General features: G+C 54.9%; 48 protein-coding genes and 8 pseudogenes (1 of these 56 only partly in view). 29 read left to right on the forward strand and 27 right to left on the reverse strand.

The window, feature by feature from the left end:
• The first annotated feature begins 415 nt into the window (after positions 1-415).
• A complete protein-coding gene (locus tag RR_RS01100; RefSeq protein ID WP_004967007.1) occupies positions 416-1,015 on the forward strand; it encodes a TetR/AcrR family transcriptional regulator in 600 nt (199 codons plus the stop codon).
• Positions 1,016-1,033: 18 nt separating this feature from the next.
• A pseudogene (locus tag RR_RS01105) lies at positions 1,034-1,876 on the forward strand (IS4 family transposase); the annotation flags it as partial.
• A gap of 67 nt (positions 1,877-1,943) precedes the next feature.
• Here RR_RS01105 and RR_RS01110 read toward each other — a convergent pair.
• Both RR_RS01110 and RR_RS01115 read right to left on the reverse strand, forming a co-directional pair.
• Positions 1,944-4,226: an efflux RND transporter permease subunit gene (locus RR_RS01110; protein WP_011222327.1), complete on the reverse strand. Its 2,283-nt coding sequence runs from the start codon at positions 4,224-4,226 to the stop codon at positions 1,944-1,946.
• Positions 4,227-4,240: 14 nt separating this feature from the next.
• Complete coding sequence (locus RR_RS01115; RefSeq protein ID WP_011222328.1) at positions 4,241-5,890, reverse strand: COG1361 S-layer family protein; 1,650 nt, start codon at positions 5,888-5,890, stop codon at positions 4,241-4,243.
• A 136-nt stretch (positions 5,891-6,026) separates the two neighbouring features.
• On the opposite strand from RR_RS01115, the gene RR_RS01120 reads away from it, so the two are divergent.
• Positions 6,027-6,461 carry a TetR/AcrR family transcriptional regulator gene (locus tag RR_RS01120; protein ID WP_011222329.1) on the forward strand — a complete coding sequence of 145 codons (435 nt, stop codon included), beginning with the start codon at positions 6,027-6,029 and terminating at the stop codon, positions 6,459-6,461.
• On the opposite strand, the gene RR_RS01125 is transcribed toward RR_RS01120, so the two are convergent.
• Positions 6,439-7,266, reverse strand: coding sequence for an IS5 family transposase (locus tag RR_RS01125; protein ID WP_049938460.1), 828 nt, complete (start codon positions 7,264-7,266; stop codon positions 6,439-6,441). The genes RR_RS01120 and RR_RS01125 overlap by 23 nt on opposite strands.
• A 62-nt stretch (positions 7,267-7,328) precedes the next feature.
• Between RR_RS01125 and RR_RS21805 the strand changes: the two are divergent.
• The 3 pseudogenes from RR_RS21805 to RR_RS23045 form a co-directional block, all read left to right on the forward strand.
• Positions 7,329-8,323 (forward strand): annotated as a pseudogene (locus tag RR_RS21805) (IS110 family transposase).
• A 281-nt stretch (positions 8,324-8,604) separates the two neighbouring features.
• Positions 8,605-9,405, forward strand: a pseudogene (locus RR_RS01135) (transposase); the annotation flags it as partial.
• Positions 9,406-9,814: 409 nt separating this feature from the next.
• Positions 9,815-9,931 (forward strand): annotated as a pseudogene (locus tag RR_RS23045) (zinc ribbon domain-containing protein); the annotation flags it as partial.
• A gap of 177 nt (positions 9,932-10,108) precedes the next feature.
• Here RR_RS23045 and RR_RS21305 read toward each other — a convergent pair.
• Entirely contained in the window at positions 10,109-11,929 is a 1,821-nt protein-coding gene (locus RR_RS21305) for a hypothetical protein (RefSeq protein WP_232508502.1), read from the reverse strand.
• 484 nt (positions 11,930-12,413) lie between these two features.
• A pseudogene (locus tag RR_RS01140) lies at positions 12,414-13,472 on the reverse strand (ISH3 family transposase); the annotation flags it as partial.
• Between the two features lie 3 nt (positions 13,473-13,475).
• Between RR_RS01140 and RR_RS21815 the strand changes: the two are divergent.
• The 11 genes from RR_RS21815 (at position 13,476) to RR_RS01195 (ending at position 28,330) form a co-directional block, all read left to right on the forward strand.
• Positions 13,476-14,165: a Cdc6/Cdc18 family protein gene (locus RR_RS21815; RefSeq protein WP_394297552.1), complete on the forward strand. Its 690-nt coding sequence runs from the start codon at positions 13,476-13,478 to the stop codon at positions 14,163-14,165.
• Positions 14,166-14,748: 583 nt separating this feature from the next.
• On the forward strand, positions 14,749-15,204 hold the full coding sequence (locus RR_RS01150; protein ID WP_011222339.1) for a pilin: 456 nt from the start codon (positions 14,749-14,751) through the stop codon (positions 15,202-15,204).
• A gap of 7 nt (positions 15,205-15,211) precedes the next feature.
• Complete coding sequence (locus RR_RS01155) at positions 15,212-17,284, forward strand: hypothetical protein (protein ID WP_011222340.1); 2,073 nt, start codon at positions 15,212-15,214, stop codon at positions 17,282-17,284.
• Complete coding sequence (locus tag RR_RS01160) at positions 17,281-18,114, forward strand: hypothetical protein (protein ID WP_011222341.1); 834 nt, start codon at positions 17,281-17,283, stop codon at positions 18,112-18,114. The genes RR_RS01155 and RR_RS01160 overlap by 4 nt, the downstream gene beginning before the upstream one ends.
• A gap of 2 nt (positions 18,115-18,116) precedes the next feature.
• On the forward strand, positions 18,117-19,778 hold the full coding sequence (locus RR_RS01165; protein WP_011222342.1) for a hypothetical protein: 1,662 nt from the start codon (positions 18,117-18,119) through the stop codon (positions 19,776-19,778).
• On the forward strand, positions 19,778-23,044 hold the full coding sequence (locus tag RR_RS01170; protein WP_011222343.1) for a VirB4 family type IV secretion system protein: 3,267 nt from the start codon (positions 19,778-19,780) through the stop codon (positions 23,042-23,044). Before RR_RS01165 ends, RR_RS01170 begins: the two co-directional genes overlap by 1 nt.
• Entirely contained in the window at positions 23,037-23,414 is a 378-nt protein-coding gene (locus tag RR_RS01175; RefSeq protein ID WP_011222344.1) for a hypothetical protein, read from the forward strand. Before RR_RS01170 ends, RR_RS01175 begins: the two co-directional genes overlap by 8 nt.
• Positions 23,411-23,884, forward strand: a complete 474-nt coding sequence (locus RR_RS01180; RefSeq protein ID WP_011222345.1) for a hypothetical protein — start codon at positions 23,411-23,413, stop codon at positions 23,882-23,884. Before RR_RS01175 ends, RR_RS01180 begins: the two co-directional genes overlap by 4 nt.
• Complete coding sequence (locus tag RR_RS01185; RefSeq protein ID WP_011222346.1) at positions 23,881-24,636, forward strand: relaxase/mobilization nuclease domain-containing protein; 756 nt, start codon at positions 23,881-23,883, stop codon at positions 24,634-24,636. The genes RR_RS01180 and RR_RS01185 overlap by 4 nt, the downstream gene beginning before the upstream one ends.
• Positions 24,633-26,849 (forward strand): type IV secretory system conjugative DNA transfer family protein, encoded by a 2,217-nt coding sequence (locus RR_RS01190; protein ID WP_049938486.1) that lies wholly within the window; start codon positions 24,633-24,635, stop codon positions 26,847-26,849. Before RR_RS01185 ends, RR_RS01190 begins: the two co-directional genes overlap by 4 nt.
• A gap of 1,175 nt (positions 26,850-28,024) precedes the next feature.
• Positions 28,025-28,330 (forward strand): hypothetical protein, encoded by a 306-nt coding sequence (locus tag RR_RS01195; RefSeq protein WP_049938464.1) that lies wholly within the window; start codon positions 28,025-28,027, stop codon positions 28,328-28,330.
• A gap of 9 nt (positions 28,331-28,339) precedes the next feature.
• Here RR_RS01195 and RR_RS22195 read toward each other — a convergent pair whose 3' ends face one another.
• From RR_RS22195 to RR_RS01240, 10 genes are all read right to left on the reverse strand, one after another.
• Positions 28,340-28,492 (reverse strand): hypothetical protein, encoded by a 153-nt coding sequence (locus RR_RS22195; RefSeq protein ID WP_023842963.1) that lies wholly within the window; start codon positions 28,490-28,492, stop codon positions 28,340-28,342.
• A gap of 866 nt (positions 28,493-29,358) precedes the next feature.
• The gene (locus tag RR_RS01205) at positions 29,359-30,510 is read right to left on the reverse strand and encodes an SOSS complex subunit B family protein (protein ID WP_011222351.1); all 1,152 of its coding nucleotides are present in this window, start codon (positions 30,508-30,510) and stop codon (positions 29,359-29,361) included.
• A 1,242-nt stretch (positions 30,511-31,752) separates the two neighbouring features.
• A complete protein-coding gene (locus RR_RS22200; protein ID WP_170221547.1) occupies positions 31,753-31,905 on the reverse strand; it encodes a hypothetical protein in 153 nt (50 codons plus the stop codon).
• 68 nt (positions 31,906-31,973) lie between these two features.
• Positions 31,974-32,462 carry a hypothetical protein gene (locus RR_RS01215; protein ID WP_007189780.1) on the reverse strand — a complete coding sequence of 163 codons (489 nt, stop codon included), beginning with the start codon at positions 32,460-32,462 and terminating at the stop codon, positions 31,974-31,976.
• A 132-nt stretch (positions 32,463-32,594) separates the two neighbouring features.
• Positions 32,595-32,960: a hypothetical protein gene (locus RR_RS01220; protein ID WP_049938468.1), complete on the reverse strand. Its 366-nt coding sequence runs from the start codon at positions 32,958-32,960 to the stop codon at positions 32,595-32,597.
• Positions 32,961-33,098, reverse strand: coding sequence for a hypothetical protein (locus tag RR_RS22205; RefSeq protein ID WP_004966779.1), 138 nt, complete (start codon positions 33,096-33,098; stop codon positions 32,961-32,963).
• A 68-nt stretch (positions 33,099-33,166) separates the two neighbouring features.
• A complete protein-coding gene (locus RR_RS22210) occupies positions 33,167-33,346 on the reverse strand; it encodes a hypothetical protein (protein WP_049938469.1) in 180 nt (59 codons plus the stop codon).
• Entirely contained in the window at positions 33,346-33,606 is a 261-nt protein-coding gene (locus RR_RS01230) for a hypothetical protein (RefSeq protein WP_011222355.1), read from the reverse strand. Before RR_RS01230 ends, RR_RS22210 begins: the two co-directional genes overlap by 1 nt.
• A 378-nt stretch (positions 33,607-33,984) precedes the next feature.
• Positions 33,985-35,100, reverse strand: coding sequence for a hypothetical protein (locus tag RR_RS01235; protein WP_011222356.1), 1,116 nt, complete (start codon positions 35,098-35,100; stop codon positions 33,985-33,987).
• A gap of 179 nt (positions 35,101-35,279) precedes the next feature.
• On the reverse strand, positions 35,280-35,525 hold the full coding sequence (locus RR_RS01240; RefSeq protein ID WP_011222357.1) for a hypothetical protein: 246 nt from the start codon (positions 35,523-35,525) through the stop codon (positions 35,280-35,282).
• An 85-nt stretch (positions 35,526-35,610) separates the two neighbouring features.
• On the opposite strand from RR_RS01240, the gene RR_RS22215 reads away from it, so the two are divergent.
• Entirely contained in the window at positions 35,611-35,784 is a 174-nt protein-coding gene (locus tag RR_RS22215) for a hypothetical protein (RefSeq protein WP_011222358.1), read from the forward strand.
• A gap of 187 nt (positions 35,785-35,971) precedes the next feature.
• On the opposite strand, the gene RR_RS01245 is transcribed toward RR_RS22215, so the two are convergent.
• Complete coding sequence (locus tag RR_RS01245; protein ID WP_011222360.1) at positions 35,972-37,816, reverse strand: hypothetical protein; 1,845 nt, start codon at positions 37,814-37,816, stop codon at positions 35,972-35,974.
• A 414-nt stretch (positions 37,817-38,230) separates the two neighbouring features.
• Between RR_RS01245 and RR_RS01250 the strand changes: the two genes are divergently transcribed.
• From RR_RS01250 to RR_RS01260, 3 genes are all read left to right on the forward strand, one after another.
• Complete coding sequence (locus RR_RS01250) at positions 38,231-39,211, forward strand: hypothetical protein (RefSeq protein WP_011222361.1); 981 nt, start codon at positions 38,231-38,233, stop codon at positions 39,209-39,211.
• A gap of 102 nt (positions 39,212-39,313) precedes the next feature.
• Positions 39,314-40,444 carry a HEPN domain-containing protein gene (locus RR_RS01255; protein WP_011222362.1) on the forward strand — a complete coding sequence of 377 codons (1,131 nt, stop codon included), beginning with the start codon at positions 39,314-39,316 and terminating at the stop codon, positions 40,442-40,444.
• A gap of 117 nt (positions 40,445-40,561) precedes the next feature.
• Entirely contained in the window at positions 40,562-40,831 is a 270-nt protein-coding gene (locus RR_RS01260) for a hypothetical protein (protein ID WP_049938474.1), read from the forward strand.
• 329 nt (positions 40,832-41,160) lie between these two features.
• On the opposite strand, the gene RR_RS01265 is transcribed toward RR_RS01260, so the two are convergent.
• Both RR_RS01265 and RR_RS01270 read right to left on the reverse strand, forming a co-directional pair.
• Positions 41,161-42,180 carry a hypothetical protein gene (locus tag RR_RS01265; protein ID WP_011222363.1) on the reverse strand — a complete coding sequence of 340 codons (1,020 nt, stop codon included), beginning with the start codon at positions 42,178-42,180 and terminating at the stop codon, positions 41,161-41,163.
• A 63-nt stretch (positions 42,181-42,243) separates the two neighbouring features.
• Positions 42,244-42,825: a hypothetical protein gene (locus RR_RS01270; RefSeq protein ID WP_011222364.1), complete on the reverse strand. Its 582-nt coding sequence runs from the start codon at positions 42,823-42,825 to the stop codon at positions 42,244-42,246.
• A 231-nt stretch (positions 42,826-43,056) separates the two neighbouring features.
• On the opposite strand from RR_RS01270, the gene RR_RS01275 reads away from it, so the two are divergent.
• Positions 43,057-43,305: an AbrB/MazE/SpoVT family DNA-binding domain-containing protein gene (locus RR_RS01275; protein ID WP_004966486.1), complete on the forward strand. Its 249-nt coding sequence runs from the start codon at positions 43,057-43,059 to the stop codon at positions 43,303-43,305.
• Entirely contained in the window at positions 43,305-43,736 is a 432-nt protein-coding gene (locus tag RR_RS01280; protein ID WP_011222365.1) for a type II toxin-antitoxin system VapC family toxin, read from the forward strand. Before RR_RS01275 ends, RR_RS01280 begins: the two co-directional genes overlap by 1 nt.
• A 45-nt stretch (positions 43,737-43,781) precedes the next feature.
• Here the strand turns inward: RR_RS01280 and RR_RS01285 are convergent, their stop codons facing one another.
• The 3 genes from RR_RS01285 to RR_RS01295 all read right to left on the reverse strand — a co-directional run bounded on the left by RR_RS01285 (position 43,782) and on the right by RR_RS01295 (position 46,089).
• A complete protein-coding gene (locus RR_RS01285; protein WP_011222366.1) occupies positions 43,782-44,774 on the reverse strand; it encodes a hypothetical protein in 993 nt (330 codons plus the stop codon).
• A 154-nt stretch (positions 44,775-44,928) separates the two neighbouring features.
• Positions 44,929-45,753, reverse strand: a complete 825-nt coding sequence (locus RR_RS01290) for a hypothetical protein (protein WP_011222367.1) — start codon at positions 45,751-45,753, stop codon at positions 44,929-44,931.
• Positions 45,754-45,810: 57 nt separating this feature from the next.
• The gene (locus RR_RS01295) at positions 45,811-46,089 is read right to left on the reverse strand and encodes a hypothetical protein (protein WP_004966100.1); all 279 of its coding nucleotides are present in this window, start codon (positions 46,087-46,089) and stop codon (positions 45,811-45,813) included.
• 207 nt (positions 46,090-46,296) lie between these two features.
• Here RR_RS01295 and RR_RS01300 point away from each other — a divergent pair, with 207 nt between their 5' ends.
• Positions 46,297-46,554, forward strand: coding sequence for a helix-turn-helix transcriptional regulator (locus RR_RS01300; RefSeq protein WP_332379495.1), 258 nt, complete (start codon positions 46,297-46,299; stop codon positions 46,552-46,554).
• Positions 46,555-46,568: 14 nt separating this feature from the next.
• Here the strand turns inward: RR_RS01300 and RR_RS01305 are convergent, their stop codons facing one another.
• The 3 genes from RR_RS01305 to RR_RS01315 form a co-directional block, all read right to left on the reverse strand.
• Positions 46,569-46,937, reverse strand: coding sequence for a hypothetical protein (locus RR_RS01305; RefSeq protein WP_008313784.1), 369 nt, complete (start codon positions 46,935-46,937; stop codon positions 46,569-46,571).
• Positions 46,930-47,757, reverse strand: a complete 828-nt coding sequence (locus tag RR_RS01310) for a ParA family protein (protein WP_011222370.1) — start codon at positions 47,755-47,757, stop codon at positions 46,930-46,932. The genes RR_RS01305 and RR_RS01310 overlap by 8 nt, the downstream gene beginning before the upstream one ends.
• 699 nt (positions 47,758-48,456) lie before the next feature.
• Complete coding sequence (locus RR_RS01315) at positions 48,457-49,752, reverse strand: orc1/cdc6 family replication initiation protein (RefSeq protein WP_049938488.1); 1,296 nt, start codon at positions 49,750-49,752, stop codon at positions 48,457-48,459.
• 542 nt (positions 49,753-50,294) lie between these two features.
• On the opposite strand from RR_RS01315, the gene RR_RS01320 reads away from it, so the two are divergent.
• Positions 50,295-50,975: an IS6 family transposase gene (locus RR_RS01320; protein ID WP_011222372.1), complete on the forward strand. Its 681-nt coding sequence runs from the start codon at positions 50,295-50,297 to the stop codon at positions 50,973-50,975.
• A 21-nt stretch (positions 50,976-50,996) separates the two neighbouring features.
• Here the strand turns inward: RR_RS01320 and RR_RS01325 are convergent.
• The 3 pseudogenes from RR_RS01325 to RR_RS01335 all read right to left on the reverse strand — a co-directional run.
• A pseudogene (locus RR_RS01325) lies at positions 50,997-51,858 on the reverse strand (transposase); the annotation flags it as partial.
• Between the two features lie 6 nt (positions 51,859-51,864).
• Positions 51,865-52,966 (reverse strand): annotated as a pseudogene (locus RR_RS01330) (IS630-like element ISH16 family transposase).
• Between the two features lie 47 nt (positions 52,967-53,013).
• Positions 53,014-53,454: pseudogene (locus RR_RS01335) on the reverse strand (transposase); the annotation flags it as partial.
• 202 nt (positions 53,455-53,656) lie between these two features.
• On the opposite strand from RR_RS01335, the gene tnpA reads away from it, so the two are divergent.
• The 4 genes from tnpA to RR_RS01360 all read left to right on the forward strand — a co-directional run.
• Entirely contained in the window at positions 53,657-54,061 is a 405-nt protein-coding gene (gene tnpA / locus RR_RS01340) for an IS200/IS605-like element ISHma12 family transposase (protein WP_007188623.1), read from the forward strand.
• Position 54,062: 1 nt separating this feature from the next.
• Positions 54,063-55,304 carry an RNA-guided endonuclease InsQ/TnpB family protein gene (locus RR_RS01345; protein ID WP_011222376.1) on the forward strand — a complete coding sequence of 414 codons (1,242 nt, stop codon included), beginning with the start codon at positions 54,063-54,065 and terminating at the stop codon, positions 55,302-55,304.
• A gap of 664 nt (positions 55,305-55,968) precedes the next feature.
• Positions 55,969-57,285, forward strand: coding sequence for an RNA-guided endonuclease InsQ/TnpB family protein (locus RR_RS01355; RefSeq protein WP_011222377.1), 1,317 nt, complete (start codon positions 55,969-55,971; stop codon positions 57,283-57,285).
• A 349-nt stretch (positions 57,286-57,634) separates the two neighbouring features.
• A protein-coding gene (locus RR_RS01360; protein WP_007188619.1) for a TetR/AcrR family transcriptional regulator crosses the window boundary here: on the forward strand, positions 57,635-57,671 show its 5' end (the start). The gene runs 596 nt beyond the window's last position; the window shows 37 of its 633 coding nt (coding positions 1-37); it begins with the start codon at positions 57,635-57,637; its stop codon lies off the right edge, out of view.

A 57,671-nucleotide genomic window follows, 5' to 3' on the forward strand; every position in this document is an offset into this window, starting at 1 on the left:
TCGCCGCACCGAATTACCTCAAAGGACAGGCTGTGGCCGTATCTCAGGGGCTCTAACTCCACAGGCGGACTCTTACAAATCTAGTCAAGACGCGTTCAAGAAAATCGTTCGAGCTGTGCCTTGATTCACCAATAAGGTCTAGACGTAAGCGCCCCTATAATCTGGACAGGCGCAATGTCACGGCCACATAGAAGAGGATCCGACAGTCTCGTGCACTCCGATAGAACAGTGGTCAACAATATGCTTAAGTTAGCCGAATGAATAATCAATTATACAGCCATCTGCGGCTTGTACTCGCTATTCAGCACAATGATAAAAAACATAACTCAGTTTGACCCTGTGTCATACGCAGTGGGTAATAGAGCCGTGAGCAGTTTGAACCGTCCCAGACAACCAAAAAATAGTCGGGGTAAAGATGACTAACGAGATATCCTTCTTCCAGAATCCAGAGGGAACCCAAGAAGAGATTCTTGAAGCTACATTCTATGCATTACGTCAGCACGGGTACGCGGACCTAACTATTTCAAAAATAGGCGATGAATTCGAAAAAAGCCAGTCACTCATATATCACCACTACGATAATAAGGACGAATTGCTAGTAGATCTTCTGGACTATATGTTGGAGCAGGTCGAAAGCCAGGTCCCACTTCCCAACCAGTCGCCTGAAGAGTATATCGAAATAATCGTTGACGAGATGTTTGGCACCAACGGCAACAACAATCTCGAGTTTACCCAGGCTATAATTGAACTGCGAGCGCAAGCAGCACACGACGACAATTACGGCCGCCTCTTTCGTAGGAGTGATGATTTCATTCGGAAACAAATTGCACGTGCTATCCGGGCGGGCGTCGATGCAGGCGCATTCGATGTCGAGAATCCATCCCAAACAGCCGCGCTGTTCCACACCGTTTTAATCGGTATTCAGACAGAGCAGATTACAAGCGACGAGGAGCCCATCGACTACACCAGAGCCGAGTTCCAGCGCTACATCGAGAACTGTTTATTCCCTGAATGACCTCCTCCCCGCCGCGGGCTCCACCTGCTCCATAATGTCACTGGCCAGACGATTGATCGGTTCAGCATCACTGACGAGAAAGCGCACGACGGCACCGAGTTTTCTACGGGATCATGGCTAAAAGATCGGTTGGTACTGTTCGATCAAGCGTACTTCAAGTACCGCCGTTTTGCGCTGATTGACGAGAATAACGGATACTTCGTGAGTCGGCTGAAACCGAACGCAAACCCGAAAATAACAGCGGAATTACGGGAATGGCGTGGCGACGCCATTCCATTGGAAGGGGAGAAGATCCAGGATGTCGTGGACAACCTCTACCGAGAGCACATTGATGTAGAAGTGGAAGCGACGTTTCAGCGACGAGAGTACGCGGGCACACAATCATACGACAGCAAGACGTTTCGTGTCGTCGGCGTCCTCATCGCAGACGCCGACAACTACCATCTGTACATTACGAATCTCCCGAGAGAGGAGTTTCTGCCAGCAGATCTAGCAACGATCTATCGATGTCGGTGGGAGGTAGAACTGCTGTTTCGTGAGCTGAAGACGCAGTACAACTTGGATGAGTTCGATACGAGTAAGACGTATATCATGGAGATCCTGATATATGCGGCGTTGCTGTCGCTGTTAGTGAGCCGTGATCTGCTGGGTCTGGTCACCGAACAAGCCGACGACGAAATCGTGTTTCCGCCGGAACGCTGGGCGGCGACCTTTCGATCGCACGCCCAGCTCATCCTCTTTGAACTCGGTGAGTACCTCGGCTACTCGCCGCCATCGTTGTTAGAGCGGCTGATCGAGGATGCTCAGAAAATTCACCAGCAACGACCGATACTGCAAGAGACGCTCGCCACCGCTGCATAACCGAGGTGTGAGGCCTAACTAAAGACGAATAGCTTGCGGTGATCCGTCAACTGGGACAAGGATGGTTTCAATCATCGGTTTCTGATGGCACTATGTTTCGTGAAGCTGCTTTATCTGCGCGGACTGACTCAATCTTATCCGAGAGACGCCCAAGGGCTATAAGCGTCGGTGGTAGGGTTGCCAGAGAGGCAATGAGGGTGAGGAAGATGACACCCACAGTTAGCCACCCGAAGTCAGCTAGAATAGGGAATGGTGATAGCGTGAGTGCTGAGAACCCGAAAACAGTGGTCATCCCAGACACGGTAATCGCTTTGCCGACACGCGATCCGGCGGTTTCGACTGCATCAAGCCGGGAAATACCAGTCTGTTCGACCTCTTCGAAGTAACGTTCCATTACGATGATCGTGTATTCTGCGCCGATGCCGACACTCATTGCGCCAAGAGACGCACCAAGTGGCGACACCGATATTGACAGAGCTAACATATAGAGATTTTGCCAGCCGATGACAAATAGCATCGGGACAAGCGGGGCAACAGCCCGAAGCAGGTTTCGATAGTAGAGGAGTAATGCCCCAAAAACAAGGGCAAATCCAAGCCCAGTCGTTGCATTCCGATTTTCGATCTGCTCAACGATCGATGGTGTCGATACGGGTGATTGCCCTGTAAGCTTGGCATCGACTCCGGATGGAGGCTGACTTAATGCGATTGATGTCTCAATAGTGTCGAACAAGCCAAGTTCCTCGTCGGTGTTCATGTCTTGTTCAGCAGTTATCCGGATCTGTGCATGGCCGTTGCTGTAATACTGGGCTTTTTGATCGTCTGGGATGGCTGCTAAAGTCTGTCTAACCTCACGTTCTGTCTCTGGTAGTGTTCCGCCATTATGCTGTTTAATCAGCGTTGCTGGTGTCGAGACACTGGTAATTTGTTGCTTATCACTGGCGATGACGCGGAACCTCTCCATCCAGCGTAACACGTCTGGGTCGCGCAATTGTTCCCCACTAACAAGAATGCTGTACTGAACGGCATCACCACCCCCAGCGACAGATCGAAACTCCTGGAGATCGGTATAGGCCGGCAGGTCCTGTGGAATGAATTCCTCAGTATCCGCAGTCGTTTCTAGATCAGAACTGACCGCAAACCCACCAGCTGCGACAACAATCGCAATAGAGAGAACAATGAAAGGATTAGCTGCAAGAGTGCGTGATGTCCGCCCGAGTGCCTGTCCAAGACGGCCAATGTTACTGCTTCCGGTCTGTTCCTGTGGTGGGAACTCCGACTCATGGGAGGGACTGGCCTCCTCTTCAGATGTGCTACGGAAGCGGACCCAGAGTGTGAGGACTGGCAAGAGCACAAACAATCCAGTGATAAATGTTAGCACCACACCGAAAATAGACGTTTGTGCAAACCAGACAAACGCTGGTGATCCGATTGTGGAAACCCACGTTGCTCCGAATCCAAGTGCCGCTGAGAACATCGCAACTAGAACGGGTGGGCCAACACCACCCAATGCTAGTGGCAACGCTTCGCGTGGGCGGTGATTTTCAAGCTCTTCTTCGTACCGTTCATGAAACTGTATAGAATAGTCAATTCCCAATCCGATCAAAATTGGGAACACAGAACTGGTCAACGTTGAGTTTGGGATACCTGCGTACCCAATCGCTCCAAACGTCCAAATTACACCGACAAAGACCGCAACTATCGGGAGCAAGCGGAGTCGAACACCCCGGAACAAGAAGAATAGGGCGATAACCATTAGCCCTACAGCTAACCCGAGCAACTGCTGCGTGCTCTGCTGAATGAGTCCCGAAAGTTGCGACGAGAACGCTGCTGAACCAGTAATTGTAACGCTCACGCCGCTCGGAAATTCCCCCCATTCTTTGGCATTAATAGCATCTGTATAAATAGGCCGGGATTGTTGCTGTGTAAGCCCGGGTTCAAGAACGATGGTAACTACCGTTGAGTCTGGATTCCCAACAACCCGCTGTATTTTTTCTTGTGATCCAGGAATACGGCCATACTCTGCTCGCACTTGATCAGCAGGGCTGATTACTTGTTCAACGTCATCAACTTCGGACATTCGTCGATCATATCGATCGATAGCCCGCATTGTCGCGGGTTCTGTAACCTCTCCCCGCACAAGGGTAGCAATCGTCCCGCGGTCGAAATTATCATCATACGTATTTAATGTGGGATTTTCACCGACAAATGCGCGGTCCCCGGTGACACTTTCAATCTGTGCGGCACCGGAAAATGCTATCCCAGTGACAACAACTACGGCTGTGAGCATGATCAGTGGCCGACTCTGAATGAGTCGTCCAAGCCGTGCAAATATCGTTCGCAAGCTCATCATCGTATTATCTGAGATTAATTTTGCCGTCGGTATACAACGATAGTGCCACCGACAAGTGCAGCCATCCCAACCGCAGCCGCCGGAATTAGTGGGAACCCACCGGAATCGGCTGCACGAACTGGGACGCCAATGGTAAGTGAGCCAGTAAAGCGTGTATCTCCGTCGGACTCATCGTACCGAATCTCAACTGATGAACTATACTCTTTTGTTAGGGCAGTATCGGAAGCACTCACTCGAAACGTTGCAGTTACAGTCTCACCGGGCTCAACAGTGCCGAGATAAGCACCATCGTCTGAAGACGATAGCGGGTCATTAGTGAATAATTTGATATTCGCGTTCGTTACTGTTTCATTTCCGGTGTACCTGATCGTAGTTGTCATCTCGCCGCTGCCACCCGGCGTTACTGTCGTATTTGTTCCGATAACTTGGAATCGGTCACGCTCCTCACCGATGACGACACGCTGCCGAAGTGGTGTCGACGGTCGAAGAACATCGCCAGCATCGTTTTCATATTCAAGATCTAATGGAACAGAAATTGAGCCCGGCTCTGCTTCCTCGGGGATATTAACTGTGAACGACACCTCAGCGGATTCACCAACAGCCAGATCACCGACTGCCGCTTCACCGCTAGTTACTGTGAGTGGAAGCTGCTCCTGTTGGCCGATGCGAACGACCATATTCTGTGCAGGTGCTGGCCCCTCGTTCGTAATGGTAGCTTGGAGTGTTGCTTCAGGTTCATCTACTCTGAAATCGGTTGCCTGAACCTCACTGATTTCAAATGATCGGTCTGCTTGGACAGTAAAATTCGCTCGCGCAGTATCAGCTGTCTCTGTTATGCCGTTTCCGTTTTCGAACTCAATTGTTGCTGTGACTGGATATGTGCCCAAGTCTACATTTTCATTGGCACCCATTCGAACACTCACCGTTGTGTCTTCCCCAGGTGCCAGTGAGCCAATCGAACGAGCGGTATTCTGTGAAGGGCTTGCTGCCTTTCCGAAGAACGTTCCTTCAGTGGTCGTAGTGAAAGTGACCTCAGCGTTCGTTGCGGCGCGTGTCCCGGTATTCTCAACGGTATAGCGAACCATACCGTTGTCACCTGCGATGATACTGTCTTTACCTACCCTTGTGACATTAAATCGGGGTTCATTTTCAACTTCAAGAGTTATGTCTCGGACAACCTCTCCTGAGCGCGTTTGCCGTTCCGTGTCGTCAAGTGGTCCGAAACTTACCGCTCGCGTGTGCGAATATTCGATTACGACTGGGACCTCATATATACCTGGTTTGGCGTTGCCGACCTCAATCCTGAAATCAAGCGGCACCTGCTGGCCGTCAGCAATGGTCCCAATTGTCTGTTTACCTGATTTTACTTCAATTGGTGCGTCGAGCTTATCATCCTGTATTTCAACCTGAACATTTTTTGCACGCTGTACTTCCTCTTCAAACGCTGCTTCGTTGCCCTTTCTGAGTTCACCATCATTGACAAGGACAACTTGCAATGATTGGGCTGATTCAGCGCTGACGACTGGTTCCGGTGTCGAAGCACTGATTCCCGGCTCGCCAATGACTACCGAATCCGCTGCTACCGGCGTCGCCATGCTGAGAAGTAAGCAAGCGCAAATAGCGATGCTTACCCATTTAGTCGAGTAGAACTGCGATAGACTCATGTATTATGCCCACTGCCTGCCAGATATAATCTTGGTGAAACTACATACCACGCAATAACTGTTTATGAGCTAGTTGCTATTCAACTCGTCAAAGAAGTCACATCTATTATACAGATGAACTTGAAATCAGTACCTAATGGACGATTTAGCAAGCCAGAGTTTTCCAGAACCTGAAAGGGCGATAATGAAGGCAACCTATCAGGTACTATGCGAGTATGGGTATGCAGATCTTACGATACAACAGATTGCAGACGAATATGGAAAGACTACGACTGCAGTACATTACCACTGCGATACAAAAAATAAACTCCTCACAGCGTTCCTTGATTACCTTCTGGAGGAACTTGCCGACTCAGTTCACAATATCAGGACAACTAATCCCGAAAACCGCCTCAAGTTTCTGCTTGATGAACTTCTTGTCAAATCAAAAAATGAGCCAGTTCTCTCGATTGCGTTATTGGAAATGCAGAGCCAGACGCCATACAAGGAGCCCTTCCGTGAGCGTTTTAAACAGATGGCCGTGGTGAATCGCCAGACGGAGCTTGATTTCACTGTTTCAGAGACTGCTTGATATTGTGAACGACACACATCAAAACGAGTTCACGAAATTCACCGTACCAAGTTCGCGCACGCACGGCGTCGCCGAGCGTGCGCTTAACCGTGGAGAAGACGGTCTCACACATCGCTCGTTGGCGGTATCGAGGCCCATCGATCCGCGCGTTATGCGCGTGATCGATGGGCCGGAACTCACGATGTTTGATTAGCGGTCTTACCCCCTTTTCGCGGAGTTTTTTACGTAACTCCATCCAATCGTAGCCTTTGTCGGCAGCGAGGCTGGCGAGGTCGCCCGCGTTGCGGCGGGCGACCTGCCAGCCGAGCTGTGTGTCGTGACGTTTCTCAGTCGTACAGTGAACGTCCAGAATCGCTTGGCTTTCTGTGTCGACGAGAGCTGTCGCTTTGAGCGTCTGAACCCGGTAATTCGTCCGACGGCAGTAGTGGTTGCTAGCGTTTTCCCGGTCGAAAAACGTCGCGTCGATAGCGGCGTGACCGGATGGCTCGTGCTCCTGCGCCGAGAGGCGCAGCAGCACTCGCCAGATCGCTGTCTTGATTCTGTCAAACCACTTGACTAGCGTAGAGTGGTCGGGGAGATCGGCCGCGTTGAGGCCGATCTCCCCGAGTATTTGTGGCATCTCGTTCAGCAAATCAAGTGCTTCTCGGTAGGATTTTTCCAGGTAAACCCGCAGACAGTGCAGCGACACTACCGCATACTCGGCGAAGCCGCCACCCCCTTCGGGGGCGGCGACTTCGCCTCGCTCACCAACAGCATTTTTAGCTAACTGAACGACGTTGCTTGTGAAGCGGGAGATCTTAGATATGAATCAGCGACGGTTTCCCGCTTCATCTTCCTAATTCTGACGGTCGAAGCCGACGCCGTCCAGTGATTCACCAGAGCCTCCACAAACGGTACGCACAGGTGGCAGTAGTGGATGAGGCTGGTGAGATCGTCGAAGAGGTTCGCGTCGAGAACGCGAACCTCGACGACCTCGCCCAGCGATACGCTGGTGCTGAAGCCGCAATCGAAGCGACCAGCAATTACTACCACATCCACGATACGCTGTCGGAACATTTGGATGTGACTGTCGCTCACCCGAAGGAGCTGAATCAGATCGCTGACACCGACAAGAAAACTGATCGCGTCGACGCTAAAGAACTAGCGCGGATGGTACGGCTGAACTCTGTCCCTGAAAGCTATGTTCTAACCGACGAAGTCAGGGAAGCCCGCGCACTCGTGCGCGGGCGACAGACGTTAGTCGAAAACCGTACCAAATACGCCAACAAGATCCACGGGCTCCTTTCCGACCACGGTATCATTGAGGACGTGAAGCCGATAACCATAGAGGGACGAGAGTTCCTGCGGGAACTCTCGATCCCGTCACCATGGGACTCGTTACTAGAGTCGTACATCGAGTTGATTGAGACGCTCACCGAGGAAATTCAGAACCTCGAAGAACGATCGAAGAGCGCGCTGGGTCTCTGAAGGAGACCCAGCTGCTGATGACGATTCCCGGCGTGAGTTACTATACGGCGTTGTCGATTTACGCCGAGTTAGGCGAGATCAGTCGGTTTGACGGTGACAAATCGGTCGTCAGTTATGTCGGATTGAACCCGGTGATCCGCGAGTCAGGCGACTCGCGGATCGAGGGGAGTATTTCGAAACGTGGATCCGGTCGTGTCCGGTGGTTGCTCGTCCAGGCTGCAAATACAGCAGTTCACACCTGTAACGATGAGTATCTAAGCCGTTTCTATGAGCGGCTAGCAAGCCGGAAGAATTCACAGAAGGCGATCGTAGCCTGCGCTCGGAAAATGCTGGTGTTGATTTACCACATGCTAGACCGAGGCGAGGTGTACGATCCACCTGATGTGAGTGCGTAGACGAGGGAACTGAGGGCCGCCGGGCGGGCGGCCCTCAGTGGTCGGTCGGGGCCAGCGTTAGCGACAGCTATCGCCGTATCGCGACCGCACCGCCTGAAGATATCCGCCGCCTGCCAGCTGGGAGAACGGCAGACCACAGTACGGCGAAACTATTTTTTCGAAAACGGTGGTTTGTGTAGACAGCAGCGTTTCCATAGGTGAATAGCGCCCTCTGAGCCACACTGAGACTATCTTGGTCTTGAGACCACTAGCGTCAGCTACTAACGAGCAACTCAAACTCCGACTACCCCGACCAACACCGCTATTCAACAGAGCAGGGGAAGCAAGCGGGCAAGCCCGACTCGGGCGGGCTTGCCCGCGAGGCCCACATAGTCGCTCACTGCATTCGTAAAGAAGAAGACCACAGCCACGCCGAGCTTGTTGATCGGCTCGGTCTCATGCCGGAGATATGCGACCGACTCGGCCTTCACTCGGATACGTTACCTGATCCAACCACGTTCTACCACTCACTCGACCGGTATGCGATGTACATCTGGCGGGCGTTGCTGCGCGTTTCAGCGCAGCAACTCCCGCAATCAGGCCACGTTGCCTTGGACAGCACATTCATCGAGCGGCAGCAGGCTTCTCAACACTACCTCCAACGCTGTGGCCGGCGCGTAAAAACGATCAAAGCGACGACGCTGACCGATACAGAGTCGTTAGCAGTGCTGGACGTACATTGCTGTATCGAGCGTGAACACGACACGAAGGCTGGACCGCGGGTCGTCCACCGGAACGTGGACGACCTGCGGTCTGTCGTCGCCGACAATGGGTTCCAAGACTGGAACAGGGAATACCAAGTTGCTGCGCTCAATGTCGAGTATCTCGTTCACTACCGCGGATCTTCGATGATGGCAACCGCCAATAACGCACTCATCCGAGCAAAGGGCTACACGCAACGCTGGATGGCTGAAACAACGTGCTCCTCGGTCAAGCGAACGCAGGCCGCTGCCCTGCGTTCGCGGTTCTGGTACCGACAGTTCCGTGAAATCGTTCTTCTCTTCGCTCTCAACAACATCAAGAAACTCGCTAGAACGCTCTAATCGTCTTTCTGTCTTGCAGTTTCAATAGAGCACACTAGACGACTCCTATGACCAGCGCGTGCGCAAAGTGAGTCTTTGCACCTCACGGCGACGCTCTAATTGAGACAACGATACCTCTATCTTTTTGTCGACCTGCGTACGTTTCTAATATGGGTTGCGGTAACTCTTGGATCTATTATCCGTTGTGACAGACCGCAACCCAGCGCCAGGGCCTGCTTTTACGCAGGTCCATGATGGCGCAAGTACGTGATTGTGACTGACGAGCGATTGATATGTGCGCCTTTGGACATTTAGGATCGACGCGTGCTAATTGACAGCAGGTGGAAACGGCGGGCTATATCGGGATGTAGGAATCCATCGGCTTCAAGTCGGCTCGGCGTACACGTCATAGCGGCGTTCTGATTGCGGATTCACGGTAGATGAGAATCGCTTGTCGCGCAACGACTTCCAGTGCATGAACTGTGGATTGGAAGCGAATTCAGATCACAACGCGGTAAAGAATATCCGTATACGGTATGCCCGTTGAGGCCAACAGTCGTCTTGGCGGACTGGCGACAGTCAACTTGTCCTGAAGTCTGAAACGTTGAAACCGAACGCCGGATTTACCGGCTACCTCGATGGGTTCAATCCCGAGTTCACGGACGAGCCCTACCCTCTACGAGTGAAGTCGTCAGACTGAGCAAAGTAGGGTGGGGTAGTTGAGTTAGTACCCGAGGTAGATAGCTAACGATTTGAGGATTAAGTACCCACCTATGACGATGCTACCGAATACGATTAGTCCGTTTCGAACCAAATCCAGAGGAACAAGTCCCGAATCCTCACTAACACTAATTTTTCCGGCGGGAGCGCTACCAACCTGTAGTGAGACATTTCCGGGTTTATTTGCAGTATACTGGAGACTCATATTTATAGTCGAATTCTTAGGAATCGTCTTATTTTGAGTGTAGATTACCTCCCCATTGGCAGCTACTGGAACCACTACGTCCTGATTTATTCTCCTTCTGTTCTCGATGGAGGCATTAACGGTAACAGTATCACCAAGCTGTATTTGCGTTTGATTTATTTTGGCAACAACTACCGAGACACCAGTTGCCTCTATTGCCGTGCTGGCCGGTATTTCAGTTGGTTCAGTCGTGGCTCCTGTTGTTGTGGCAGTAATCGTCTCTTGTATTGCTTCATCTGTACCTGGTGTGTTTGAGCTGTTCGAGTCGTTACTACTCTCATTACTCACAGCCTGTGTCTCGGTAGCGGTTTGAGCTGACCTCTCATCAGCTAACGAGGACTCATTAATAAATACCTTTCCAGATCTATTATCAGCTACTAGTACATTAGTATGTAGCTCCCCCTCTGAGTCAGTGGCACTCACTTGTACTTGGGTTCGGCCACCGGCCAAGGCAATAATCTCACCAATATCAACCCGCTCTCGCACGGTACCGCTATAGATTAACTGGAGGTCAACTATATCATTGGTAGTGAGATTGATTGTTTCAACACTTACACGCGTGATCTCGCCCTGAATTACTGCGGCTTGGAGGCTTAGGTTGCCATTTGTTATTTGGGTCTGATTGCGGTAGATAGTTATTTTCGGCTCAATCTGTCTGTTGTAGGTAATCGTAGCTGACTCTGAGGCGCTATTGCCGTCGCGATCTGTTGCAGTGACACTAATGTTGTTCTTTCCCTCATCTAAGCTGATGTTTCTGCTTATCTTAGTTGATAATAGGCTCGGGTCTGGTTCTGGATTGCTCTCTGTAATTGGCCGAAATCCTGTCCCATCAGGCCGTTCTACCGTCACCGTCTGGAGTTGGACATTGTCGGTGACTGACACCTGCATCTCAACCTGCTGGTTGAATGTTCTGTTCGGCACTGTCAGGCTTATTTTCGGGTTTTCGCTATCAGAGACAGAGATTGTGAATTCATGGCGTCTAACGTTCCCCATCTCATCTGTGTATCGGGCTAGCAGTTCGTTCTCGCCACTGCCAAGAAACAGCTGTTGGTTGAACCTATTGCCAGGATTGTTGATTCTATAGGTTCTAACAGACTGACCGCTTGATGCGTTAGAGCTATGTTGATATGTCCGACGGATGCTTACAGTGTTAACCCCGGTAGTATCTGATATATTCCCAGATAAGTTCACATAGGCATTCTCTACGGTTACGTTGCTTGGCGAGGATCTACCACTATATCTCTGAACTGGGCTTGTATACTCTATAACTGGTGGTATGCTATCTTGTACGATTGTATAATTGAATGTGGTGACCCTATCTGAACTAACGATTATTTCCACATTTTGCTCTCCGTCTCCGGTATCGGGAGTGGTTGTCTTTGAGAAGGTATTGGATTTTGGCTCATACGTTTTGACAACATCTCCATCTATTCGAATCTCGACAACAGTAATCATTGAGTCCGCAGCTGCGTTGATATTGATTGTCACCTCATCAGTAGTTTTGATTGTTTCTCCCTCCGATATCTCTCCACTTGCTGTTGAAACAGTGACCACCGGCTCAGCAGTTGCTGTTCCCGCCACTGTTGTGGACAACAGAACTATAATGATAAAAATTCTCATTATATGTCGTAGAGCAACTTTCTGCATATATCATGAACTCCGTATGCAATCATAGCCGTTTGATACTATTAATCAGTTTGCGTGTACGCTTAATGCATCGGTCGGTTCGGAACCCACTGCCAGTAGTTGACCAGTGCTCCTATGTAGGGAAGCCGCGCCGTTGACTGCGCGGAGACTGCTACCTGTCGCATTCTCAGCAAATGTCAACATCGAGTCCAGTCCATGACGAAGATATGCAGTAACTCGACTTCGAAATGCCATCAGTCGATCACATTGACAGCCGCGTAACCCCGTTTGATGGCGGTGAACCAAACCGAACTAGCTGTGGAGCATCTTCGAACCGTTGGTGAGCATGATTTTCGGGATGGACCGTCGCTGTCGGCGGCGGACTGCCGCCGACGCGACAGTGTCACCACTGACGACCGCTGTCCGGCCCGATGGACAGTTACCGGAAGAACCGGTCGTCAAGTGGTTGATTCGCTGGAACAGACCTGCGGACACCGAGTGCTGTCCAAGCCGCGCGAAGCGTCATTTCGTAAAACTCCGTGAACGACCACTGCAAGAGGCGGCGCCCCCCGCGGCGGGGCGCCGCCGCGTACCTCCAGTGGAGATATCGCCAGTTGTTCTGAAGCAGTAGGCTCACTACAAACATTACCAACCGCAGTCCAGCATCCTGAGAACTAGTGAAAGCGAGGCTCTGCTTGGCTAATCGGTAGCTTGATTCGATGCCGAAGCGCTTGCTGTAGTGCTCTCGTGCATCTCGTGGCGTGTCGATAAAGGGCGCGTCAGCGGCGTAGCCGTGACGCGCCACCCCATGTTCGTCGTACCGTCCCTGCTGGTACACGCAGTCGATGAACACAGGGAACTCCACCTCGCCAGCGAGATCGCGTTCGATCTCGCGGCTCCAGCCTTCGCTGAGTTTGTTTTGAATCGTCTCACCCCACTTGACGATCGGCATCACATAGGCGTAATTGTGCGCGTACAGCAGCTTGAGACAGGTGCTGTTGTAGAAACCTCGATCAAGGTAGACGGCCTTGACGCCGAGGTCAAGGCCGTCAAGGAGTTCAAGAAACTCACCGAGGACATCGCTGGTGGTTTCGCCAGCAACGAGCTGGTGAACCGCCAGCGTGTATCGCTTGTTGCGTACGCGCACGTAGAGCGTTGCATAGGCGTGAAACGTCGTTGTTCCACGCTTGGCCTGTGAGGAGTACAGAGCCTCGGTTTCGTCCTCATCACCGTAGTAGGGATCGAGGTGGAGGTCTGCGCAGACCTCCACCGGTCGATCTGGAAGTGTCTCAAGCGTATCTCGTTGAAGCAGCGTGTCTCCAACCGATTCAACCGAATCCAGTTCAAACTGATCGCTGAGATGTCCACGGACGGTATTAGCGTGTGGTGAGTCGTCAGTCGTTTCGCAGACGTGATTGATCGAGGTCCCGCCGGCGCTGGTGCCGGCGAGGACCTCATAGAGCGTCTCTGCCGTGATCTTGACATTCTCGCCGAGATTGTCGTGGTTGTCCTTGATGAAGTCGACTCAATCGGCGACAAGCACGAAATCCTTTATTCGATTCCTCGAGCCCGGAAGCAGGGAGATGTAAAAAACACCAAGCTTGGGATTATCGGGATCACGAACGATTCCACGTTTCTCTCGAATCTGGACCCGAAAGTCAAGTCCTCGCAGTACGACTCAGTCATCCAGTTCGACGCGTATGAGTCGGAAGAACTCCAGCAGATTCTCTCGCGACGCGCTGACCGTGCATTCGTTGATGGAGCTGTCGATGACTCGGCTATCTCGCTGTGCGCTGCCTTCGCCGCACAGGACAAAGGTTCTGCTCGGCAGGCAATCGACTATCTCTACGAAGCCGGCGAGGTTGCGCTTGATCATTCGGATGATCTCATCGTCGATGACCATGTCCGAGAAGCTGAAGAGCGCGTTGAGAAACCAAACCTCTGTTCGGAAATTGGCGTCAATAAGCTAGCCTTTGACCGTATGTGGGACCACCTTCTTGAGTTGGATATGATCGGAACAATCGACGGGAAGAAACGCACGGGCGACGGTCAAGGTGGCGAGAAGTACTACTGGGAGATGAGTACGGGTACAGGGACGACTATCGAGGTCCTCGAATCAATTAGTCGCCTTGACGATGTCATTGACATTGTCGTTTCGTCAGCGCAGCACTCGAATATCACGAACTACTGAATATTCCTTCGAGGTCGGCTAAACGACTGATATCGTCGATATTGATGCAAATGGCTCGTCCAGAGTTTACTATCACCCAGTGCTAGCCCTCCACATCTAATCTTCTGTAGTCTGGTTTCAGTCTGGCTCGCCTCATACCCTGATTTTGCCCTTGTATGAAACTAGCCTAATCATATTCTATTGGTCAGCTTCTATGCCCTTCTTGTATCCAATTATATTAAATATAACACCAGTTAGGACTGTCAATATACCTCCCCAACTGCCGTAATTTCTGATATACGGTTTGGAAACTTTGCGGCTGATAGTTTAGTTAACAAAGTTACCAGTTGATGTACTAATATATATGTATATTAGCATTATCATTCATGCGGCCCGAAAATTAAGGCATTGCCGAGTAGGACTACCTATCACAATCCAGAACTCTTCATCTTGTTCACAAGTTTTTTGATAGTCCCACTGTCAATACGTGCTGGCGAATTCAGAATAGGATTCACCAACTGTGTAAGAAAATCAACACAAGATCGGTAGCGGATTACCGGTGGGGAACCGGTGGGCAAGCAAGACCGCAAAACCAGAGACATCTATGTCAACACGGACCAACGCATCGAACGCATCGAACACACAACCAACACTCTACACTCACGCGAAGCGGCGGTTTGCTGACGCGTGGCTCACGCCCGGCGTGCGACAGGCGACCCAACTGCTGTTGATCCTCACGCTGTTTGCTGGCTCGGCGATGGGCCAGACCGACGTCGGGAACATCTACTGTGACACTGCTGTCGAGGACGGCGTCGACGTCGTCTTTGGCGCACTGGCTGGTCTTGGCCTGCCAGCGACGATGGTGTTCGTCGGTCGCAGTGGCCTGTCGTACATGCGGGCCTCTGGCAACCCGAACCAGCAAAACGAGGCTCGCCGGGACCTTATCCTCTCGCTGGTCGGCCTCGGCGTCGTCGTGCTGGCAATCGTGGCTCCAGAACTCATCACGAAGTTCGGGGACAACGTCGGTTTCGGCTTCTCTGACTGCGTGACGCCATTCTGAAGATACGATGCCATCACTCCGCTCACTGCTGATGATCGCGGCCCTTTGCTCGCTGCTCTCGACAGCCGCAGCTGCGGGGCCGGCGGCCACTGGCAGCAACCCAGCCCAGATTGAGCGGGGGACGGCACACTCTTACACCGACGCGAGTCACGGTGGCGTGGGGGTACTCCAACAAAACGCCACCGCGCCGAATGGCTCCAGCAACGAGGGAACACAGACGAATCGCACCGAAAACAACGAATCCAGCGTCCAAGACCCAGCAGGCAACGAGACAGCAGCCAACGGAACCGAAGGCAACGAGTCTGCCGACCAGGGACCAGCGGCGAACCAGACAGAGGTGAACAGGTCCGTCGAACTCGGAGCAAGGCAGAACCTCAGCGCGAAAGTCTCGTGCTACGAGAATGCCTCGAACCCGCCGGCCAATGCCTCTGTCGGGGACAACGCGACAGCAGGCGTTGTGCCTCCGAACCGGTCCTACAACCACAACCACACGTTCTTCCGTGCGCTGTGGTCTGGCGACCCCGATCATCCGAACCTCACACGGGCTGACCGGGCCGAGGCTGAGAACGGCACGCTGGCCGTCCTCCCCTCATGCACGGGAGATATGGTTTCTCGCGAGCCCTCGAACACGACGCTGTGGAACCGGCCCGAACACGACTCGTTCCGGACTGGCATCGAGAACGCCTCGTACCCAGTAAACGTCACGGACACTCGCTCTGGCATCTGGATTCGTGACGCCTACGTCGCGTTCTTCAGCATCGAGCCATCGACGGTCGTCCATCAACAGGGAGGCACGGAACGGCTGGTCCGTCCGAACGGAACCGTGCGTGCCATTCACGACTACCGGGTGTACATCTCGGAGTTCTTCGAGGACGACTTTCAGGTCGTAGACACGTCGACGAACACGACGCTGTACGCCAACGGCACTGCGATGGACAACAGCACTGCCGCCCAGCCCACGCTCAACTACACCGATATCAACGGGACCACGGAACTCCAGTTGGTCACGACGATCTCGACGAATATCTCGGAGATTGGCGATGACGAGATTGACGAGTACGAACTGACGGTCACGGACTCGCGGACGGTCCGGGTGGAAAATCTCTCCGAGCGGGAGATGGTCGTCGAGCCCGGCGTCGTCCCCAACGGCAGAGGGGCCACGACCGACGACTATCGCATCGGGACTGTAATCCCCGGCAGCTGGCAGAGCGTCCAGTTCGACGGGGGATACGAAGTCCAGAGCAAGTGGCGGTTCTACACCCGCTCACCGCCCGGGTGGGAAAACTGGTCGGAGAACACGACCACGCCAGTACGACCACTCGAAACCCACGCTGTCCGAACCACGGAAGGCCCAGAGGTCACGGTCAACCGCGTCCAAAACGAGAGTTCCGACGGCTGGCGGTTCGTGCCCTCACTGGAAGCAGTGTATCCGGCGAATGCGACTGTGAACACGAGGGCGAACGCGACCGCTAACGCGACCAATAGGACGACGCTCCCGCCGGAGATTCGGATCAACCGTTCGGAGACGTTCACGACGGCGGACCGGTTCACCATTCGGAGTGCGGAACAACTCCGGACGGAGAACTTCGAAATCAACGGACTCGTCCGTGGGAACAGCATCGAACAGCCAGCGGACTCGACGAACCCGACGCTAATCCGCGAGGTCAATATCACCTCTGAGGTCGTCAACTCGACCGACAACTCGACGGACGTGCTGGTCCGGGTCGAACCGACGGCTGGCTTCCCGATTGCGGCGGGGAACGTTACCGTCGCAACGGGACAGTCCCGGGTCGAACGGTCACTGTCTGGCGATGATTCGATTACGGTCACCGTCGACCAGGGCGAAGTCTCCTCGGCGATAGTCACGTACCGCCCGGCTCAGATCTGGTGGGAGCAAGGGCGTGCTGTCCCGGTACGAGACACCCAAGAGCGGGTCGCCTACGAAGTGAACCTCCCAGACCTTGCGGAGTTCATCGACCTCGCTGTAGTGACGCTCCTGACGGTGTTGCCGGCTGTGCTGGCGCTGTATGGCTACGACGTCTGGACGAGAGGCAAATTTGTTGGTTGGTATAATCCATGACACACAAGAATATACCACGAAACAGCAGTATCGACCGCAGAACAGTGCTTGGACTCCTTAGCGGGAGCCTTGCCGCGCTTGCAGGCTGCAGTGGCGGGCTGTCTGATAGCGGTGACGGAGGTGACGGAAGCGCCGGCCCACCAGAAGAGCAGTCCGACTACATCGAAGAGACGTCGATTGAGATTGTCAAGAACGGCCGCCAATTGGCTCTGGAAGTGGCTGTGACCGATGAGATCGAGCCCTCATCGGTCAGCATCATCACAGAGTCCGGTCGGGAGTTCGTCAGCGATTACTTCAGTCCTGGCGAGACCCGGACCAGCCTATTGCTAACGGCGGGAGATGATAACTACAAGCCATTGCCCCGGGGCCAGCACACACTCTATCTCCGTGGGGATGACGTTGAAACCGAAATCCCACTCGAACTGGGCACTACATTCGAACTTGAGAAAGTCGTTCCTGCCACTGAACATCCAGACGTTCGTGAAGGCCTCGGCCACTTGGTGGTGGTTGTCAGGAATGTGGGTGAGCGAACCGGTGCAGCTACCCGCGCATTAATGAACGGGAAAGAAAAAGAAGACGTGTTTGTCCCGGTAGAGCCTGGTGAAACCAATGTCGTCAGATATTTTTCCCTCATTGAAGACACCGTTTCTTCTTGTCCGAGAGTTGATGAGAGCGCTAAAAGAGATGAGCAATTAACCGTTGAATTCCTTTGGAGCGATCCAGTCACATTCACTCAGACGATCAGCTATGAAAATTCATCTGGATGCGAGCGGACTCTGATTGGGACTCCTGAAGAAGTCACTGCAAGTTCAACGGAGACGGAGACGTAGCAATGCAGTCGGGAATAGGCGAGGACCTCGTTGAGGAGGTTTTCCAGAGATTGCTGAGAGAACTTTCGTCGGCAATCACATCTGGTATCAGTGGTTTCCTTGCTCAACTTAAAACGCAGATAGTCAATTATCTTGATGGGTTCTTTAAGAACCTCATTGACCCGATGGTAGGGACACCCGCCCCCGAAGGACCGAATTCATCGGCCCCAGTTGACATTGCGTTCGAATCTGCGAGTAATGCCCCGTGGAACTCGCTAATATCGGGCATCTACTTCGATGGAATCGTTGGGTTGGCACTCGGGCTGCAGTTCATCGTCTTGGCAATGATTGGAGTTCGATACGGGTCGATGAACCCGGTCATTCGGAAGAAGCTCCTACGCCGACTTGGGGTTGCTTTCCTCTCACTGTTCTTTTGGCTTCCGGTAGCCTCACTGGGGACTCAGTTCTTCAATGCCATCGGTCGCGAGATTTACAAATCCGGTCAATCAACGACTGAAGTCGCCGCACTAATCGGCTCAGCCCAGCAGATTGCGGATCTCAGTCTTGGGATATTCCTCGTCCTCATCGTTGTCGGACTGTACGTCTACCTCAAGGCGGCGTTCATCTTCATCACTCGGTGGCTGCTGGTCTTCCTGCTGACCCTCTCGATGCCGCTGGTTGCGACGTTCTGGGCAGTCGAAGTCTGGCCGCTGAACCGCTTCTCGGGACTGGCGAAACAGGTCGCCGGCGCGTATCCCGGAGTCCTCGCTGCGGGCATCCCGCCTGCAATCCTGATCCGCATGAGCTTTGAAGCGACAAACTGGGGACTGGCTTCTGACCTGTCGCTGTTTATCAGCCTCGTGACGCTGTACTTGGCGGCAAAATCTCAGAAGGTCCTCATCCAGCGCAGTAGCCGCGTTGCGATTCAAGTCAGCGAGCAGGCGCTCGCCGGCGGCAAAAAGCCACTCAAGATCGGTGCGGCGGCTGGTGGTGCAGCGGCGACAGCCGGCGCTGGCGCGGTCGGCGGTCCCGGCGCAGCAATGGCGACGGGTGGCACGATTCGAGCTGCCTCAGGCGCTGCAAAAGGACGTGTCGGCAGTGCTGCTACGGGTGCCCAAATGGTCCACCGCCAGATGGCAGCCAACCCCGCTGGCATGAAGAGGGGTTCTAGCGGCGGCCCCAACGGCTCCGGAGGTGGCGGCAACAATGGCTCCGGCGGCGGTGGCTCCGGTGGCTCAGGCGGTTCCGCTCCGCCTTCTGGCGGCGGCAGTGGCAGTAGCGGGTCTGGTGGCTCTGGTGGCTCACCACCCTCTGGCGGCGGGAGCGGGTCCGGTGGAAGTCCCCTCAACAGCCGATTCACCAACGGTGGTTCGTCCGACTCGTCTGGCTCGTCTGGCGACTCCGAGAGTGACGACACTCCGATTAGTGAACGCCAGACGAAGATGGAGCGCCAAACCAAGATGGAGCGCCAAACACAGATCAACTCTGGCGATACCAGAGTGTTCGAGTCTGAGGTTGATCCGCCGTTCTCCGACGATGACTTCGACGAGAACGATACCGAGACTACGGAGTCCGATGAGTCCGAGTCGTACGACTCGCTCAGGGATGTGTTTGCAACTGATGACGATATATTAGGGCCGGATGTGTACCGCGACGGCCTCCCTCACAAGGAGGATGACGACTAATGGCTGACTCAGAAGAAGAGTACAACACGAACATCATTCACGAATCCCTCGGAGACACGACCAACTTCTGGGGGGACTACACGCTGGGGGAACTCATCCTGTTCCTCATCCCGCCCTTTGGCTTCCTCGTCGCGATGGGGATGCCATTCGTGCCAGCGGCGCTGTTCTTCCCCACGTTGGCTCTCACAGCGGTCGTGGAAGTGTTCCTCTACATCCTGCACAAAGTCCGGCCAGATCACTATCGCCTGACTGAGTGGCTGCGGGTCAGACTGTTCTGGCTCGTCAAGAAGAAGCAGTACACTCACGGCCAGGGGAATCAGGACACTCGGCAGGTCACGCGACTAGAGCGGGTCATGCCCCACGGCATTGAGCGCATCGACGGAGCGTACGTCGGCGCGGTCGAGGTCGAGCCCGCCAATATGTCGCTGCAGGACGACGAGAAATGGGAGAAAGCCGTCAAGTCACTCACACGCCTGTCTGAATCCCTGACTGGGCGGGCGAAACTCCACGTCACGACGGCCGAAGTCGACAACGAGTCCCACATCCAAGCGCATATCGACCGACTCGACGACCCCGATGCAAAGAGCCATTCGATCTTCCGGGGCGTCCTCATGGAGTTCGTCAACCGCTACACCGACGACAGCGGCAACGTTGAAACTGAGACTGAACTCCAGCGCAAGTACTACATCGTCGTCTGGGTCACTGACGACGATATCCATGATCTCCAGATGAACAGCGACTCTATCGCGGATTACTTGACCGGGATACCGGTTATTGGGCGGCTGTTCACTCGGTTCGACAGTGACACGCTCACTGACGCCGAGCGAGAGGAGTTCAAAGCCAAGAAGCTCCACGACCGGCTCGAAACCGTCGACAGAGCAGTCAACAATATGTTTCGGTGCCGTAGCCGGTCGGTCAGCCCGCATGAACTGGCGCACTTGACTGAGGACTACTGGGCCTGCGAAACGCGGTCCGAGCGGGAGTACGAAGAGGCGGCCTCCGTCTCCCCGGTGACGTACTCGGCACGGGAACTCATCAAGCACGGCGAGGGTGCTACAGCCCATGACGCTGCGGAGGGCATGGACACCGACGACGTTGGCGGGACCGACTACGAGGTCGACGAGACTGACTTCGTCTCCCAACTGCACCGGCCCGGTGAGAACCATCGGTCACTGGTCGCGCCGACGGATATCGAGTGGGAAGTTGACCACGCCCTCATCGACCAAGAGACGTATACGCGGTGCTTCTGGATCGAGACGTATCCCGAGCATCCGACGAGTGGGATGCTGGAGCAACTGCTGCTGGATACGGACCTCGCCGTCGACGTCTCAATCCACATCGACCCATACGACGCTGATACAGCAGTGTCGGTGATGAAGGAGTGGATTTCCTCGCTGAAGATGCTGCAAAACGACAAGGGAGAGCTTGAAGCGGAGGATATCGAACAGGAGGTCCACCAGGCGAAGTACATCCGGCAGATGGTTCGGCGGAACCACACGTCGCTGTTCCGTGTCGGGGCGTTCATCCGGCTGACTGCGGAGACCGAAGAAGACCTCCGGAAGCAAACGAACCGGCTCGAAACGCTCCTGCGAGACTCGCCATCGAACTGCGGGGTCAAGCGAACGACCCGCCGGCAGGAAGCAGGACTGGTGACCGTCTCGCCGATCGGGGCCAACGAACTGGGCCAGAATCGGCTTTCTTCGATGACCGGGGAAGCACTCGGGTCGCTGTTCCCGTTCTCGTCGAACTACCTGCGGATGGAGGACGGCATCGAGTACGGACTGCACGGCCACAACGACTCCTCGCTGCTGATCGACCCGTGGGAACTGGAAACCGGCCACTCGGAGCTGGTGACTGGGATGCCCGGCGGCGGGAAGACCCACGGTACGCAGGCTCGGGCGATGCGGATGCTGAAAAAGCGGTCGGACGTCAAGCAGATCTACATCGACCCGGTCGGGGATATGCATGGCAGCGCGAAGATGCTGGATGCAAAGACGATCACAATCAGCGGCGAGACGCCGTTGAACCCGTGCGAGATGCATCCGACGCCTCAGCATGTCCTCGAACAATCCCCGGATATGCAGCCCGTCTCCGCCAAGAAAGACGAAGTGTACGGGGTCATCGAGAACTTCCTGCAATCCCGGGATGTCGATCTGGAGATGCACAGCGGCCTCATCACGTTCCTGATCGACAAGATATTCTCCGAGTCCGATATCGACCCAGCGGACCCGTCGACACATACGCCGGAGAACTCGCCGGACCTGAGTGACTTCCTCGAAGTCGTCGACCGCCTCCAGGAAGAGCCAGAAATGTTCCCGGGAGCGACGACAGAGTCCTCCCAGCAGAAAATCCAGCAGTACGCAAACGAACTCTCGATTGCGCTGCATCCGTTCCGCCCGGGGAGTACGTTCGGCAACCTCTCGAAAGAGTCGGACCTGCGGCTGATCGACGACAGCAGCAAGGCCGTCTATCTGGACCTCCAGCAGGTCGAAGGCTCGGGGAGTGGCCTCGGCAAGCAGTCGTTCATTATGCAACTGCTGTTGTCGACACTGTACCAGCAGGCGAAAAATATGCAGCAGAAGGTCGAGATCATCATCGACGAAGCTCACTACCTGTTCAACGACGACGCAAATCTGGAGTCGCTGAACCAGATTGCTCGCCACCAGCGCCACGCTGGACTCCGGCTAGTGATGCTGTCCCAGACGCTCTCGGAGTTCGAGGACAAGGGCGCAGCCGAGGAAATCGCGGGAATGTGCCCGATCAAGGTGCATCACCGCGAGCCAGAGCTAGGCGACGAGACAGCAACAAGCGCTGGACTGACGGACGAACAGCAGTCCTACATCCAGCACGCCGAAGCCGGCAAGGAGTCACTGGGTGACGGTCAGGGCTACTCGCAAGCGTTGGTTCGCGTCGACGAACATGGCGATTACCCGCTGACAATCAAGACGTCGTGGGAAGAGAAGCAGATCATTGACCTCGACGCTGATGCGGAAGATGCGCTTGACGTTGTTGCTCACGAGGCCGACTCTCGCGCTGCTGATTTCGAAGAGTTCGTACGCTCGAAAGCGGTCGAGCAAGAGCTAGCGAATCGTGGATTGTCCCCCGAGAAGGCTGAACACGTCCTCAACGGACTCAGCGAAGACGAGTTGGTGGATGTGGTGTCTGTAGCGCTTGACCAGACACAGCCAGAAGCAGTTGTCGCTGACGGTGGTATCGAGGCAGAGACTGATACGGAGTTTGACACTACGGAGAATTCAAATGAGTGACAAAGTTACAATTCGGCTGAGTACAGAGCAGCGAAAAGAGATCGCGAAGCAGGCTAACAAAACGGGAGAAGGGGTTTCAGAGTACATTCTGAAAGCTACGGAACAGCGTATATCTCGTGAACTACAGGAACAGCGTGCGGGGGAACTAAATCTTGGATCGGAACTGGACTACATCGCTGATGCCGTCGTCGAAGACGTTGAGGAAGCAACAAACGTTGACACGGAGCAGGAACTGTTCTACTCGGTCGCTCTGTGGGATTTAATAGCCTCTGAGTTCCCGGCAGACAAGCGCGCTACTGCGATGGAGGAAGCGACTGGTAAACTAGAGGAAGAGGTTGAAACCATCCGAAACAAGGAGGGTCAGGAATGACTGAGAGACGCACTCTACTCCAGATTTACACGACCGAAGAGAACAAAAAATTGTTTGACCAGCTGGCTGACGCCGCGGGGACATCCACCTCCGAATATGGACACGAGGTTATCGAGGACTACGTTGAGTGGGAGACTGGAGAGAGTCAGTATCAGCGGTACAGCACTAACACAAAAATCGAAGCTCTGCTGGAGGAGGCAAAACGCGAGGTGACAGAGCTGTTAGAAGAATTTGAGTCTGGAACAATGGAGGAGGTAAAAACCGTCCAAAAAGTCCGGACGGCATACACCATCGCGATCTGGAAACTGATTCAAGATGACTATTCAGCTGAACAGCGACGGCTTGCGCTGAAATTTGCCGGCGAGCATGTTGGGAGAGATCCAGACATAGAATCGCAAACACCAGACGAGGAAAGCAACCCTGAGTCAGATGCCTCGACCGCTGCTGAATCGGCAGGTGAGAGTGCATGATGCTGAAAACAGATTATCAGGAGGGTGGTGCAGGGAACCTCGTCGATTACATTCAGCGTGATCGCGAACAGGACGCCGGCGCGACGGTCGACCTCCGAAACCCCGCCGGGCGAGAACTGTCTGACTCAGAGGTGAATCGGTTTGTCGACAAGAGCCGCGAGTTCGGATTCCAGCGGCACATGATCGTCTCGCCAGACCCCACGGGACAATATTCGCCAGAAGAAGTCCGTGCCAACACTCGGGACTTCATGAACAGTGAGTTTACACAGCAGCCGACAACCGACTGCGTGTATGGTGTTCACCGAGACACAGAGTTTCCCCATGCACATATCGCGGCGACTGGCGAGCGTGCGGAATTAGAAATGGGTCGGGAAGATATCCAGCAGATGCGCGAACAAGCAGCGACCGCGTTTGAAGAACCCGCTCGAACACGCGACCCAACGGCTGCCCCTCGCGATGCTCCGGAGGACATTGGCCGGGTCGTGGACGAAGAAGCTCGGGAGCAGTACCACGAGGCAGAACTATCGCTGAACCCCGAAGCCGAAAAAGCGCTCAAACGGGCGACTGAGAAGAGTCAACAGAAAGACGTCGGACAGCCTACGGCTGAGAAAGCGAGCGATGAGCGCCAAACTGAGCCACTCTCAGAACGTGCTGCGGAGAGAGCCGAAGAACAGGCGGCAACTGAACGCGAACCCGAAGTTGATATTGAACGCGAGCAGGAACCCGAACGCGAAGTCGGGTGGTGGCAGTGAGTTCTAGTTCCTCTGCACCACCGGGACAACGCTCTGGCGAAGTCCCGAATAGCCTCAAGTACGACAACGTCGTCGGGTTCGTCTGGGCCGGGTTCATGCTGTTGTTCCCGCCGATGATCGTCGACAGCGACAAGGTTCTCCCAAAGCGATTCTGGGCGTGGCGCTACATCTACCTCGGCTTTGGACTCATCAGCGCGGCGTTCTTCTACGACGTGCTTGTCCAAACTCCCAGCGCAGCGCTGTTGTTCCCGTTCGCACACGTTCTGGCTGCCATCTCAGTGGGGACATTGTTCGCTGGCTTCACCGTGCCCGGCCTGTCACTGCCGATGGTCTCGTACTCGACCACGGTGATCCTGTATGCCATCTCAATCGGTATCGTGTTCTCAGGGGAACTACTCCGCCGGACCTCGCCGGAAATGCTCGCGATGAACCAGTGGGACCACGACGACGGAGAGTCCGTCGTCCCACTCGAAGAAGTCTCTCACGAACACGAAGAGGCCGAAATGCCGTTCACACTCGATCAGGATGTCTCAACGGCTGTCGTGGGCGAGACTGGGTCGGGCAAGACGTCGATGATGAAACTACTGGCCTACCAGTTCCCGTATTACAGTAACACGGCAGTCATCGCTCACGATACCGGCGAGGACTTTCAAGCATTCTACGAGGAGTTGGGCTTCGATGTTCAGCGCATCCGCCACGAAGACAGCGACGTAGTCTGGAATCTGTTCAAGGACGCCGATTCAGAGTCGGACTTCCGAGAGGTCGCCGGCGCGATCTTCGGCGAAGCCGACGGCCACGACCCATTCCATCGGCCCGCAAAACAGACTTTCGCGGAGATGCTGATGTACCTCCATCTCAGCGCACAAAAGAACAATCGCCGTCACGCGCTCTGTCATGCCGATATCGTCTCACTACTCAACGAGGGCCACATCGCGCTCAAGAAAGCCCTTGACGAGTTCGACCGGCTGGACTCAGGTCATATCGACCCTGACAAGGGCAAAGGCGCACAGAACGTCTACCAGACTATCAAGGAGAACGTCGATCCCGTCTTCACCGGTGACTTTGGGGACTACGGGGAGTTCTCGCTGCAAGAGTACATCGAGAACCCGGAAGGCCGAGTCCTCATCATCGACTCGAATCCGACAGAACTGGAAACGCTCGGGCCGATGTACCAACTGCTCGTAGACTGGTCGATCCGCTACGCGATGAATGCCTCGAATCCGACGGTCCATATCCTCGACGAGATTGACGCGCTGCCGGCGCTCACTCAGGTAACGAATCTTACGGCCCGAGGGCGGAAACACAAGGCTCGGGCACTAGTCGGCGTCCAGACAATCGGCCAGCTCAAAGACACGTATAGTACAATCTCTGGCATTGTCGGCAACTGCCCGCAGGGCGTTTACTTCGGTCCGGGTGACACTGAGTCGACGGACTTCATCCTTGACGAACTTGGCGAGAGTCGACAGTATGACCGGTCCGAGATGGTGTCGATGAGCCACCAGGGGCGCGGCGAGAACCCCCGAACACAGGCTCGGGACACGTACAAAGAGAAGGACAAGACGCCGGTCACATCCGGCCTGCTCCGAGACTTCCAGCCCGGTGAGTGCGTTGCCGTCTCTCGGACGACGTGGGTCCACGGGCAGTCTTATGAACTGGCGGACGTTCGCGATAGCCTTCCGGCGCAAGGTGCGGAGTCACCGGGCAGTTCGGAACTGGAGCCCTCTGAGGATGACACCGACATCGAGAGTGACAGCTGGTTCTCGTTCACTCGGGCCCGACTTGATGATGTGCTCTATGGCTCACTTGGTGAGGACGACGACGATGAGTCCAGAGAGAGTGGCCCGGATCGTGACGCCGAAGTCGAGCCGACCATCGACGCGACAGACGGGTTGGGCGACGACGAGTCGAGCGACCCACTCGACCAGACAACAGCAAACACTGCCGTCACGTCTCCGGACACAGATCACCCGAACCTATCAGATTCAGAAGATGCGTATGACGGTGGCGATCACGACCAGCAGTCCGACGACAACACTGGCGGACTCTTCTCTGAGCCGGACCCAGATCCCAGCTTAGGAGGGACGGAATCTGCCGAGCAGGAAGGTGGTGAATCACCCACTGAATCAGATGCAGAGGGGGACTCAAACGAGACTGAAGAGCGGGACGAAACTGAGTCAAAAGAGGAAGAGCGCGACGTATCTGAGTTCATGTAATCCGCCGTTGTGAACTCGTTCCCCTGTATAGAATATCTAATACTTTTGTGCTGTTCTGTGACTGTAATTCTCTCTACGCCGCTGGTAAGAGTGGATTGCAAGAACGTCTATCTCCCATTCTATCAAATTTCGATACTTACCTTTATTGCTACTATTATATCGTTGAAATCGCAAGATGGCGGCGGTTTTCACCCGGTCTGAATCACCGGCAGTGAATCACCACCCCCGACTGACACAAACCCAAATCGCAAGATGGCGGTCGAATTATTCACCGAAAACCGCCGATGTAAGACACTCTTTATCTTGTCCTTTGGAGATTCAGTCGTGAGGCGGGCGCTGGAAGCAGCGGTACATAAGAAATAGAACATAAGAGTCGGTGACGAACAGCGGACTTCAGGTAGAATAAAACCCGCCCACTCAGCCCCGGCTATAACTATTGGAGAACAGATATATCTCACCTCACTCCCCAGAGTCCGACCGGGACTGCACATGGCGGGCCAGCCCCACCGAGTGTCATGCGAGTCCACTGTGCCACGCACGTCGCCGGTCGCCGCCGTCTAGGGCCACGCCGATCACGACCACACTCGAGTTGAGCCAGTGCTGGCAGACCCACGCTCGACCCTCGCTCACTTCCGCCCCTTCGTGGCGCACAACCCGGCAGCCACTGGCCGGCGACCGCACCACTTTGTCCGGAGCTTTGTATCCGAACCCCAACAAGTACAACACGCCTTGTTTTCGCACTCTCCAAATACCGTAATTTAGTGCGGCATTCAGCCGGAGAACTGTCCGATTCCCGGCGGGGATCGCGCCCGCTACTGCAGGCACGATTGGACCGGCGTGAGGCGCGCGACCGCGCCGAGCGCAGCGCCCCGTCGTCCGAGTGAGCGAGAGTGAACGAGGACACGACAGACGAGCATCGCGAGTCTGTCAGTGGCGTCGCGCGCTGGGACGGTCCACCAGTCATCCAGCCTAGTTGCGCCCCGGCCGGCAGACCCACGCTTGCGATACACCTGGCACTCTGTGGGATCAGTACCTCGACGTGTGCCAGCTGGGGGAGCCACCCCAACCCAGAGCTTTTTGAGCGATGACGGACAAGTGTGCAACGCACCGTTCTCATGTCACAGCCACACCTTTCTCCAGAGCCACAGCCATCCAACCAGCGTCAGATTCCGAGCATGGAAACGATCGGGCCGGTCGTCGACGAAGTGATCGACATTGCCCGGCAAGAACTCGATGCACCGCGGTCAGTGAAAATCAAAACATGGGAGGATCGCGAGTTTCTGGTGCGTGTCAAGCACGGCTCAGCACCAGGCGTAAACACCCGGTATGGATACGAGACAGCAATCCAGTATCACAGTGATCGGGAAACCGTCGAAGCCTTCCTGATCGAAGAGGATACCCACACTGATGAAGCAGAACGCCTCCTGAAGATGGAACTCGGAACGATACCCGATCCAGTACCAGAAAAAATTGGGGAGTAGACGACTGATTTACTTGTCTGTCAGTTCTCGATGGCAGTCCTCACAGACCTGCTCGTACTCTTCATCGCGCTCTGGGTCGTAGAAGGACCCGGCGCGAAACCGCACGGGGTTGTACCGGGTATTGAAGACTTCCTCACAGCGTGGACACTGGACGTCTCCCATTTGAGATATCACCTCCCAGCGGCCCTGTCTGGCCGCCACCCGCCTGCAGCCACACAAAATCGAGATGTTCCGCCCGGGATACCGGGACCAGAAACTGAGTCGCCCGTGCTCACCGAAGTTGCCTGAGGCGGAATTTGAGCCGCCGTGACAGTGAGGCAGTGACCTTCGGATGCGTCGGGGGCAGTGCAATGTCGAATACGACCTCGGCGTCGTCTTCTGTGAAGGTCTGGTGACCGTGACTGTCTGCTTCTCTGTACGTCTCAAACTCTCTCTCGCAGTCTGGACACTCCCAGTTCATGGTTCTGACCGACGGCCCCAATTGGCCGCCACCCGCCTGCGGCCACACAAAATCCACGCCGGCGGGCAGCGGCATCCGAGCGCTCCCCGACGCTTAACCAACATACCCGCGATCACCCGCCCAACGTTGGTTAAGACCGCTGCGCCACTCTCGCCGACGCCGGATCTCGACGAACCAGCCACGAATGCGGTTCCTGTCCACCTCCCGGCGGCAGGCCGGGATCGCGCCCGCTACCGCAGGCGCGATGGACCGCCGCGAGGCGCGCGATAGCGCCGAGCGGAGCGTACCGTCGGCGTCGCGCGCTGTCGCGACCCACCAGCCACTCAGCCCGGTTTCTCCCGGGCCGGCTGGCCCACGTCCACGCTCACACCAGGACATCGGCTCTCTCACAGCCCCCACCAGACTGACCCACGTTGACGCGCTGATGCGGTGGCGTGCCAGTCCGTGCGCGCGGTTGTCTCGCCGCCGCCCGCTGTGCCGGAGGCGGCGGCGAGGCCGCGTGCGCGAGCACCGTCGCACCGCCTGAGGAAGCCCCCCGCTCAGTGGGGGACGCCCTCGCTACCGGGCGTTAGTCTGCGGAGTGGACCATGCCCTGATGGGTGGTGGCTCCATGCTCAGTGTCGAACAGGTCCGAACACCCGGGTTCAGGACAGCGGGCCTTCCCGAGCGTCACGGCGACCGCGCGGTCAGAATCCCGCTCGTTGGCCCACTGATGGGTGTCTGACTCGGCTTCCCATGACGCCGCCGTTCGACTATCGCCGGACGAACCGAACGAACCGCCCCCGTGTCCAGTGGGCGCGGGACCGTCGCCGCGCTCGATGATGCACATGAGCGTGTCGCTCGTGACCGCCACCGTCTTGATACCGTTGTAGTCGTCAGGCTTGCCCCCGGAAATCCGAACTCTGTCGCCCTCGCGGAGCGTGCGCACCATCTCGCCGCCGTGCATGGACTTGCCCCAGACCGTGACCTTCGCGCTCGTTCCCTCGTCGTCCTCAATGTAGAGGACTTGGTACTGGTTCCGCGCGTCTGGCTCCGCGATGATGTGGGTCACTTCGCCCTCGACCGTACACTCGTAGCCGTAGGGACTCACTTCGTCGATAGGCGTGGGGACTTGCAGTTCGTTCTGGGCCTCGTCCAAGACAGTAAAGGAAGCCTCATACAGGCTGTTACAGTCGCCCATCTGCCCGGACACAAGGGCCGCGAGTCGGCGGCCTGCTGCCGCTCGTGACAGACTGGTTTTGTCTGCCAGCGTCGCGGCCTGCTGGTTGACTCGCGCCAGCGTGTCGCGGTCCATCCACTGCCGGGGGTCAGCCGGTGAGCGGAACCCGTCAGCCCGTCCGGTTTCGGCGTCGGTGAGCTGGCGAGCCGAGGCTTCGCGGTCGGCACCGTCGACGTGGGCGCGTGCGACCTCGGAGTGTCGGGCTTGCTCGGCTTCGCGTCCGTGACGTTCCTCCTGCTGTTCCAGCGTTTCGCCAAACCGCCGGTCCGGACCAACCTCGGTCGAGCGGGTCCAGTCGTAGTCGTATGCCTCCTCCTGACGGGCGTAGAAGTTGCCACGGCTATCGCTACCCCGATTCATCCTGAAATCGAGTTCGTCGCCGTTTTCGGTCTCTGCGACCGCCTCTAGAAGCTGTTCGGGGCCACCGTCGACGTGGGCCGAAAGGGAAACCGTCTGGTTGCTTGCCGATGCTTTCTTACCGCTGGAATTGCTAGCGTACATTGTCTTACGTCACCTGACGGAAAGACACTTGTCGGGTGCTAGTACACCCGATTTCTGCGGCGTGAAACTGCCCTGCCAGCGCCGCGTGCGTCGTGTCTTTCCGTACGTAAATGCATGGGTGCAGACTACTTAAAAATAACGGACCATTTGGATTGTTTCAAGTGCAATATTCGGGTGTCTGAGTGGTTTCTAAGCGGCGTCTTGTGTTTCGCGTTTCGAGGGAGAATAGTATATAAAACCATAGGTGGTTGACACCCCGGCAGGCGGTCCCATCGTGTGCGGTTGCGGTGAGCCAGCATCCCGCGCGGCCAAGCGAGTGCCGGATGGGTGAAAGCCCGGCAGCGCAACGAAGTGAGCAGCCCGGAACACAGGGCACGCAGTGCCCGTCCTCGTTCCGGCGAGGGAGCGCCGGCCGCGAGGGTTCCTCACCCGGATCGCGCGCGACTCCGACGCGTGTGTTCGATTTTGCTGTGCTGTGCCGTAGCAGTTGGGCGGGACTGAAAGGGGCACGCCGCTGGCGCTTGCCGTGGTCGCGTCAGCGGCCCCTATCCGCGTGCGGTTTGCGCGGATATGTCGCTGAGCGACCGCCAGCGGCGTGGGGCTTTCAAGGTGTGCTGGTCCGACACCGAGTCCGTCGTCGCGATACCGTTCGGAGTAGTGCCGTCGAAGCCAGCAGTCCCGTCGCAGTCAGTCGTACCGCCGACGTCAGTGCCACGAGTCCCGCCCACAGCAGTCCCTCAAGTCCCGCCATCCGAACCGTCGCCCCCCTTGATACCGTCACGAGTGCCACACGACTCGACTCCAGGCCAAGCAGTTCCAGAATCCCCTGCCCGCCACACACGAGACGAATCCCACCCGAACCCTCTCCGCCGGCCCACAGCCCACGCACCGGCTCCGGCAAGAGCGAGAGTGCCGCCCAGCGGCGGCTGCCCGGCGGTCAGACGACACACCAGCCAACCATCCGTCCTGCCCGGCCGTCAGTCCCACGCCGACACACACTCGTCTCTCGCGCTCTCAGCCGGCCTGCCAGCCCCACGCCGCTATCCACCAAGCATCCGTCTGCTTCGCCCGGCTGTCTGCCCTACGCTGCTATCTACCAGGTATCCGTCTGTTTCGCCCGGCCGTCTGCCCCACGCTGAGAGGGACCGACTGCCAGCGCGAGTGCAGTCGTGTCCCTCTCGTCTCCAACCGCGCGCGACCCCGACGTGCGCGTCGTCACTCCTCGGAAACGCAGACCAGCGATTACATAACTCGCTGGTGGCCCTCCCCGCAGGTGACGACAGGCTCGGTACGCGGGTCACGAGCGCGTGGGTCTGCCTCGACGTCGACAGTCTCGGTCTTGACGATTGCTGCGTCACAATCCTTTCTCGGGCATGAATCAGGAGTCTCCGACATTCGTGTTCCTCACCCGCCAGGAACACACAAAATCGGATTCGACGAAAACTGACTGCCGCAGCTCTCCCTCAGAAGTGGACGTCGGCGGGGACGATCCAGAGGTTGTCACTCTCGTCCAGAAGCCGGTCAAGCTGCGTCCGATCGCGAATCCCGCATCCGTGTTCCTCGTACAGTGCAATCTCTGGACCCTTGGCGGCTCCGACTCTCTGGAACGCACATCGAGCGAGGTCTTTGTCGCGCATAATCTCCTCGTCTGAAAGCTCGTCGAGGGCGTCTTTGACCGTCTGGAGATTACGCTCGAACGCTGACTTCGTTGTCTCCCAGCCATCCCCAAGGAGTTCTTGGCCGGCCTCGGAGTCGACCGGGGCCGCGGTCGGACGCTCGCCCCACCGGGATTTGCCTGCGACGGTGGAACTCTCGTCGAACGTGACGTAGTAGTCGAACACTGCGTCTGAGTGCCTGTCGACGCCGACCAGGTTGTCGAAGACGCCCTTGCCAGCGGCGAGTGCTGCGTCTGCTGTCGATGCCTCAACGAGCGCGTAGATGAGCATATGCATTGGTAGATCGTGACCTGCCGGTGCTCCACGCACTGCAGTCAGTGCAACGCCGGCACCCTCGTCGGCGCACACAAAAGTACGCTACACGAGGTCGGTCTGACATCGAGCCCACTCTAGAAGCTGGCGTCTCGCTTACAGGAGACGAGCGAGGGACTGCTTGAGACGGCCCTTCAGGCCGGATGTTGTGAGGACTTCAATCTCGACGACACAAGAACACAGTAGCAACAGTTCGCCACATGCGGGGCACTCCTCGTAGTCACAGAGCCGATGATGGACCTCGCCGTGCTCGACGCCACACGCAGGACACGACTGGTCGCGCCACCGTTCGAGGTCGACGGTAACGGCCCGTTCGTTGCTCTGGAGGACTTGCAGCTTGTACGTGAGATACTGGCTCCCCTCGCCCCACGGGATCGGGTCATGGGCTTGCCCGTCGACGTAGTAGCGTTTGTCGACACACGCCGACGCCGACCGTGGCCGGCGGCAGTCGGGACAACACATCTACCTCTCACCTCGGGGACGCCCCTGAAACACCTCGCCACTCGTCTGTGCCTGCCGGTGTTGGGCACGAATGTCCGGTCGGTCGTCGGCTTCGGTGCTTGGAGACTGTTCGTCGACGGACTGCTGTTCGGTGCTCATGTTCGGGTAACCCCTCACTCTCTCGGGGGGACACAAAATCACCAGTGCGAGTACGCGACCGACAGGATTCAGGCCTCAGCGACGTCCCAGACAGAGAGATGACCACTGGAACAGACGCTGGCGTGACGCCCGACAGCCATGCAGGGCCCGTACTCTCCGTCGACAGACGCGATGCGCTTGGCGTCGAAGATCGGCGCGTCGCACTCGTCGGTTCTGCAGGTCATATACTGGGACGAGTCACTGGACATCACGCATCGCCCGCCATCGCTTGGTGACGGAGCTCACTTTCGTCTGGCAGGTTCCAGCCGTGGTACTCGCGAGCGATGTGGCGTGCTCGCTTGACGTTGACTACGACGCCGGCTGCTGGAGACTGATGCGCCTCAACGCGCGCTTTCAGATATGCAGGATGGTTGCGTGTGTACGTGCCAAAGCCGAGGCTGTCTGGCCCGTTCTGAGTCATGACGACGTATCCCTCTAACTTGGTCTGGATCGCGTGTTCCTCTGACATAACTGGAGGTCAAGACGCTCTCTCTGGAACGCCTCTCGCCCGGCGGAGGCTCACAAAATACGGGTGAGTTCCCTTGTTGTCAGACTAAGATTGCTTTATTAGCTCGATCTATGCAATCGCGCCGTCGTTGGACCCTCCCAACAGATCCTGGCGCGCGGTCGCACACTGTCAGGAGTAGTCTGGAAACCATCGCAACCCATGTGAACATTATACATAATTCAAAAAAGTGGAGGTGTCGCTGCCTCTCTCAGGCCGTCGTGACGACGTGTTGATGTTGTGGGGAAGCCAGTTTTACAATTCAACAACCGCAAAATGAACTTGCTATCCTAGATAATACCTGAACCGTGACCTCAACAAACTCAGGGCTTTGTGAGTATCTTAACGCCCTTTATAATACGGGTCCCATTCACCGTCGGAGTAGTCTATGCAACCCACACTCCATCCACAACCATTCCAGAACCGATCAAGAACCGGTTTCAATGCCTGAGGTGTAGATTCGTCGAACGCTGTAATTTCAGCACGAGTAAGTGACATGGTCTCTCTTGGGATTTTTGCATCTTGTGGACCGTGAACGCGCTTTTCATACCACATCTCAACATCTTTGAAACCATGGACCGTAAGATATGCGAATATGGGCGGTTTCGCTCCAATCTCTTTCAAGCACTTCAACGATCCACGAACCGTTTTGACCACCTCTGTGTCGAATTTATGTGCTGGGAACGTTCCATCATGGCCGACAAAGTAGGTTGAAACAGCCTCAATCCACCCATCCTCGTGAATGAATGTGTAGTCACGATGCTCGTCAGCGCCTCTCTCACGAACAAAAGTTTTACCAATATCAATTGGATCGCCGTCGAACGGAGCCTCTTCATCTCCGAACTTAGGTGGCGTCGGCAATTCAGAGGGGGGAACCCCATATTCCATGCTCTCCATTCCATTCGGTAGCAGGTGAATCGCCACAAAGGGACCGTCTTCAAGATTTACAGGGATTTCCTCCCGATCTATTATTGCTTCAATTCGTGACTGCTTCAAATCTTCAATAGCCTCAATGCTGTCTGGCCTTCCCTGCGGATCGACACCCAAATGACGTTGAGCAATTTCGGGCAGGTCTGTCTCAAGCTTATTACGCAACCGCTCAAGATGCCACAGATCAAGTTCCCAATCGTACTCTTCTCGAACTTCTTCTCGCATATCCATCTCCTGCTGACCAGTCACTTCTTGATTCGTCACAAAGACAAATATCTCATATTCTCGCTCGTGATCTCCTGCCTTAGAAGCATCTTTACGAAGTTTCTGTCGCCACGTTTTTTGTTTACTGTAATGTGCTATACCTGCTTGACCACCGATGGTCACATATGCGTCTCGTCCGGCGTCAGTTCCTTGGGTTCCACTCGGATTAACATCGTATCCGTATGCGGAGAGAACATCTGAAGCCAACTGTTCTAATGTGTCTGGTTGAATACGTAAAAGTGCGATCTCGGTATCTGTCGTCATATCTAAACACAACAGATTCCGACTATTTGATTGTCCTGAACGAATTCTTGAGTGAAGTGTTACCGGTGAGATTATAATTGGCAAGTACGTTCTCTGTTACCGGGTTCTGATCGAATTTGGTCGAAATCCACCTCTTCCGGTAGAGGCTCACAAAATACGGGCGAGTCCGTGCTGTTGGGCTAGGATTGCTCTAGTGGCTCGACCCACTCGGGAGCACAATCGTGTGTGCCGCCGTAGATCGAGTGGTCGGGATACTGGTCGTCGTCAGCCTCGACAGCGACGATCACGTTGCTGCCGGAACACGAAATCTCTGTAACGGTTCCGACGACTACATCGAGTGGGCCGTCTCCCTCGGTCCAGTCGGCTCGAACGTGGTCGCCGCGGTCGAAGTCATACTCCTCGAAGGAAGGTGCTGTCGTACTCATGCTCTCCTCTGGCTCCGAGGGAGACACAAAATGGCTCGGATGCCAGCCAGAGTGCTGATGGGTTTCGCCGAGAGAAGAAGAACTGATGCCCGAATTCCGGGTCCGGAAACCCGATGGCTGGACGACCGTCTCGTTTCCCGACGAAGTTGCGACGATCTCGGTTGTCGGTGGGAAGGTCGACGGCCAACTTTGCCTGACCTTCACCGGCGAACGGGAGGGCGGGACGAGTGTCGTTTTGGATCGGCTACTGCCGAGTTAGTCATTTTTCTGTATACGGGTTCTTTGTTGATCAGAGGGTGTGAAACAACTGCTCAGTAAGTCTGCGAATGTTCGCTGTAGATTCTCCCAGATTGCGTTGATGTTCATAACGGCTTGCTGAATACACAGCGCGAGTACAGCACTCTGATTGGTTGAGAACTCTCTGATATTGCAACCCAATTCCTGACTCAATATGAGTACCTCGGTGTAGGCATGAGTGGGTGTCGCTCTGTAATCTCCGGCAAGAATTCCGAGAAGAGCATGGATAGATCATCAGTGTTGCTGGTATTGAGCTCCGAACTCTCAGTAACACAGGAGACAGTGATATCGTGTGTTTCGAGCGATTCTACAGCCGATTCTGCTGGTGGTTCCCAGGTCCATACTTCGCCCTTGACCGTCCAATCTGACTCGAATCGATCTGTCTTCCGCAATAGCTGCTGACGTGTCTTATCAACGCCAGCTGCAGCGAGGTCCGTCTTGCACTCGATCACCCGAATGAATCCATCATGTTCAACCCAGACATCGATTTCCTCGCCGTCCCGTGTATCACTCCAGTGAACCTGCGAACCGGTATACCGGTGTGCCAGAACATATGCCGTGAGTAACTCCACAAGTACCCCGCGGCCAGCCTCTATCGCCTTCAGCATCTGAGTATTCGCCCGTGTCTGAAGAACGTAATCGTCGGATAACCGACCGGCAACAGCATCAATAAACTCCTGCCGTTCGACCTGAATCGCTGTCCTTTCAACTGGCGTATCTGGGATCTCCTCAATAAGCGATTCAATGCGTTTGATTCTGTACTCTCCCTCGATTTCGAAATCCGCCGCTACGTTGTTGAATATCAGCCAGCCCGATGGATCACCGAGGCTCCTCTCAGGCACTCTTTGCAAAATCGCATACGAGACCAGATTCCCTCTTTCGACTGGGTGATTGAATCGAGTGACGTGAAGCGGGACCGTCTCATCGAATTGGTCGTATGTGGCTGTCAGTCCCCGGATAACTGTCTCAATGAGCGGCGTTCGACTGAAACTCCCTCCGCCCAGCCATTCACCCTGCTCAAACCATATCAATCCGTACCCAACCCTCGCGGCTGGTTCTAACTTATCTAACGGTGGAGCACTGCTATCGGAAATAAGTGGGCCGATATACTGCTTGAGAGGTCCACCCGTCCAGTGGAGGAGATCTCCCGCTTCGAGGGAGAGACTAGTGAGATCGTCTGGATAACGAGCGTCCAAGGGCTTCAAGACGACCTCCTCGATCTGAGGCCGATACAAACTCAACGCGGTTTCATTACTCTGTTCGATGCCAACCTGCTCCCGTTCCCACAAGTCACGCCGCGTGTAGCGGTCGCTCTGTGTGAGATCTTCAATCCCTGAATCAACGTATTCCTCAGGGTTGAGAACGGTTGACCACAGATACTGAAGAGTTGCAGCGTAGCCCTGCACAGAGCTTTCTCTGAAACCTCCGTCTAACCAACTGTTGAGATTCGACGGTCCATAACCGACCGGCCGGTTATTTCGGGTCTGTTGGAACGCGATGTAGAGGTTCAAAATAACAGCGTCACGGCGTATTCGGGCAGGGGGTACATCCACATTGACCGGGTCGAAATTCTGCTCAAGTCGCCTACGTATCTCTAACAGTGGTCCTATCGCTTCTGCAACTTCGGAAATGAGCGACGCAGGTTCAGGTGAAGAGCACCCTCGGAGGGCTGACTGTATTTGATTGCAGTTCCGATACAGGTTCAGTGTCTCTGAGGAGTGTGGAATCTCTGAGAGTGGTGGAAGTTGCGCCAGTGCACGGCGTGTAATATAATCTTCTTCCAGTTCCAAGTCTTGGTTATGTCGGGAAAGATATAGAAAATGACGGAGTCCGGTTTCGATGAACACTGGATAGCCGGAAACAAAGGTTTTAGCGGTGACCTCGCTCTCAGCGAGCCACTCGGTTACTGCCTCTGACTGCGTAGCAGTACGTAAAATCTCCAGTGTTGACCAGATGTCGCCTGCTCGCCATCCAAGTTCGTCTGTTGCACTCATTTGTGTGACTGTCGTTGTAACGATTTGCTTCTGCGGATAATTATACTGTTCCGATACTTGTTGACGTGGATATAATATTGATGTTGTTGTAGATTATCTCAGTAGAGAATACCGGTGGTCAACCACACCGACCAAATGGTCACTGGGAGAATCGTATGGGGAGACACTGCTGAATTCATTCTCTATCTCGTACACCGATTTGTCAATTCCAGAGTATTTCAACAGAGCCTAATATCTGAGTCTGAAGGCCAGATTGATTGTATTCTTATGTGTATGGATGACGGTATTCCTCTTGCTTTGAGCCCCCTTCTAATACCGACCAGAATTTGGAAGCATTACTGAATAGGCGTGTTTTCAACTACTGCTAGCGACGGGTAATTGATTTGGCAGTGACGCAACGAGTAGTAGACAACAATGGCTGAGGATGAGGACCAGCATACCGGCTTCGTTCCTTGGAGCAAACGCAACACCTCCTTTGAGGAAAAAGTCAAGGAAGACTTGGCTGGGACGGCACAGGACCGCCTCGCCAACGTGGTCTCCGAGTACTCCAAGAAATGGGTGATCATCGAAACCGCCCGGAAGCACGAAGGCGAATTCGGGGTGACGAAAGGTGACTTCGACCGGAGCCAGTCGGTGAACGACTTGCGGAGACTGCAGACTGGGTTGCTGAAGCACGTGGACAGGGACAAGGCATTGACCTACATCGAGTTCCTGTTGAATACGTCTTGGTCGGAGTGTGATGGGCACAAGGACCGGGTGGCTGACTTGATGAAGATGGATGATAAGATCCGTCGGGTACTACGGGAAGAGCGGATTATGATGGAGTTGAAGCCGGAGCGAGACCAGCTTCCGTTGGTCGAAACCGAGGACCATCTCGGTAGGGAGACCGAGACGCTATACGACCCCGATGAGTTCGGTTCGTTCCAGTTCGAGAAGTTGGCGGACCAGTCGTTTGTCGAGGCGGATCAGCGGCTTCGCGGCTTGACCAAGGGTGAGAGGTGGGAGGACGAGTTAGCAGGGTACAATGAGGCGTGGGAATTGTACGAGGACGGGACGTTTACCTTCCATATCGCTGAGAAATTGTACAATAGCTTGGAGGCGGTGACTCAGAAAATCTGCGTCGAACTTGAGGATTGGGGAGATGAGGGCGATAGCTTCGGGGATTATATTGAGCAGATGCGGGGAAACGGCTTGTTTGAGCCAAACGGTGCGATGCAGCATGAGTGGCAGCAGATTCTAAAGGGAGTGCAGACCGGTGTGGGTCGGACCGGCGGTGATCGGAAACGGCATGGACGGATTGACCAGGACTACGCGATCCTGCTGCTTCACCAGGTGGCGTCCTTCCTCGGATTCATCATCAAGAGATACGAATCAGAATACGGCATTTCCTCCTGAATAACCCGTCCTCAGTTACTGTTCCTCATTGACTGCTACCTGAAGGTAACGCTAACGCACCATTTTATCCCGAGTTAAGTCCAAAACACCGGGAGAGCCGTAATGTGTGAGAGTTTCTGGGTGGCCTACCGCCTCCATGGCCCTGTCGAAATACGATCAGAATATCAGCTCTCAGAGAAGATCATATTGAAGCCCAAGGAGAATCCGAACTCTATAACCGGGACACTGGAGATCATCTTCGAAGCCGATGATCGGAGTGATGCCAAAGAGAAGGCAGACGAAGAGATAATGGCCAAGGCCAGCCGGATTATCAGCGCCTTAGCATTCACTTTTGACGAAGGAATCGTTCTCGGTGATCACTACAAGGTCAGACCGGTAGATGCTCCGAACAAGTCAAAAATGGATGCCTCCCTGAAGGCAGGAGAATTTATCTTGGATATCGGGAGTCAGGTCCACGAGAATATCGATGACAAGCTCTCTGAGGACGATGAACTCGGTAGAGCAATCAACTGGTATAATCTCGGGCTTTCCACTGAAACACCGGAAGACGCGCTCGTTGCGTTTTGGACTGGGTTGGAGTCTCTTGCTGAGCGGGAGGATGCGGACTTGTCTGAGGAGAAGGAGAGGGCCTTGGACGCTGCAAAAGATGCGGCATTAGACTCGATAGACGATGATAATCATTCGCTTCGGGGAGGGGTAGGAGGTGAGATTGGAGAATTGAAGAAGGAGTCTATTTCCCAAGCCGTCGTTCGGATGGTCGGTGAACTCGTGGATGAGGATCTTCTAACTCTCAACCACGTTGATGCAGATGGTCTCGGCAGTGCTGTCGAGATGGTGTACAAGGAGCGCTGTGACATCGTTCACGAAGGTAGGAAAACGGACAACGCTCATCACAAGGTGGCTGTAGCTGAGCAGATTCTGAAGGAGGTGTTGATTGCGAAACTTCCAGAAGCGTATTCCGGGTTTATTTCTGATGTAGTCCCTGAGCGGTATCCGTATTCTTCGATGGCGATTGATGTGGATCACTGGGTTCCGGTCGTGTTTGAACGTGATCCTGACCTAGTGTTGGATGAGTGGGAAGTGAAGAGGCGAGCTATTGCTATGGCTCGTGATTTGCAGGATGGTTATGGGTTTCCGGTTAGGAATTTTGCTGGAGAGGGCAATCCTTTGATTCAGGTGGAAGATGGTGTATTCCGGCTTGATCCGGAGTTTTTCGACGATCTGGGTCAATAGCTGCGTTTGACTTCGGGTTAGGAACCTGTGGCTTGGGTTAGTTATTTAAATTATTCATTCCCCATTCTTTGATTATTCCATTATTGGATTTATATTCACAGATAGAAAATAAAATAGATGTCCACATCTCAAAACCCATTAGTAACTAGCTTCTACAACCCATGCAAGGCGGGTTTCTTGATACCTCCACTGGCGATCCCTGGTGTGAAGATCGTCCTTCCCGAAGAACGTGCGGCGATTGGGCGCCTCGGAGACTACCATAGATACGCAAAACCGAGATTCCACGTCGTCCCGTTCATCGAGCAAATTAACAGGGTCAATATCTCCGAGCAAATGGTGAACGTTGAACCAAGCGACATGATCACCAAAGAGTATCTGAACGCCTAAGTCAACCTCGAAGCCTACTTCAAGCCGCTGACCACCTTAGATCAGCCAACAGAGGAGAACAAGAACATAGTCTCGGACGAACAAAGTTCAACACCCTGTGCTTGATCTATGATACGGTCATATTGGCTATTTAGAAACCGTCAACCAAAGTGTGCCGTGCTGAATTCAGGCTCTGTATCTCGCACGGACCTACTGACAGGGTTCCGGTAGTTGTAATCCTCCACCCATAGGTGAGTCTCCTGTACCGACCGCTCACCGAGAACTACAATGTGAGCTATGAATGGTTCTATGGCACCCTGAACAACCGTTACGCTTTGCCGACACGACAGCTACCGTTCCCACGGGAAGAAGCCATTCCGCTCGCGATAGGCACTGATCTGGTCCTGAAACTCTTGTTCCTGGAAGTCTGGCTCGTCGCCGTGGATATCCTCCGGTGAGACGCCGTCGGGAAGATGCTCATAGCCCGTGACGTCCGCCGTGTCATCTTCCTGTTCGGGCTCGTGTCGGTGCTGCCCACACTCCCTGCAGGTCCAGATCATGCGGTCAAGATGTGGGTGGCACTCGAAGCCATCGAGTCCGTGAGATTCGTGTCCTGTCACGGCGCCACACTGGCGGCAGTAGAATCCGATGCCGATCATTTCCGGTTCTGCCCTTGCCTGATGGCGCTTCACAACGCCGGGAACAAGCCAGTACGTGCCGTCGTCTTCCCGGAACTCATCCGTGAGCTGCTGGAACTCCGAACGGTCGGTGACCGGCGACCCGTCCTCGAGATAGATCCGTGGCTGGACGTCGTCCCCATCCCCGTCCCAGTTGGTCTGCTCGTCGGCTGTCTCCAAGAGCGCCTGTCCGGGTTCCTCGTCGATCGTGGTTTCGGTCGGCAGGTCGGGCCAGCCCTTCGTGAGAGTGGCGGCTGGCTCGGTCCCGAAGGCTGCTCGGCACTTCACCGTTCCATGGGAGGTGTCTTCGCCGGTCGCGATGCTGTCGGAAACGGAGAAGGCCGCAGCGCCGAGCGCTCGTGCATGGAAGTCAGTGTTCGCTTCGACGAGCGCGAGTACTACCCGCCCGAACGTCCACTCCCCAAGTGGACTACTACCTTGATCGTCGAACGAAGTCTCTGAGATGCCGGTTTGAGCGCAGAATGGACACTGGCGTTCATCCCGTGGGATATCCTGTCCACAGGTCGTACAGGTACGAGTCTCATCCTCTGTACGGTCGGGATAGCCGGTGGAGTCGAGGACTCGTTCCCGTCCGTTCCCCCTCGTTTCAGGATCTGAACTCGCTGCGCCGAGGATATCAGCGGGATCGTACTCAGGATTTCGATCAGTCACACGCTTGGTTGCGTTCGTCATGGTATTTAAACTCCAGCCCCGAGGGAAGCACAAACCGACAGAGACCAAGACAGGACGAGTTGGCTACTCGTCGCCCGTGCTGTCTGTCACTTCTGCGATGAACGTGTCCGTGGCCCTGTCCAGATCATACTGGTTGATGAGTTCGAGGGCAGCCAGCGCTGCGCCTGTGTCTACGAGGTCTGCGGCGAGCAACCGTTTGAGACGAAGAGTGCCTTTGTGGGCACGGTCGGAATCTGAACCGCGCATCTGGGAAAATTCCATGAAGAGTCGTCGCCAAGCAGTCGCCGAGCCGGTCACCGTGAGATTCCAGTCCGGGGCTTCATACCTAGAGGACGACTGCCGGCGGTAGTGGCCTTCAAGTCTGTCGAGCAAGTCGTCGATAATCGTGCCCTTCTCAACGGTCCGTCCGTGTATGGCGTAGTCTGGGTCGACGAGATTGCGCCACTCGTCGTAGGAGGCGATATCGTACTCGACAGCTAGCTCGACCTCGACTGTTTCGAGACAATCAGCCTTCCCGGGTTCATTCACGCGCCGAAGTCGATCTGCGGTCCCCTCGGCGCGGACTGTGAGGTCTGGGAACTGCGCTTCGCTGGATGCTGATTGCTGTTCTCCGGTCTGATCGCTGTTGGTGGTCTTCGATGCCATGGGTACTGTCGGGGACGCTCTCACTGGACCGCCCCGCACCCGACTGGGGGTGCAAAAAATTGCTATCGGCTTACGAGATCAATCGCTGAATATAGTTTCTTCACCTATTCAAGTGAGTGAAACAGCTGTAGCGTGTACCTCCGCACATGGTGGTATCACGTCTCTGAGAGACCTCACCCCACGGCAAATTTAGAGGCAAATTATTTTAGCGACTACCCCGAACCTGTACATATGTCCCACGAAGTCGAAGACGAAACGACAGTGAACGAGAGCTATTCTGTGACGGTCCCAGCAGCGGTACGGAGAGAGGCTGGTGTTGAAGCTGGTGACAAAATCCGCTGGCATGTCGACGATGACGGGAAGCTTTCAATCAAACTCGTCAAGCAACACTATGGAGCGTTCTCACAACTAGAGCCAGTCGACGTAGGCGAACCAACTGATGCCGCTGACGACCACGATCTCATTGCTGGAGACTACTGATGGCCGCGGTTGTTGTCGACGCAAACGTCCTCATCGCTACTCGTCTCTCTCGCGATCAGAATCACGAACGTGGCAAAGCAATTACGCAGGCGGTAGACCAAGGAGTCCTCCCGACAGCGTACATCCTGAGTGACGTGCTCGAAGAGGTCATCAACTATCTTCAGGCAAGGGCTGGGCACAATGTTGCGACTGAAACGCTTGATGCTATCATCGAGAGCAGCGGGTTCTCACTCAGACAGAGTTCAAAGTCTGATTTCGACACTGGCCGGTCGCTGTTCCGACGCTACGAGTCCCTTTCACTGACTGATGCCATTATTGTCGCAACGATGCAACGAGAAGAGATCGAATATCTCTACAGCTTTGACGACGGATTTGACGATGTTTCCTCACTCACTCGCCTCACGACACCTGATAACCCGTTTGAGCAGTAGCACCTCTGTCCCGACTACAGGAAAGCTCAGTATACCAATGAGCGCTTATTCGGTCGCTGAAGACGTGTGATAGGACGCCCCAGAATCAAACGAGGTCAGCTCCTCGATGCGCTCCTCGAGTTCCGCAATCTCATCTTGGAGCTGCTGGACTTCCTCATTATCAGCATCGCTGGCGACAAGGCGATCTTTCAGCCCCTGAAGCCGGGTCTCTTTGGTCTCCTCGTCAACATCGGCTTTGCGGACGTACTCGGTACTCTCAATGTCATACAGATCCGCCTCTGACAGCTCGGTCACCTCAAGAGCATCGTCCACCTTGTCTCGATCAACACTCGTCACGCGCTCGCGGTCAACCCCAGCGGCCTCCAGTGCGTTCAGCACAGTCTCTTCGTCTTTGAGCGAGCGTTGACGGCGTGCAGTTCGCTGGACGGAGCCAAACTGCCCACTGACTGGCTGGTCGTGATGGAGCCGACTCAGGATGACGTCAGCGACCTCTTTCCGGAGGTCGTTGGCACTCCGCTGGACATCCGACAGCATCGTGTACAGGTCCACGAGCGTATCCGTCTCGATATCGCCAAACGTGTCGACGTCGTGGCGCTCAAGCGCATCAGTCAATAGAAGTGCGTCGCTGTACACTTGCAGATCCGGTTCAGTGCGTTCGGTTCCTTCATCCTCATCGCCGGTCGTGGCGATCTGTGTCGTGGTTTCGAGGTCGCTCTGTCGAATGATACCGGCGTCTTCGTCAATCTCTATTCGTGGATGAAGCGACCAGACCGTAGCGAAGGGTTCGGCGTCGGGTGGCAATCGGTCAAGAGCGAACTCCTGATTTGGTTCGTCATGCACCCGCCGAAACAGCGTTTCGAACTGCTCGCGCTGGAGTGGTCGTGTCTCATCTTTTTCGACGTAGTCGACGATGATTCGGTGTTCCTGTGTCTCACTGATCTGGAATGGCATATGTGAGAGTGGCGTCACCAGCACTGCATCAGATGGGAGTTCATCAGCCTCCTCCAACAGCGTATGCCAGTTGACACTGAACGACATATTCGATCCAGCACTGCCATCATCAAATGACTACTGCTCACACGTGCATACACACCACCGTTTCCGGTGAAAAACCACCAGACAGCAGTAGTGTTTACACTCGAAACACGGTGTGGTGAACCTGGGATGTGACCATGCTCAGCGCAGGAATGGCCTACACTTCGAGTGGCTCCATCGGCTCAACCTCGAAGGTCAGCAGATGCGACCGGAGTTGGGCGTAGGCCCCGTCGCCGTCAGTGGTGACGCAGTACCGGTTCAGCCGGGCCTCGCGAGGATTGCCGTCGTTCTCTTGCCACTCTTCCAGAGTAAACTCAAGCGCCTCCAACTCGCTGTCAGCGTCTTCAAATACGGCCGCGACCGATGGCGTCCCGTGGTTGTCAGCGACGTATGCGACCTTGACAGCGTCGTGGTTGGCGTCAAGTCTCGTCCACCCATCGAGCGCTTCCGGCGGGTCCTCGGCGAACTGCTCGATTTCGCGCTGAGTCAGTTCGGCTTCTGCGGCGTCGCGCCACGCTTGCTTGATGTCCTCGGCTTGGGACCGCTCGATCTCCTGAAAGACATCGGTGTCGATACAGTCGGCGGCCCACGCAAGCACGGTCTTGGCCTTCTTGTACCTCACCTTGGGTTCGCCGTCCAGCTGTCCGAAGTTCATCTCTTGGGGAGACATCAAGAGAACTGACGACCGCCAGTAGCCGGGGTCAGCGTCGCATTCCTCGTCGGCATCGGGAGCCCACGACTCCATTGAGGTTCGGACTTCCTCGTGGTGTCCGAAGCCGGTTCGGACGCCGCCGGCGCGCAGGATTCGCTCCGCGAGGTCGATAGTTCGCTCGCGCTCGTCAGCGGGCGCTTCATCGGGGCGGTCAACGTCGGCATAGAATGGCAAGCCGACTTTGCTGATGATCGTCTCTTTGTAGTTTGGGATAAGCAGCGGTTCCTCGACGAAGATCGGGTCGAACGGTGGTTCGGTTGTCGGCAACATACTGGAAAGCCTCCAGCCATGGAGGCGACACAAAATCGCCCTGCGGCAGAGTCCGATCTAGAGGTACTGGTCGGCAGTGTCGCCGTGGTTCGCTTCCAGGGCTTCCCAGTCCGCCATCGCGTCGTACTCTGGTCGAACCTCGCCGTCCGAGAGCATATCGTCGACGAAGGCTTGGACTTGTTCGTCGACGGGCGCGCCCTGCAGGTCGCGCTCCCGAGCCATAAACTGGATACCACAGAACGAGCGTCCGTCTGCTGCAAGTTGCCAGAGCAGGAGCTTTCGGTTCTGGTAGGTTGCGAGTTCGGTCAGCAATGCGTCGTCTGGTGGATTGGACATCGTGTGGAGCCTCCGACTGCGAGGGCTGCACAAAACGGACATTGTGAGTAAGGCAAAAGGCCGATACAGCGCTTCAGGAGGCTCCCCAAGGCGGGTTTCTGGTGAGTGCGAATAAGTAAGATTATGGCTCCCGGACGTGGCGGTTGATTTGACAGGATGCACGATCTGAATAGTTTTAAACGTGATATGTTAGTCGTGATCGCAGGCATGGATAATCCGAAGGGGACAGAACTCACCGCCGAGTTGCAGGAGCACTATCCTGAAGAGATCACAGCCGGACGCGTGTATCCACAGCTGGATGACTTGGTCGAGAAAGGGCTTGTCAAGAAGGGGAAGAAGAACGGACGAACAAACGAATATCGGCTGGCAGGGCGTAGCGTGCGAGACCTCCAAGATCACCGAGAGTGGGAGAATCAGTATCTGGCTCCGATTGACGAGCTATCCACATGGCAAGCAGTGACGTGATTTGGCATGGGCAGTCACTCGGTTTCGTCGGCATCTGCCTCTAAACCCAAAAATTTCAAGAATTCTGTCCGTTTGTGATCAGTCACGAAATCAACCAGTGCAGGGTAGAACTCGTCATTTTTCGATATTTCTCCATCATCAGCAAGGACAGACTGTGCGTTGGCCTCTTGAAACAGCTTGGAGATGTCATCTTCTCGGTCGTCACCGAGATACATCGTAACCTGATTCCGATCTCTGACTGGGATCTCTGCTTTGGGTCGAGAGTTTGCTGCTTCTGCCTCAGCCTGTCCGGTTTCTTCTTCTGCGATTTCAGTATCTTCAGCGTCCTTGTCGCTACTTTGATCTTGATGATCGCTGAACCGCTCTTTCAGGTCTTCACTCATTGTTTATTTCCTCCAGTAGCTCTGCGATGCTGAGATAACAGTCGCGAAGCTCATTGATTGGGTCACTATCCCACGGATAACCCGCGTCGTCTGGATCATAGGCATAAATTGATGTTTCGTATTCGATAGCGTGTTCAATTGCGTCTCTGTCTGGGACTGAGAGAACTCGATCTTCCCCGAACGTCTCAGTGAACCAGTCCTGCATATCTGCTGCGATGGAGCCTTGTGCTGGGACTTGATTTAGGATGGCTCCAATAGCCCTAATCTTGACCTCGAACTGGTCTTCTAGAGTCTCTACTTCATCAAACAAGATCTTAAGCGACTCCTGAGCGATAACATTCGGCTCGCTTGGGAATAAGACGTTCTCTGCAGCGAGAAGTGCAGCATCGGCGAGCGGCCCAAGATTTGGAGGCGAGTCGATCAGGACATAGTCATAGTCGATGTCAGAGCGGTTGAGAGCGATTTTTAGAGACTCAAAGCCTCGCCGATCAGTGTACAAAGACTTCTCGGCAAGGAAATTCCGCATATGCGCAGGAATAATGTCGTACTCCCCACCGGAGATGATGAGATCATCTAACTGGTCGAATTCCATATCTCCATCTTGGGTTAGGACATCAATCAGTGCCTCCGCGTCTTCATTTGGGTTGTCAGAGAACCGTCTATATTGCTCTTTATGTCCGAGTTTGAGCGTTAAAGCTCCCTGCGGATCAGCATCTATTGCGAGCACGTCATGGCCACGTTCAGCGAGTGCGCCTGCCGTGTTGATCGTTGTCGTTGTCTTTCCGACTCCCCCTTTCTGCATACCAATTGTGACTCTCATGTACGCACCTCTCGAAATTTTCGAAGTTTGCGAAGTTTTCGGGCCATTCGTATATGTCGTATATTACGCCATGTACATAAATTCCAGTGCGACAGATATAAGACATATATTGCGCAACTTCCGTAAGGCTTGGAAGTTGCGGAATATCCGTAATATACGTAGTGTCCGTAATTTCCAGCTATTTCGAATAGTACGGCTGTCACTGTCGAATCAAGGGTAGCTAACTGATACTTACCCTACCCCCATCGGAGTCGAGTCCGGGTACTAGATTTAGCGTCTCAAGCAGTTGTCAACCACTTTTCGGACACCCACACACCGTCTTCGAAGTATCCTCCTGGATTGGTGTTTGTGGAGAATAGTCGATAACCAACTCATGCGGTGCAGTTTGAGGAATAATGGATAATTGAAACGGTAGAAGATAAGATATTAAATTGACTATTATAGGAGATAGATTTAATAAGAAGGGAGAAAAACCAAACCCGTATCACTACTTGAGTAATAGTATGAACAGACTAAGAATCATCAAGAGCATCGTAAAGTATGCCCATAACTCCACTACTCGCTTATTTTAAGCAAAGATACTTCGAAGACGGTGTCTCTCTCTCTATCCATTCTGATTATGCTTCAGAACAACTTATCCGTGGAACCGGCCACAAAGATACTTCGAAGACGGTGTGTGGCCCCCCCTATGTAGATATGCTAATCCTCCGCAAAATTGCGCTTCTGTGCCTGAATCACTCGGTTAAGGCCATCTTCGTGGTGACTCAAATCAGCAATACGTTCATCTTGCTCTAACCGCTTCTTGATTTCTCCGGGGTCACGCTTGAACTCATACATCAAGTACATCCCCCCACCTTGTTTTCCGCCAAGGCTTTTCCTCTCGTGATCGAGCTGCCCATACGTCCCGACCTCACGGACATAGTTGTTGAACGTCTCCCGTGTCCGTCCATCTGCATCAAGCACATCCGTCAGAAACTGGTACACCGGGAACGCCACCCGCGATGACGCCGTCGTTGACCCACTCTTCCCGAACTCCGCCACCGCGGCTGTCGCATATAACGAGATCTTCTTCTGTGTCGTCAGCCCTTCCACAAGCTTGAGAGAACGGTCAGTCTCAACATCCTCTTGAGCTTCCCGAACGTGATTCTCGGTCACAGTCAGATCACCGTTCTCATTCGCGACGTCGCCTGCCTTCCGAAGAAGATCAATAGCTTTCCGAGCGTCTCCATGGCTTTGAGCAGCGAAGGCAGAAGTCAACGGGATAACGTCCTCGGATAATGCGTCCTGAATAAATGCGTCTTCCCGGTTCCGGAGAATCTCCTGTAGTTGGTTAGCATCGTAGTCTGAAAAGGGAATGTCCCGTGGGTTGAACGAACTTTCCGCTCGTGCGTCCAGGTTATTCATGAACTCAGGGTCGTTGGTTAGTGCAGCTACTGATACCTGAATATCGATGCTCTCAATGCTGGCGCGGCTGAGTTGGTAGATTAAATCCGAATATGCGGGTTCGCTTGAAGATGACCGCCGACCGAGTAGCAAGTCAATTTCGTCTAAGACAAACACGACAGAGTCGTATCCTTCATCTAGCAGATCGTAGAGACGGTCATACTTCGTACTCGTAGAGACGCCATGCCGCGCGACTCCGATTTCTTCGTTGAGGTCATGAGCAGCTTCACGGACAAGTGCGTACACGGCTTCGTCAAGACTCCTGAGATTTTGGCAATTAATTCGGAGTGTACCGAACTCATAACCCCGATTCTTAGATATGTCTCGGATTTGCCGTGCAACAGCGTCAAATATCAGCGATTTCCCTGTTCCTGCAGGACCGTAGAGTAGTAAGTTCGGTGGGCGGTTTTCATTCAGAACCTTCCGAAGATTAGAGACGACAGTTCTCAGTTGATCGTCACGGCCAACAATACGGTCTCTGTCGATAATCGTGTCGGGCTCCACTAGATTCCGATTTCTGAACACTGACTCCTCGTCTGCCTGTTCAATCATCTCCCGCACGGTGAGTGAATCGTCAGTATCTCCTACGTTATTTCCTGATGAGTGGCCGCTGTCAGTCATATATCCCGATGTATCTCCCAGCCACATAAGTATACTACACCACGTTCGAAGTAACATCTCACTATTCTTGGCAACTGCAGTCTCTTATACCCGGAATATCGTTATCTACTAAAATAGAATTCATGCACCGTCTTCGGAGTATCATTGGATATCCAAACACACCGTCTTCGAAGTATTATCGTCATGTCCACAACAAGAGTGAATAAAAAACTCATACCATTACTTGGATGAAAATTATGTTGCTTCTTGGAGGTCAGAATCTGAGGCCAGAAGTTGAGACTGGTCATCTCAATGCATACGGTTTTGCGATCACCCTTCTCCCCAGTTCAGCCAGTAATCCACGAACGGGCTGAACACTGTGAGGATCCGAGTTAACGACACAGATTTTTGTAAGGCTCGTAGAGGGTGTCATAGAACGGCACTGTCTAGTTGAGCGAGTTTGAGAAGCGAGGAGGTCGTAGCGAGAAGTGCCTATGCAACTCGCAGACCTCCTCAGAGAAACGTTGGATGAGGACAGTCAAGACGTTTGGGAGAATGAGCGCACCCCGACACCCGTCCGGCGGTTTGGGGTGCGTCTCCATACTGCGGGGCTATCGATTAGGGAGACGGTTGCTGTCCTAGACCTGCTGGGTGTCGATCGCTCTCACGGAGCAGTCTGGAATTGGGTGCATACACTGTCTGAAGCACAGAGCGACCCGCCGACGGCGGAGCCGTCGCGGGTCGCGGTCGATGAGAAACAAATCGAGATTGACGGAGAAAAGAAGTGGTTGTACGCCGCTGTTGACACCGAATCAAAGTTGCTGCTCGAAGTGGACGTGTTCAGCCGCCGCGGGACTGACCCCGCGGCGGCGTTCCTGCATCGACTCACTCAGAAACATGATGTCGATGATACAGTGTTTCTCGTCGATGCTGGCGGCTATCTGACTGCCCTCTCACGTCATGATTTGAGCGGTCGGCTTGACTACCGAATCCGGAACCATATCGAAAAGTGGTTCCAGACTGTGACCATGCGCATCGACCGCTTTCACTCTTACTGGCGGGGCAGTCAATCCAGCGCGAAACAGTGGTTACGACGCTTCAGACACCACTACAACCACGAACGACCGAACCAAGCGCTCAACGGACGAACGCCAGCTGAGGAGATTCAGAACTAGACAGTGCCCATAGAACTCTTCTCACACCGTGATGATCGTGCTTCCCGGATTGTCTCCGCGTTCGTAGTTGGTGATTGCGACGACGAGACGAAGGCACAGAGCGAGGAACACTTGTGCTCGTGCGTGAACGCGGCCTCGGGCGTGCGTTCGCCCGAGGCCGCAGTCCTTCACTGAGTCGTTAGTTCGTTCGACTCCCGTACGTCGGTTGTACGTCTCATCCAACGTGGACTGCTTCAGTTGAACGTCCTCGCCGTGTTGTTCGATACGGTCTTCGACCCTGTACTCGATGTCTTTCGGGTCGTCGGTGTTTCGCGCGTTGTACGGGGCGACTGGCACGACCCCTGCAGCCAGCAGGTGGTCGTACCAGTCAAGTGTGTCGTAGGCGCTGTCACCAACCATCCAGATCGGTGTGGCGACGGCGAGCGCGTCACGTGTGACGCGCATCGCCGTCTTCTTCTGGCGCTTGCTTACTCTCTGTGAACTCCGCCGCAATCGGGATCTTTTGTCCGGTCGAGACGATCGTGCAGCCGTAGCCGTAGTAGTACTCGTCGTCGGTTGGATCATAGCATTTCGACGCGTCTTGATCGGCGGGCATCGCCCTCACGTCGGTTGAATCGATACAGTAGGTCAAGTCGAGCAGGCCGCGGCGGGCGGCCTGCTCGACGAACCGGTCGAATACGTCGTCGACGACGTGTTCGAGGTCGGTGAGAAAGCGATCGACCGCGTCTCTCGACGGCGGTGAATCAAAGCCACGGCCAAGCCAGACAACCGTGTTGTGCAGCTCTCTTCCAACAGGACGAATCCCGTAGATGTCTTTGTAATAGCAGTGGAGGAAGCCACGCATCATTTCTGGAGGCCCGTGCTCTCGTGTTCGCCCCGACTTTAGTACCTAGCGTAACTTTTGAAGATAGCCACCGAGATAGTTGTCGATCCAAGAGGCCGCGAAACTCAGCTGAGCTGTGAGCTTCTCAAAGAGTTCGGTGAGGAGAGCGCGGTATTCTGCCGCGCTCTCCACAATCAACGGTGACGCTTCCCATTTCAAACTCTTCCAGATCTGCTCGATCGGGTTGAGATCAGGTGAGCCAACGGGCAGAAACACGAGGTCAATTCCGAGTTGATGGGCTCGCTTGCGCGTGTGTTCGCACACGTGAGAAGAGAAGCTATCTAAGACGAGCAGAATCCGAGTCAGCGGATTCTGCTCGCTGATCCCCCCAGACACTCGCAGATTCGTTCTTTCTCCTGATTACTCGGAAACTGAACGACACTCTCACCAGAGATGGCATAGAACCCGACCGCTGGTTCGTTTAATTTCACCAGCGGTCGGGTGATGTGAGGGTCGTCGACGGTGTAGAGTCGCCGTGAGTTGTCCCACGGTTGCGGATGCGATGTGTCGAGAAATCCAAGTACAGTTCCACCGTCCGTACGAATCTCTTCGTCGACGATCCAGCCTTCCTCGTTGTCTCCATCGCGTTTGTTGTGCGACTCATCAGAACCCTCGTCGAACGCGTCGGCGACGCGTTCGTCGAGTATCTCTTCAGCATTCTCTGGCCGTGATGGGCGCTTAGTCCGCGGAATTGCGTAGGAGAGGCCGAGCTTTTCGAGGAATGTAGTGAGATGAGCGGGATGAAATTCAACGTCGAATTCCTCGTTGATGAGGTGCTGTATCTCCTGTTTCTTCCACGGTTGGCCCTCACGGAGCAGTTCTAGGAGGCGTTACTGTTGTTCTTCGCCGAGCTTCGGGGGCCTGCCGCCCCCGAAGTTCGGCATCAGGAGTCCGAGACCGCCCTTGTTCCATCGGCGAGCCCAGCGTGTTCCTGTCGCGGAGGATCTGCCGACGTCGTCGGCAGATCCTCCAAGGTTGCACCCTTGTAGAGCCGCTTAACGAAGATCAACCGCTCAGTGAGTTTTTCATCCGTAGACTCTGCGAGGAGTCGATCGAGATCGTCCTCACTGAGGTGACGGACGATCTCTTTGCGGCGATCTCCAGACATATCCATACATCAAACTCTACCTTCATAACTTCCACTAGGCACTATAAGGTTGCCGCCCAGCGCCCCGGAGGAAAGACAGCGTCATCACTGGCGCACTCTGTCACCAGCGCCAGCAACTCACGGCTCACTAACAGCGACAACAGCGCCGCATACACCAGAATCTTCACGACGTGCTCTTTCGTTGTGTCGAACTCATCCAGCTCGTACTGTGTCTTGAGCTCCCGAAACAACCGCTCAACAGCCCATCGGCACCGATAGATCGTCACTAAGTCTTTCGGGAGGAACTCCTCACGCGACAGATTCGTGATGTATAGGTGGTAGTCGTCGGCGTCCTCGTCGCGGACGCCGACGACACGAAAGCGCTTGGTATCAAGCGACAGCGTTCCATTGTACGGCCCGCGCTTGAACTCGGCTTCTACCTCTACATCGATGTACTTCCGATAGAGGTCGTCCGCAACATCCTGGATCTTTTCTCCCTCCAAGGGAATGGTGTCGATAGTGGTTCACAGAAGATTTAGCTGAAAGTAGGCGCTAAGCCCCCTTCCTCAGCGAGCGCCGACCGAACGGGAGGCGCGAGCAGGGAGGGGATACAGCGCCGCACAGTTCTCATACACGATTCGGTGGCAGGCTCACAGGCCCACGCAGTCGCAATTTTTTTGCAGTAGGGTAGCATAGTATTAACCGAACCCAATGGGGTACGACCTCGACTCGGGAGCACACTCGACGTATTCCCTGCACTACCACCTGATACTCACCACGAAGTATCGGCGTGGCGTGCTAACCGAAGAGCGAACCCAATTCATTCACGAGGTTATCAGCGGGTTCACGGACAACTACGGCGTCGAACTGACGAACCTCGACGGCGAGGACGACCACGTACACATCCTATTCCGAGCGAAACCAACCACAGACCTCGTGAAGTTCATCAACACGGTCAAGGGCGCGACCGCCCGCCGTATCCGAAACGAGTACGCGGATGAACTGAAGACCGAACTGTGGGGCGACTCGTTCTGGAACGATTCGTACTGCCTCATCTCGACGGGGCAGGTGTCGCTGGATGTGCTGAAACAGTACGTAGAGGACCAACGCGAGTAGAATGTACTACGCCTACAAGTACCGTCTCAATCCGTCCGACGCCCACCGTGATGAGTTGGACCGCCACCGAGACATTTGTAGGCAACTGTACAACCACACGCTCTACCGTCTCAACGAGTACCAAGACGAACACGGCGAACTGCCGTCCATGACCACGCTACGGTCGGAGCTACCCGACCTCAAGAAGTGGTGGGACGGCCTCTCCGACGTGTACTCGAAGGTTCTCCAAACCGTCGTGGAACGCCTGTTCGACAACCTCAAAGGTCTCTCCAAACTCAAGGAGAACGGCTACGGCGTCGGTCAACTCAAGTGGAAGCCGCCACGCGAGTTCCGCAGTCTCACGTACAGTCAGTCTGGCTTCAAGCTCGACAAGAAGGGCGGTCAGACTGTCCTGTCACTCTCGAAACTCGCGGACATACCGATTCGGCTCCACCGAGCCATCCCCGACGACGCAAAGCCCAAGCAGGTCACGCTCAAGAAGGAACCGACGGGCGAGTGGTTCGCCACCTTCGGCGTCCAAATGGACCGTGAACCGCCCCAACCGCCTGAGAACCCCGAGAAGTGCGTCGGTATCGACGTGGGCATACTCAAGTACGCCCACGACACCGACGGCACGGCGGTCGGGTCGCTCGACTTGTCCGACGAACGCAAGCGGTTGGAACGCGAGCAACGGAAGCTCTCGCGCAAACAGCACGGGTCGAACAACTACGAGAAGCAACGGCGTCGAGTCGCGGAGTGTCACGCCGACCTCCGACGGAAGCGCCGCGACTTCTTGCACAAGCTCTCGGCGTACTACGCTCGGGAGTACGACCTTGTGGCGGTCGAAGACCTGAACGTGAAGGGGATGATGGAGTCGCCGTCGAACAGCCGCAACACGGCGTCTGCCGCGTGGCGAACGTTCCTCTCGTTAGTCGAATACAAGTGCGAACGTGAAGGAACGCACTTCATCGCGGTCAACCCGGGAGGGACGACCAAGGAGTGCGCGTCGTGTGGCGTTTCGACCGACAAGCCGTTGTGGGTCCGTGAACACTCCTGTCCCGCCTGCGGGTTTGAGGCGGACAGGGACTCGAACGCGGCGTGGAACATTCTTTCTCGCGGCCTCGAAGACGTAGGAGTGGGATACTCCGAATCAACGCCTGTGGAGACTGCGCTCCCTGTGGATACGCCTGTATCTGCAAAGCGCGTCGTGGAAGCAGGAAGCCCTACCCTCAAGGAGCGAACGGCGTCAGCCGTGAGCGAGTAGGGTAGGGTAGTTCACATAGGGACGAGCATGTCTAAATCTAAGTGGGTGTTCATGACTACTGCTGAAAGGCCCATGAAGCCAGACTCACCATCTCTCTGAGCGTCAAGCCAGCAGCGAATACATAGATGGCTTGGACCGGAATATCAAATGTCGTCGCGACCGCTACAAAGAGTGACATAATGAGTGCCATGCTAATCCACGCAATTGCGAACATTCGACCTGACGATGTTGTATACGAGCCCAACCCTGACATAGATAAGATATTAGTTGAGATCATAATAAATCATCTGTCTCTACTAATGATACTTACCCGAGAGAATGGCAGGTTTATTCGTCATTACCTATGGGAATTCTGCTACCTGAACAAGCCACCGTTGACGACATAGTATCTTCGACCGCCGAGCTGATTGGTCCTGAGAGAAAGAAAATCGCCAGATATCAGACGGATCCTATGCTCGATCAGCGGCAGGCGAGAGACATCGTGTGCGGTAGCTGTGGCTGATGCGGCCTGCGACCCAGCCACTGACCGCCGCCGGCAGGCTGTGGATACGCGCCGTCACTCCGTGACACATTCTACTGACTCCGACAGGGCTGGATATTCCACCGCTATCAATCCCAGTCTTTATAAGAAAAGTGAGTATAAGCTATTATACAGACGTTCAGAATGCTGGAAGTCCACCGAACCCATCGAGCGAAAATCCTCAATTACAGTCAGGTAGAGGACTCGCTCAACCGTCACGGGTGGAGTGCCAGCAAACTCTGGAACGTCGCCAACTACCACTCCCGCCAAGTCTGGGAGGAGACTAGGGAGATTCCCGGCCATGAGGAGTTGAAAAACGAGTTGAAAGGTCACGACAAGTACAAGGGACTGCACAGTCAGTCCAGTCAGCGGGTTCTGGAGGAACTCGCTGAAGCCTTCAACTCGTGGTACTCCAGTGATGACGAACGGGACAATCCGCCCGGCTATCGCAAACAAAACTACTACGACCAACAGGGTCGTCGCGTCCACGAAGAACACCCACTCAGTACGGTGACGTGGAAACAGAACGGCATCCGCCACGACACTAAGAACAACCGTGTCCGCCTCTCTAAGGGAGCGAACCACAAAGAACATCCGAAAGCGTGGGAGTACATCCTTGTCGAATACGAGACACGCCCCGGCGTCGAGGTTGAGAACCTGCAACAGGTTCGTGCTGTTTACGACCAAACAAAGGAGCGATGGGAGTTACACCTCGTCTGCAAGGAAGAAATCGAGACGCCCGACGCTCCCGGAACCGAGACTGCGGGCATCGATCTCGGTATCAGCAACTTCGCCGCTGTCGCCTACAGCACCGAAGACGCCGACCTCTATCCCGGCAACCGCCTGAAACAGGACGGGTACTACTTCCCGAAAGAAATCGCCAACTGTGACGACAGCAGTGGCGACAGGGCCACGCGACTTCATCACAAATGGTCGGAACGCCGCACCCACTTCTTCCACAGTCTCGCCAAACACATCGTGGAGAAATGTATCGAGCGTAGTGTGGGTCGCATCAATGTCGGGGACTTGGAAGGCATCCGCGAGGACGAGAACGCCAAGTCGAAGAACTGGGGTCGGCACGGCAACCTCGACCTACACGGGTGGGCGTTCGACCGCTTCACGTCGATCCTCGAATACAAGGCGAAGGTTGAGGGCATCGAGGTCATGGAAGTGTCCGAACGCGACACGAGTAAAACGTGCTGCGTTTGTGGAAGAGAGGACGACAGTCAGCGTGTCGAACGCGGGTTGTACGTCTGTGAGTCGTGTGATGCGGCGTTCAACGCGGATGTGAACGGGGCGGAAAACATCCGTCTGGATATCGACGAGGAAAGTAACTCCGAGTCTACCGGGCAGTTGTCCGGGGATAGGAGTACCGGCTGGTTGGCACAGCCCGGAGTCTACCTGTACGACCTCTCCTGCGGATTCCAACCGCAACGAGAGGTGGTAGACTCCAAACCCTAATATCCCAACCTCGGGATTCCTCCGCGTTCACGCGGAGGAAGATGTCAAACCGCTGAACCTCGGAAGTACTGCTATGACACCCCCATAGTAACCAGATACGCGACACCCGTCAGCTGTGACAACACGGCTTCCAGAGCGTTTGAATATTCCCGCGTGTTGTTAAGTCCGATCTTTCTAGAATCAAAGGACCGTTGAATACCCAATCATGCCGACTGCGCTCCGTGTGGACGGCTATACGTGTCTGCAGTGTATGCCAGACGAAAAGTCTCTGGAATTGGTCCAAGGTGATCTACGGTGCAGGCGGTGACAAGCGAAGTACCTTTATTGCTAACTATAATGATTGAGTCATGTGAGTGATTCAGTTCCATTTGCCGAAGACCCGGAAG

Origin of the sequence: Haloarcula marismortui ATCC 43049, from assembly GCF_000011085.1 — an archaeon.
Classification (GTDB): domain Archaea; phylum Halobacteriota; class Halobacteria; order Halobacteriales; family Haloarculaceae; genus Haloarcula; species Haloarcula marismortui.

Coding starts and splice junctions, on each gene's coding strand:
- RR_RS01305 (WP_008313784.1), bottom strand. CDS start 46,937: ATGAGTGAAGACCTGAAAGAGCGGTTCAGCGATCATCAAGATCAAAGT.
- RR_RS22200 (WP_170221547.1), bottom strand. CDS start 31,905: ATGTCGGAGACTCCTGATTCATGCCCGAGAAAGGATTGTGACGCAGCA.
- RR_RS01215 (WP_007189780.1), bottom strand. CDS start 32,462: ATGCATATGCTCATCTACGCGCTCGTTGAGGCATCGACAGCAGACGCA.
- RR_RS01230 (WP_011222355.1), bottom strand. CDS start 33,606: ATGTCAGAGGAACACGCGATCCAGACCAAGTTAGAGGGATACGTCGTC.
- RR_RS01245 (WP_011222360.1), bottom strand. CDS start 37,816: ATGAGTGCAACAGACGAACTTGGATGGCGAGCAGGCGACATCTGGTCA.
- RR_RS01265 (WP_011222363.1), bottom strand. CDS start 42,180: ATGACGAACGCAACCAAGCGTGTGACTGATCGAAATCCTGAGTACGAT.
- RR_RS22195 (WP_023842963.1), bottom strand. CDS start 28,492: ATGGGAGACGTCCAGTGTCCACGCTGTGAGGAAGTCTTCAATACCCGG.
- RR_RS01280 (WP_011222365.1), top strand. CDS start 43,305: ATGGCCGCGGTTGTTGTCGACGCAAACGTCCTCATCGCTACTCGTCTC.
- RR_RS01255 (WP_011222362.1), top strand. CDS start 39,314: ATGTGTGAGAGTTTCTGGGTGGCCTACCGCCTCCATGGCCCTGTCGAA.
- RR_RS01270 (WP_011222364.1), bottom strand. CDS start 42,825: ATGGCATCGAAGACCACCAACAGCGATCAGACCGGAGAACAGCAATCA.
- RR_RS01355 (WP_011222377.1), top strand. CDS start 55,969: ATGCTGGAAGTCCACCGAACCCATCGAGCGAAAATCCTCAATTACAGT.
- RR_RS22210 (WP_049938469.1), bottom strand. CDS start 33,346: ATGTCCAGTGACTCGTCCCAGTATATGACCTGCAGAACCGACGAGTGC.
- RR_RS01175 (WP_011222344.1), top strand. CDS start 23,037: ATGAGTGACAAAGTTACAATTCGGCTGAGTACAGAGCAGCGAAAAGAG.
- RR_RS01115 (WP_011222328.1), bottom strand. CDS start 5,890: ATGAGTCTATCGCAGTTCTACTCGACTAAATGGGTAAGCATCGCTATT.
- RR_RS01185 (WP_011222346.1), top strand. CDS start 23,881: ATGATGCTGAAAACAGATTATCAGGAGGGTGGTGCAGGGAACCTCGTC.
- RR_RS01285 (WP_011222366.1), bottom strand. CDS start 44,774: ATGTCGTTCAGTGTCAACTGGCATACGCTGTTGGAGGAGGCTGATGAA.
- RR_RS01150 (WP_011222339.1), top strand. CDS start 14,749: ATGTCAACACGGACCAACGCATCGAACGCATCGAACACACAACCAACA.
- RR_RS01155 (WP_011222340.1), top strand. CDS start 15,212: ATGCCATCACTCCGCTCACTGCTGATGATCGCGGCCCTTTGCTCGCTG.
- RR_RS01180 (WP_011222345.1), top strand. CDS start 23,411: ATGACTGAGAGACGCACTCTACTCCAGATTTACACGACCGAAGAGAAC.
- RR_RS01120 (WP_011222329.1), top strand. CDS start 6,027: ATGGACGATTTAGCAAGCCAGAGTTTTCCAGAACCTGAAAGGGCGATA.
- RR_RS01345 (WP_011222376.1), top strand. CDS start 54,063: ATGTACTACGCCTACAAGTACCGTCTCAATCCGTCCGACGCCCACCGT.
- RR_RS01160 (WP_011222341.1), top strand. CDS start 17,281: ATGACACACAAGAATATACCACGAAACAGCAGTATCGACCGCAGAACA.
- RR_RS01310 (WP_011222370.1), bottom strand. CDS start 47,757: ATGAGAGTCACAATTGGTATGCAGAAAGGGGGAGTCGGAAAGACAACG.
- RR_RS22215 (WP_011222358.1), top strand. CDS start 35,611: ATGCCCGAATTCCGGGTCCGGAAACCCGATGGCTGGACGACCGTCTCG.
- RR_RS01250 (WP_011222361.1), top strand. CDS start 38,231: ATGGCTGAGGATGAGGACCAGCATACCGGCTTCGTTCCTTGGAGCAAA.
- RR_RS01235 (WP_011222356.1), bottom strand. CDS start 35,100: ATGACGACAGATACCGAGATCGCACTTTTACGTATTCAACCAGACACA.
- RR_RS01290 (WP_011222367.1), bottom strand. CDS start 45,753: ATGTTGCCGACAACCGAACCACCGTTCGACCCGATCTTCGTCGAGGAA.
- RR_RS01295 (WP_004966100.1), bottom strand. CDS start 46,089: ATGTCCAATCCACCAGACGACGCATTGCTGACCGAACTCGCAACCTAC.
- RR_RS01110 (WP_011222327.1), bottom strand. CDS start 4,226: ATGATGAGCTTGCGAACGATATTTGCACGGCTTGGACGACTCATTCAG.
- RR_RS22205 (WP_004966779.1), bottom strand. CDS start 33,098: ATGAGCACCGAACAGCAGTCCGTCGACGAACAGTCTCCAAGCACCGAA.
- RR_RS01300 (WP_332379495.1), top strand. CDS start 46,297: ATGGATAATCCGAAGGGGACAGAACTCACCGCCGAGTTGCAGGAGCAC.
- RR_RS01220 (WP_049938468.1), bottom strand. CDS start 32,960: ATGTGTTGTCCCGACTGCCGCCGGCCACGGTCGGCGTCGGCGTGTGTC.
- RR_RS01275 (WP_004966486.1), top strand. CDS start 43,057: ATGTCCCACGAAGTCGAAGACGAAACGACAGTGAACGAGAGCTATTCT.
- RR_RS01165 (WP_011222342.1), top strand. CDS start 18,117: ATGCAGTCGGGAATAGGCGAGGACCTCGTTGAGGAGGTTTTCCAGAGA.
- RR_RS01195 (WP_049938464.1), top strand. CDS start 28,025: ATGGAAACGATCGGGCCGGTCGTCGACGAAGTGATCGACATTGCCCGG.
- RR_RS01315 (WP_049938488.1), bottom strand. CDS start 49,752: ATGATTGAACAGGCAGACGAGGAGTCAGTGTTCAGAAATCGGAATCTA.
- RR_RS01170 (WP_011222343.1), top strand. CDS start 19,778: ATGGCTGACTCAGAAGAAGAGTACAACACGAACATCATTCACGAATCC.
- RR_RS01240 (WP_011222357.1), bottom strand. CDS start 35,525: ATGAGTACGACAGCACCTTCCTTCGAGGAGTATGACTTCGACCGCGGC.
- RR_RS01205 (WP_011222351.1), bottom strand. CDS start 30,510: ATGTACGCTAGCAATTCCAGCGGTAAGAAAGCATCGGCAAGCAACCAG.
- RR_RS01100 (WP_004967007.1), top strand. CDS start 416: ATGACTAACGAGATATCCTTCTTCCAGAATCCAGAGGGAACCCAAGAA.
- RR_RS01260 (WP_049938474.1), top strand. CDS start 40,562: ATGTCCACATCTCAAAACCCATTAGTAACTAGCTTCTACAACCCATGC.
- RR_RS01320 (WP_011222372.1), top strand. CDS start 50,295: ATGCAACTCGCAGACCTCCTCAGAGAAACGTTGGATGAGGACAGTCAA.
- tnpA (WP_007188623.1), top strand. CDS start 53,657: ATGGGGTACGACCTCGACTCGGGAGCACACTCGACGTATTCCCTGCAC.